The organism is Mycolicibacterium fluoranthenivorans, from assembly GCF_011758805.1.
In the GTDB taxonomy this organism is placed as follows: Bacteria; Actinomycetota; Actinomycetes; order Mycobacteriales; family Mycobacteriaceae; genus Mycobacterium; species Mycobacterium fluoranthenivorans.
This window is the reverse complement of record NZ_JAANOW010000001.1, coordinates 2,344,225-2,401,189: the sequence shown is the minus strand read 5'-3', so window position 1 is coordinate 2,401,189 and position 56,965 is coordinate 2,344,225. Positions and strand designations below refer to the sequence as shown.

The 56,965-nt window shown below is 67.8% G+C and carries 55 protein-coding genes and 2 tRNA genes (1 of these 57 cut by a window edge); 19 read left to right on the top strand and 38 right to left on the bottom strand.

The window, feature by feature from the left end:
* Positions 1-45 precede the first annotated feature (45 nt).
* Entirely contained in the window at positions 46-312 is a 267-nt protein-coding gene (locus FHU31_RS11580) for a helix-turn-helix domain-containing protein (RefSeq protein WP_167158403.1), read from the top strand.
* Here the strand turns inward: FHU31_RS11580 and FHU31_RS11575 are convergent.
* The 4 genes from FHU31_RS11575 to ftsY all read right to left on the bottom strand — a co-directional run bounded on the left by FHU31_RS11575 (position 309) and on the right by ftsY (position 6,079).
* Positions 309-2,783 carry a [protein-PII] uridylyltransferase gene (locus FHU31_RS11575; RefSeq protein WP_167158401.1) on the bottom strand — a complete coding sequence of 825 codons (2,475 nt, stop codon included), beginning with the start codon at positions 2,781-2,783 and terminating at the stop codon, positions 309-311. The genes FHU31_RS11580 and FHU31_RS11575 overlap by 4 nt on opposite strands.
* Positions 2,784-2,863: 80 nt before the next feature.
* Positions 2,864-3,202 (bottom strand): P-II family nitrogen regulator, encoded by a 339-nt coding sequence (locus FHU31_RS11570; RefSeq protein ID WP_003881099.1) that lies wholly within the window; start codon positions 3,200-3,202, stop codon positions 2,864-2,866.
* Between the two features lie 5 nt (positions 3,203-3,207).
* Entirely contained in the window at positions 3,208-4,545 is a 1,338-nt protein-coding gene (locus FHU31_RS11565; protein ID WP_167158399.1) for an ammonium transporter, read from the bottom strand.
* Between the two features lie 184 nt (positions 4,546-4,729).
* A complete protein-coding gene (gene ftsY, locus FHU31_RS11560) occupies positions 4,730-6,079 on the bottom strand; it encodes a signal recognition particle-docking protein FtsY (protein ID WP_167158397.1) in 1,350 nt (449 codons plus the stop codon).
* Between the two features lie 25 nt (positions 6,080-6,104).
* Here ftsY and fni point away from each other — a divergent pair, with 25 nt between their 5' ends.
* Positions 6,105-7,151, top strand: coding sequence for a type 2 isopentenyl-diphosphate Delta-isomerase (fni, locus tag FHU31_RS11555; RefSeq protein WP_167158395.1), 1,047 nt, complete (start codon positions 6,105-6,107; stop codon positions 7,149-7,151).
* On the opposite strand, the gene smc is transcribed toward fni, so the two are convergent.
* From smc to FHU31_RS11540, 3 genes are read right to left on the bottom strand one after another with little or no spacing between them, the layout of a single operon-like run.
* The gene (smc, locus tag FHU31_RS11550; protein WP_167158393.1) at positions 7,138-10,722 is read right to left on the bottom strand and encodes a chromosome segregation protein SMC; all 3,585 of its coding nucleotides are present in this window, start codon (positions 10,720-10,722) and stop codon (positions 7,138-7,140) included. The genes fni and smc overlap by 14 nt on opposite strands.
* 26 nt (positions 10,723-10,748) lie before the next feature.
* Positions 10,749-11,066, bottom strand: a complete 318-nt coding sequence (locus FHU31_RS11545) for an acylphosphatase (RefSeq protein WP_167158391.1) — start codon at positions 11,064-11,066, stop codon at positions 10,749-10,751.
* On the bottom strand, positions 11,017-11,466 hold the full coding sequence (locus FHU31_RS11540; protein WP_167158389.1) for an OsmC family protein: 450 nt from the start codon (positions 11,464-11,466) through the stop codon (positions 11,017-11,019). The genes FHU31_RS11545 and FHU31_RS11540 overlap by 50 nt, the downstream gene beginning before the upstream one ends.
* An 89-nt stretch (positions 11,467-11,555) precedes the next feature.
* Here FHU31_RS11540 and FHU31_RS11535 point away from each other — a divergent pair, with 89 nt between their 5' ends.
* A complete protein-coding gene (locus FHU31_RS11535; RefSeq protein WP_167158388.1) occupies positions 11,556-12,212 on the top strand; it encodes an Rv0361 family membrane protein in 657 nt (218 codons plus the stop codon).
* A 3-nt stretch (positions 12,213-12,215) separates the two neighbouring features.
* Here the strand turns inward: FHU31_RS11535 and mutM are convergent, their stop codons facing one another.
* Genes mutM through FHU31_RS11520 form a run of 3 tightly spaced genes read right to left on the bottom strand, consistent with a single transcriptional unit; the run spans position 12,216 to position 14,336 of the window.
* Positions 12,216-13,097, bottom strand: coding sequence for a bifunctional DNA-formamidopyrimidine glycosylase/DNA-(apurinic or apyrimidinic site) lyase (mutM, locus tag FHU31_RS11530; protein WP_167158386.1), 882 nt, complete (start codon positions 13,095-13,097; stop codon positions 12,216-12,218).
* Positions 13,090-13,782: a ribonuclease III gene (gene rnc / locus FHU31_RS11525; RefSeq protein ID WP_167158384.1), complete on the bottom strand. Its 693-nt coding sequence runs from the start codon at positions 13,780-13,782 to the stop codon at positions 13,090-13,092. Before rnc ends, mutM begins: the two co-directional genes overlap by 8 nt.
* Positions 13,779-14,336 carry a YceD family protein gene (locus FHU31_RS11520; RefSeq protein WP_167158382.1) on the bottom strand — a complete coding sequence of 186 codons (558 nt, stop codon included), beginning with the start codon at positions 14,334-14,336 and terminating at the stop codon, positions 13,779-13,781. Before FHU31_RS11520 ends, rnc begins: the two co-directional genes overlap by 4 nt.
* A 162-nt stretch (positions 14,337-14,498) precedes the next feature.
* Between FHU31_RS11520 and FHU31_RS11515 the strand changes: the two genes are divergently transcribed.
* Complete coding sequence (locus tag FHU31_RS11515; protein ID WP_167158380.1) at positions 14,499-15,668, top strand: LLM class flavin-dependent oxidoreductase; 1,170 nt, start codon at positions 14,499-14,501, stop codon at positions 15,666-15,668.
* Positions 15,665-16,876: an SfnB family sulfur acquisition oxidoreductase gene (locus FHU31_RS11510; protein ID WP_167158378.1), complete on the top strand. Its 1,212-nt coding sequence runs from the start codon at positions 15,665-15,667 to the stop codon at positions 16,874-16,876. Before FHU31_RS11515 ends, FHU31_RS11510 begins: the two co-directional genes overlap by 4 nt.
* Here the strand turns inward: FHU31_RS11510 and sepIVA are convergent.
* The 7 genes from sepIVA to FHU31_RS11475 all read right to left on the bottom strand — a co-directional run bounded on the left by sepIVA (position 16,873) and on the right by FHU31_RS11475 (position 24,644).
* Complete coding sequence (sepIVA, locus tag FHU31_RS11505; RefSeq protein ID WP_167158376.1) at positions 16,873-17,616, bottom strand: cell division protein SepIVA; 744 nt, start codon at positions 17,614-17,616, stop codon at positions 16,873-16,875. The genes FHU31_RS11510 and sepIVA overlap by 4 nt on opposite strands.
* A gap of 87 nt (positions 17,617-17,703) precedes the next feature.
* A complete protein-coding gene (coaD, locus tag FHU31_RS11500; RefSeq protein WP_167158374.1) occupies positions 17,704-18,180 on the bottom strand; it encodes a pantetheine-phosphate adenylyltransferase in 477 nt (158 codons plus the stop codon).
* Positions 18,181-18,191: 11 nt separating this feature from the next.
* A complete protein-coding gene (gene rsmD, locus FHU31_RS11495; RefSeq protein ID WP_167160924.1) occupies positions 18,192-18,740 on the bottom strand; it encodes a 16S rRNA (guanine(966)-N(2))-methyltransferase RsmD in 549 nt (182 codons plus the stop codon).
* Entirely contained in the window at positions 18,737-22,138 is a 3,402-nt protein-coding gene (locus tag FHU31_RS11490; RefSeq protein ID WP_167158372.1) for a pyruvate carboxylase, read from the bottom strand. The genes rsmD and FHU31_RS11490 overlap by 4 nt, the downstream gene beginning before the upstream one ends.
* A gap of 36 nt (positions 22,139-22,174) precedes the next feature.
* Positions 22,175-22,759, bottom strand: a complete 585-nt coding sequence (locus FHU31_RS11485; RefSeq protein ID WP_263988042.1) for a vitamin K epoxide reductase family protein — start codon at positions 22,757-22,759, stop codon at positions 22,175-22,177.
* Positions 22,760-22,791: 32 nt separating this feature from the next.
* Positions 22,792-23,523 (bottom strand): DsbA family protein, encoded by a 732-nt coding sequence (locus FHU31_RS11480; protein ID WP_167158369.1) that lies wholly within the window; start codon positions 23,521-23,523, stop codon positions 22,792-22,794.
* Positions 23,524-23,558: 35 nt separating this feature from the next.
* Positions 23,559-24,644 (bottom strand): alpha/beta hydrolase, encoded by a 1,086-nt coding sequence (locus FHU31_RS11475; RefSeq protein WP_167158367.1) that lies wholly within the window; start codon positions 24,642-24,644, stop codon positions 23,559-23,561.
* On the opposite strand from FHU31_RS11475, the gene FHU31_RS11470 reads away from it, so the two are divergent.
* From FHU31_RS11470 to FHU31_RS11460, 3 genes are read left to right on the top strand one after another with little or no spacing between them, the layout of a single operon-like run.
* A complete protein-coding gene (locus tag FHU31_RS11470; RefSeq protein ID WP_167158365.1) occupies positions 24,643-25,482 on the top strand; it encodes an aldo/keto reductase in 840 nt (279 codons plus the stop codon). The two genes, FHU31_RS11475 and FHU31_RS11470, sit on opposite strands and share 2 nt — an antisense overlap.
* A 6-nt stretch (positions 25,483-25,488) precedes the next feature.
* Positions 25,489-26,331: an aldo/keto reductase gene (locus FHU31_RS11465; RefSeq protein ID WP_167158363.1), complete on the top strand. Its 843-nt coding sequence runs from the start codon at positions 25,489-25,491 to the stop codon at positions 26,329-26,331.
* A 22-nt stretch (positions 26,332-26,353) separates the two neighbouring features.
* The gene (locus FHU31_RS11460) at positions 26,354-26,677 is read left to right on the top strand and encodes an intersectin-EH binding protein Ibp1 (protein ID WP_167158361.1); all 324 of its coding nucleotides are present in this window, start codon (positions 26,354-26,356) and stop codon (positions 26,675-26,677) included.
* A 24-nt stretch (positions 26,678-26,701) separates the two neighbouring features.
* Here the strand turns inward: FHU31_RS11460 and FHU31_RS11455 are convergent, their stop codons facing one another.
* The 3 genes from FHU31_RS11455 to FHU31_RS11445 are packed head-to-tail and all read right to left on the bottom strand — an operon-like array spanning position 26,702 to position 31,232.
* Entirely contained in the window at positions 26,702-27,397 is a 696-nt protein-coding gene (locus FHU31_RS11455; protein ID WP_167158359.1) for an HNH endonuclease family protein, read from the bottom strand.
* Positions 27,394-29,610 carry an ATP-dependent DNA helicase RecG gene (recG, locus tag FHU31_RS11450; protein WP_167158357.1) on the bottom strand — a complete coding sequence of 739 codons (2,217 nt, stop codon included), beginning with the start codon at positions 29,608-29,610 and terminating at the stop codon, positions 27,394-27,396. The genes FHU31_RS11455 and recG overlap by 4 nt, the downstream gene beginning before the upstream one ends.
* Before the next feature lie 2 nt (positions 29,611-29,612).
* Positions 29,613-31,232, bottom strand: a complete 1,620-nt coding sequence (locus FHU31_RS11445; protein ID WP_167160922.1) for a fatty acid kinase ATP-binding subunit FakA — start codon at positions 31,230-31,232, stop codon at positions 29,613-29,615.
* A 210-nt stretch (positions 31,233-31,442) separates the two neighbouring features.
* On the opposite strand from FHU31_RS11445, the gene rpmB reads away from it, so the two are divergent.
* Positions 31,443-31,637 (top strand): 50S ribosomal protein L28, encoded by a 195-nt coding sequence (gene rpmB, locus FHU31_RS11440; protein WP_090356937.1) that lies wholly within the window; start codon positions 31,443-31,445, stop codon positions 31,635-31,637.
* 66 nt (positions 31,638-31,703) lie between these two features.
* Here the strand turns inward: rpmB and FHU31_RS11435 are convergent, their stop codons facing one another.
* Together FHU31_RS11435 and FHU31_RS11430 are read right to left on the bottom strand one after the other, a co-directional pair.
* A complete protein-coding gene (locus FHU31_RS11435; protein ID WP_167158355.1) occupies positions 31,704-32,387 on the bottom strand; it encodes a uracil-DNA glycosylase in 684 nt (227 codons plus the stop codon).
* 27 nt (positions 32,388-32,414) lie between these two features.
* Entirely contained in the window at positions 32,415-33,365 is a 951-nt protein-coding gene (locus FHU31_RS11430; RefSeq protein ID WP_167158353.1) for a thiamine-phosphate kinase, read from the bottom strand.
* Between the two features lie 93 nt (positions 33,366-33,458).
* On the opposite strand from FHU31_RS11430, the gene FHU31_RS11425 reads away from it, so the two are divergent.
* On the top strand, positions 33,459-33,701 hold the full coding sequence (locus FHU31_RS11425; protein WP_167158351.1) for an Lrp/AsnC family transcriptional regulator: 243 nt from the start codon (positions 33,459-33,461) through the stop codon (positions 33,699-33,701).
* Between the two features lie 9 nt (positions 33,702-33,710).
* Positions 33,711-34,256, top strand: coding sequence for a DUF3515 domain-containing protein (locus tag FHU31_RS11420; RefSeq protein ID WP_167158349.1), 546 nt, complete (start codon positions 33,711-33,713; stop codon positions 34,254-34,256).
* Positions 34,257-34,279: 23 nt separating this feature from the next.
* Here the strand turns inward: FHU31_RS11420 and FHU31_RS11415 are convergent, their stop codons facing one another.
* Genes FHU31_RS11415 through FHU31_RS11405 form a run of 3 tightly spaced genes read right to left on the bottom strand, consistent with a single transcriptional unit; the run spans position 34,280 to position 37,532 of the window.
* The gene (locus FHU31_RS11415; protein ID WP_167158347.1) at positions 34,280-35,383 is read right to left on the bottom strand and encodes a D-alanine--D-alanine ligase family protein; all 1,104 of its coding nucleotides are present in this window, start codon (positions 35,381-35,383) and stop codon (positions 34,280-34,282) included.
* 40 nt (positions 35,384-35,423) lie between these two features.
* On the bottom strand, positions 35,424-36,527 hold the full coding sequence (locus tag FHU31_RS11410) for a cystathionine gamma-lyase (protein ID WP_167158345.1): 1,104 nt from the start codon (positions 36,525-36,527) through the stop codon (positions 35,424-35,426).
* Positions 36,528-36,533: 6 nt separating this feature from the next.
* A complete protein-coding gene (locus FHU31_RS11405; RefSeq protein ID WP_167158343.1) occupies positions 36,534-37,532 on the bottom strand; it encodes an NAD(P)H-dependent glycerol-3-phosphate dehydrogenase in 999 nt (332 codons plus the stop codon).
* A 46-nt stretch (positions 37,533-37,578) separates the two neighbouring features.
* Between FHU31_RS11405 and cofC the strand changes: the two genes are divergently transcribed.
* The 3 genes from cofC to mutT1 are packed head-to-tail and all read left to right on the top strand — an operon-like array spanning position 37,579 to position 41,425.
* Complete coding sequence (gene cofC / locus FHU31_RS11400; RefSeq protein WP_167158341.1) at positions 37,579-38,232, top strand: 2-phospho-L-lactate guanylyltransferase; 654 nt, start codon at positions 37,579-37,581, stop codon at positions 38,230-38,232.
* 46 nt (positions 38,233-38,278) lie between these two features.
* Positions 38,279-40,441 (top strand): RNA degradosome polyphosphate kinase, encoded by a 2,163-nt coding sequence (locus FHU31_RS11395; RefSeq protein ID WP_167158339.1) that lies wholly within the window; start codon positions 38,279-38,281, stop codon positions 40,439-40,441.
* Between the two features lie 45 nt (positions 40,442-40,486).
* Positions 40,487-41,425 (top strand): 8-oxo-(d)GTP phosphatase MutT1, encoded by a 939-nt coding sequence (gene mutT1, locus FHU31_RS11390; protein ID WP_167158337.1) that lies wholly within the window; start codon positions 40,487-40,489, stop codon positions 41,423-41,425.
* An 81-nt stretch (positions 41,426-41,506) separates the two neighbouring features.
* On the opposite strand, the gene FHU31_RS11385 is transcribed toward mutT1, so the two are convergent.
* The 3 genes from FHU31_RS11385 to leuC all read right to left on the bottom strand — a co-directional run bounded on the left by FHU31_RS11385 (position 41,507) and on the right by leuC (position 44,452).
* Positions 41,507-42,196, bottom strand: coding sequence for an HU family DNA-binding protein (locus FHU31_RS11385; RefSeq protein WP_167158335.1), 690 nt, complete (start codon positions 42,194-42,196; stop codon positions 41,507-41,509).
* Between the two features lie 202 nt (positions 42,197-42,398).
* Positions 42,399-42,992, bottom strand: a complete 594-nt coding sequence (gene leuD, locus FHU31_RS11380; protein ID WP_090356958.1) for a 3-isopropylmalate dehydratase small subunit — start codon at positions 42,990-42,992, stop codon at positions 42,399-42,401.
* A gap of 14 nt (positions 42,993-43,006) precedes the next feature.
* Positions 43,007-44,452 carry a 3-isopropylmalate dehydratase large subunit gene (gene leuC, locus FHU31_RS11375; RefSeq protein ID WP_167158333.1) on the bottom strand — a complete coding sequence of 482 codons (1,446 nt, stop codon included), beginning with the start codon at positions 44,450-44,452 and terminating at the stop codon, positions 43,007-43,009.
* Positions 44,453-44,529: 77 nt separating this feature from the next.
* Between leuC and FHU31_RS11370 the strand changes: the two genes are divergently transcribed.
* The 3 genes from FHU31_RS11370 to FHU31_RS11360 all read left to right on the top strand — a co-directional run bounded on the left by FHU31_RS11370 (position 44,530) and on the right by FHU31_RS11360 (position 47,901).
* Positions 44,530-45,231, top strand: a complete 702-nt coding sequence (locus FHU31_RS11370; protein WP_090356962.1) for an IclR family transcriptional regulator — start codon at positions 44,530-44,532, stop codon at positions 45,229-45,231.
* A 185-nt stretch (positions 45,232-45,416) separates the two neighbouring features.
* On the top strand, positions 45,417-46,694 hold the full coding sequence (locus tag FHU31_RS11365; RefSeq protein ID WP_167158331.1) for a DUF1800 domain-containing protein: 1,278 nt from the start codon (positions 45,417-45,419) through the stop codon (positions 46,692-46,694).
* Positions 46,695-46,704: 10 nt separating this feature from the next.
* Entirely contained in the window at positions 46,705-47,901 is a 1,197-nt protein-coding gene (locus FHU31_RS11360; RefSeq protein ID WP_167158329.1) for a DUF1501 domain-containing protein, read from the top strand.
* A 43-nt stretch (positions 47,902-47,944) separates the two neighbouring features.
* Here FHU31_RS11360 and FHU31_RS11355 read toward each other — a convergent pair.
* The 5 genes from FHU31_RS11355 to FHU31_RS11335 all read right to left on the bottom strand — a co-directional run bounded on the left by FHU31_RS11355 (position 47,945) and on the right by FHU31_RS11335 (position 51,708).
* Positions 47,945-48,020: transfer RNA gene (locus FHU31_RS11355), tRNA-Glu, on the bottom strand.
* A 60-nt stretch (positions 48,021-48,080) separates the two neighbouring features.
* Positions 48,081-48,155 (bottom strand) — tRNA-Gln (locus tag FHU31_RS11350).
* Between the two features lie 115 nt (positions 48,156-48,270).
* Positions 48,271-49,731, bottom strand: a complete 1,461-nt coding sequence (gene gltX, locus FHU31_RS11345; RefSeq protein ID WP_167158327.1) for a glutamate--tRNA ligase — start codon at positions 49,729-49,731, stop codon at positions 48,271-48,273.
* A gap of 6 nt (positions 49,732-49,737) precedes the next feature.
* Complete coding sequence (locus FHU31_RS11340; RefSeq protein WP_090356970.1) at positions 49,738-50,520, bottom strand: fumarylacetoacetate hydrolase family protein; 783 nt, start codon at positions 50,518-50,520, stop codon at positions 49,738-49,740.
* A 9-nt stretch (positions 50,521-50,529) separates the two neighbouring features.
* On the bottom strand, positions 50,530-51,708 hold the full coding sequence (locus tag FHU31_RS11335) for an alpha/beta hydrolase family protein (protein ID WP_420372081.1): 1,179 nt from the start codon (positions 51,706-51,708) through the stop codon (positions 50,530-50,532).
* Between the two features lie 85 nt (positions 51,709-51,793).
* Here FHU31_RS11335 and FHU31_RS11330 point away from each other — a divergent pair, with 85 nt between their 5' ends.
* The gene (locus FHU31_RS11330) at positions 51,794-52,981 is read left to right on the top strand and encodes an MFS transporter (RefSeq protein ID WP_167158325.1); all 1,188 of its coding nucleotides are present in this window, start codon (positions 51,794-51,796) and stop codon (positions 52,979-52,981) included.
* 30 nt (positions 52,982-53,011) lie between these two features.
* On the opposite strand, the gene FHU31_RS11325 is transcribed toward FHU31_RS11330, so the two are convergent.
* From FHU31_RS11325 to FHU31_RS11305, 5 genes are all read right to left on the bottom strand, one after another.
* On the bottom strand, positions 53,012-53,299 hold the full coding sequence (locus tag FHU31_RS11325; RefSeq protein WP_167158323.1) for a hypothetical protein: 288 nt from the start codon (positions 53,297-53,299) through the stop codon (positions 53,012-53,014).
* A gap of 60 nt (positions 53,300-53,359) precedes the next feature.
* Positions 53,360-53,674, bottom strand: a complete 315-nt coding sequence (locus FHU31_RS11320; RefSeq protein WP_167158321.1) for a hypothetical protein — start codon at positions 53,672-53,674, stop codon at positions 53,360-53,362.
* Between the two features lie 31 nt (positions 53,675-53,705).
* Entirely contained in the window at positions 53,706-55,217 is a 1,512-nt protein-coding gene (locus FHU31_RS11315; protein WP_167158319.1) for a putative alpha/beta hydrolase, read from the bottom strand.
* Between the two features lie 32 nt (positions 55,218-55,249).
* Complete coding sequence (locus FHU31_RS11310) at positions 55,250-55,564, bottom strand: DUF2563 family protein (protein WP_167158317.1); 315 nt, start codon at positions 55,562-55,564, stop codon at positions 55,250-55,252.
* 62 nt (positions 55,565-55,626) lie between these two features.
* The gene (locus FHU31_RS11305; protein WP_167160918.1) at positions 55,627-56,244 is read right to left on the bottom strand and encodes a dihydrofolate reductase family protein; all 618 of its coding nucleotides are present in this window, start codon (positions 56,242-56,244) and stop codon (positions 55,627-55,629) included.
* 186 nt (positions 56,245-56,430) lie between these two features.
* Here FHU31_RS11305 and FHU31_RS11300 point away from each other — a divergent pair, with 186 nt between their 5' ends.
* Positions 56,431-56,965, top strand: partial view of a peroxiredoxin gene (locus FHU31_RS11300; protein ID WP_167158315.1) — the 5' portion only. 53 nt of this gene lie beyond the right edge of the window; the window shows 535 of its 588 coding nt (coding positions 1-535); it begins with the start codon at positions 56,431-56,433; its stop codon lies off the right edge, out of view.

Here is a 56,965-nt window from a genome sequence, read left to right as displayed (position 1 = left end):
CGAGTGATCGGTATTTTCATACCGAGTCCGAGGTAGGCTGACCGCATGGTGCGCCTCCCGCTGACCGCAGAACAACTCGCCGCCGGCAAGCGCCTGGGCGAACAACTCCGTCAGGCGCGGGGCAACCGCACCCTCGCCGAAGTCGCCGAAGCCGCAGCCATTTCCCCGGAGACACTGCGCAAGATCGAAACCGGCCGCCTGGCCACCCCGGCGTTCAGCACCATCGCGGCACTGGCCCGCGTGCTGCCGTTATCACTCGACGCGCTCGCCGAGAGTTGCTTCACCCGGGCCGATCTCCGGCATACGGGCTAGCTGGCCTCGGACACCGGCTTGGGTGGAGCGGGGAGCACCCCGTACAGGTCGCGCTCGAGCTCGCGGCGAAGTGCAGCCGTCTCCTCGGTCAGTACCGGAACCGTGATACAGAAGACGTCCACCACCGCCGAGCCCAGGGTGGTGACCTTGGCCCAGGCGATATCCAGCCCGTCGCGCTCGATCACCGCGGTCAGGCGGGCCAGCAGGCCGGGCCGGTCAGCGGCACGCACCTGCACGATGAACTCGTTCGGACCGGAACCCTCCGACCACAAGATCCGCGGCGGGGCACTGACCTGGTTCACCGGGACGGCGGACACGACCTCCCCCGCCCTTGTGTTGCCCGCCGCATCCCGATCACGGTGTTCCAGCGATTCGATGACATCCAGTTCGTCGTCGAGCGCCAGGATGAACTGCTGACGCAACAGTCCGGCCGCCGGCGGCGACCCGAAATGCGGTGACACCACAAACGTGTTGATCGCCATGCCCTCATGGCTGTTGACCGACGCCGAGTGCACACGCAGCGAGTTGAGCGCCAGGACCCCGGCCGCCTTGGACAGCAGTCCCCGGCGATCGGGCGCGATCATCGTGACGTTGTGGATATGCGCACCATCGCCCGGGACGAGGTCGACATGCACACCCGCATCCGATGCCAGTGCGAGATAACGCGGATCGATGGGGTCGGGCTGCGGCAGCGACTCACCGGCCATCACCAGCCGGCACCGCCGCACCAGATCGCCGATCAGCGAAGCCTTCCAGTCTCCCCACACACCGGGGCCGGTGGCCAGCGAATCGGCTTCGGCCAGCGCCTGGAGCAACTCCAGCAGCACGGGATCACCGCCGAGGGCGTTCACCACGTGATCGATGGTCTTGGGATCCTGCAGATCGCGGCGGGTGGCGGTATCGGGGAGCAGCAGGTGGTAGCGCACCATCTTGGACAGCACCTCGATATCCGAGGGCCACAACCCCAACCGGGTCCCCACCTGGGTGGCCAGGTCGGCCCCGATCACACTGTGGTCGCCGCCGCGGCCCTTGCCGATATCGTGCAGCAGTGCGCCCAGCACCAGCAGATCCGGCCGAGCCACGCGGGTGGTGAAAGCACTTGCCCGTGAGACGGTTTCGACCAGATGACGATCGACGGTCCAGATGTGCACCACATCGCGGGGCGGCAGGTCGCGGACCGCACCCCATTCGGGGAACAACCGGCCCCACAGACCGGTGCGGTCCAACGCCTCCACGGTGGCCACCGCGGCGGGGCCGGCCGACAGCATGACGAGTAGGTCCTTCAGCGCCGCACGCGGCCACGGTGTACGCAGTTCCGGTGCGGCGCCGGCCAACCGGCTCAACGTGGAGGCGGCGATGGGCAGTCCGGTGGTGGCGGAGGCGGCCGCGACCCGCAAAATGAGCCCGGGATCGCGTTCCGGTCGGGCGTCGCGGGCCAGGATCACCTCGCCGGCGAACTCGATCACTCCTTCGTCGAGCGGCCGGCGGGCCGGTCGGCGCAACGCGGCGAACCCACGCCGCGGCAAGGCATTCCCTGCCGTACGGATACCGGCGTCCACGTAGTAGCTGACGGTGCGGGCCGCGTCGGAGAGCATCCGGGCCAGATCGAAACGGTCTCCGATGCGCAGCGAGGCGCCGATCTCGTCGGCGTACTGGGCCAGCACCTGGTCCCGACCGCGTCGCGAGATGCGGTGCAGTTCGGTGCGCACATTCAGCAGCGCCAGATGCGCGCCACCCAAAGTGCCGGTGGGCGAGGCCAGCATCCGGCTGGGATACACGTCGGCGAGCTGCGCGATCGCCAGCGCGTTGAGCAGTTGGACGTCGCGTAGGCCGCCGCGGCCGTTCTTGAGATCCGGTTCGGCACGGTGCGCGATCTGTCCGCTGCGCTGCCAGCGGGCCTGGGCGTGTTCGACCAACTCCTCGAATCGAGGGGCGATACCCGTGCGCCACTGCCGGCGCGCCCCGCCGATCAGCAGGGTGGACAGCTCTTGATCGCCGGCGATGTGCCGGGCATCGAGCATCGCCAGTCCGGCGGACACGTCCTCGGCGGCCACGTTGAGCGCCTCCGGCACGGTGCGCACACTGTGGTCGAGACGAATATTGGCATCCCACAACGGGTACCACAGCAGATCAGCGACCTGGCTGACGATCTCGGCGGGCATGTTGTCATGCAGCAGCGTCAGATCCAGATCCGAGTAGGGCAACAGCTCACCGCGGCCGAGGCCGCCGGTCGCGACGATCGCGAAACCACTCGTGGCCGTGATGCCGATCTCGGTGGCCTTGGTGGTGAGCCAGAATTCGTTGAGATCGAGCAGGGCCGCCCGTAGCGCAGCCGAATCGAGCTGGCGCCCACCGGCGGTCAGCAGTTGTTCGGACGCCTTGGCCAGATCCGTTGCCGGACGCAGCGATCCCGCTGCCGGCGCCTCCCATCGGGACGCTCCGGCAGCGGGATCTGGTGTCTGCTCTGTCATTCGGTCCTCCCCCGGCCATACCTAACAAACGGTCAATTACTGCAATTGGCCGGGAGAGAACCCCTCAGCTCAGCCCGCGGTCAGAGGGCGTCGGCTCCCCGCTCACCGGTGCGCACCCGCACGACGGTGTCGACGGGGCTGACCCACACCTTGCCGTCACCGATCTTGCCGGTGCGGGCGGCCTGAACGATGACGTCCACCACCTTGTCGACGGCGGAGTCATCGACCACGACCTCGACTCGCACCTTCGGCACGAAATCCACGGAATACTCCGCGCCGCGGTAGACCTCGGTGTGGCCCTTCTGACGCCCGTAACCCTGGACCTCACTGACGGTCATCCCGAGGATGCCCGTCTGCTCGAGACCGGTCTTCACGTCTTCCAGGGTGAACGGTTTGACGATCGCAGTAATCAGCTTCATTTTCCTCATCCCTCCGCGCCGTGGCGACCAAGAACGGAACCGGTTCCGACAGCTACGAAGTCGTAACCGCTTTCAGCGTGCTCGGACTCGTCGATGCCGGAGGCCTCCTCTTCCTTGTCCAGACGCAGGCCAATGGTGTATTTCACGATCAACGCCAAGATAGCCGTACCGATGGCCGAATACGCAAGAACCGCGCCGGCCCCGATGGCCTGCTTGATCAGCTGATCGAAGCCTCCGCCGTAGAACAGGCCGGCGACCGCCGCGGGTGCCTCCGGTGCGGCGACCAGACCCACCATGAGCGTACCGATGATGCCGCCCACCAGGTGGACACCCACGACGTCGAGCGAATCGTCGAAGCCCAACTTGAACTTCAGGCCGACGGCCAGGGCGCACACCACACCGGCGATCACACCGATGGCCAGTGCGCCAAGGACGTTCACCGAGGAGCAGGACGGGGTGATGGCGACCAGACCTGCCACGATGCCCGAAGCCGCACCCAGCGAGGTGGCCTTACCGTCGCGAATACGCTCGGTGACCAGCCAGCCGAGCATGGCCGCCGCGGTGGCCACGGTCGTGGTGATGAACGTCGCACCGGCGATGCCGTTGGAGCCCACCGCCGAGCCGGCGTTGAACCCGTACCAGCCGAACCACAGCAGGCCGGCGCCCAGCATCACGAAGGGCAGGTTGTGCGGCCGCATCGGGCTTCCGGGCCAGCCGAGACGCTTGCCCAGGATGATCGCCAGCACCAGACCTGCCGTACCGGCGTTGATGTGGACCGCGGTACCACCGGCGAAGTCGATCGCCTTGAGCTTGTTGGCGATCCAGCCACCGTGCTCAGCAGTGACACCGTCGAACGCGAAGACCCAGTGCGCCACCGGGAAGTAGACGAACGTGGCCCACAGCCCCGAGAACAGCAACCACCCGCCGAACTTGAGGCGGTCGGCCACCGCACCCGAGATCAGGGCGACGGTGATGATGGCGAACATCGCCTGGAAAGCCACGAACACCGTCTGAGGGATGGTGCCGGCCAACGGGATGGAGACCGCCGCGTCCTCCGGCTGCAGCTGCAGGTAGGTGCCCCCGATCAGGCTCTTGAGTCCCCAGTACTGAGTGGGATCTCCGAACAGGTTGAACTTGTCGTTGCCGAAGGCAAGCGAGTAGCCGTACAGCACCCACAACACCGTCACCACGCCCATGGAGCTGATGCTCATCATGATCATGTTGAGCACGCCCTTGGCCCGCACCATGCCGCCGTAGAAGAACGCCAGACCTGGCGTCATCAGCAACACGAGTGCGGCACTGGCCAGCATCCATGCGGTATCACCGGTGTCCGGTATACCCATCGTCGGAAATCCGTCCACTCCCAGCATCCTCCTTCGACATGCCACGGTTAGGCACCGTTGACCTGGTAGGGAACTCTGGCGAGTAGTTGTTTCGCCGACGACGCGCTGGCGTTTCGTGCACGTGAACGGATCGACCGGTTTCGTTTCTCCGGTGTTACGCGCTGCAGGTTTACCGGCTGATGACCTACACCAGGAGTGCGTCGACGAACGCCGACGGCTCGAATGGGGCCAGATCGTCAGGGCCTTCGCCGAGACCGACGAGCTTGACCGGAACACCGAGTTCCTGCTGCACGCGGAACACGATGCCGCCCTTCGCGGTTCCGTCGAGCTTGGTCAGCACCACACCGGTGATGTCGACGACCTCGGCGAAAACCTTGGCCTGCGGCAGGCTGTTCTGGCCGATCGTCGCGTCCAGCACGAGCAGCACCTCGTCCACCTTGGTGCGCTTCTCGACCACGCGTTTGACCTTGCCGAGTTCGTCCATCAGACCGGTCTTGGTGTGCAGGCGTCCCGCGGTATCGACCACGACGACGTCGGCGCCGGTCGCGATGCCCTTGTCCACGGCGTCGAAGGCCACCGAGGCCGGGTCCGCCCCCTCGGGCCCGCGGACCACTTCGGCGCCCACCCGCACCGCCCAGCTCTGCAGCTGGTCGGCCGCGGCCGCTCGGAAGGTGTCGGCCGCGCCCAACACGACGCGGCGGCCGTCAGCGACCAGCACACGGGCCAGCTTGCCCACCGTCGTGGTCTTGCCGGTCCCGTTGACCCCGACAACCAGCAACACCGCCGGCTTGTCGGCATGCGGCAGGGCCCGGATCGAGCGGTCCAACTCCGGCCGCAGCGCGGCGACCAACACCTCCTTGAGCACGGCGCGGGCGTCCGCCTCGGTGCGGGCGCCGGAGCTGGCCATCTTCTCGCGCAGTGCCGCAACCACGGAGGTGGTGACCACCGGGCCGAGGTCGGCGATCAGCAGGGTGTCCTCGATCTCCTCCCACGACTCCTCGTCGAGGTCGCCGCCGCCGAGCAGGCCGAGCACACCGCGCCCGAGCGTGTTCTGCGATTTCGCCAGTCGTCCGCGCAGCCGCTCCAGGCGGCCTTCGGTCGGCGCAATGGCGCCGCCATCGACCGGGGTCGGCGCAATGGCGCCGCCATCGACCGGGGCGGGGGCGATCTCCTCGACGACCGGGGCGGGCTCGGGCTCGGGCTCGGGCTCGGGTGCAGCGACGGGTGCAGGTTCGGCCACCTCGACCGGCGGCTCGGGCAGCTGCACATTGGAGATGGTGCGTTTCGGTGCGTCGCGGGGTACCGCGGCGTCATCGCCCACCCCCGGCGAGCCGGTCCCCGTCGAGGTCTGAGGGGCCTCGGCAAAGGTGATCCCGGAGGCAGCGGTGTACCCGCCGGAGCGATCGATCGGGGTGGCGGTGTCCTGCTTCGATAGGGTGATCTGCCGGCGCCGGTAGCGCACCAGCCCGACAACCAGCGCAGCGACAACCAGAACGGCGATGACCGCAAGTGCGATCCACAGAGCATCTGACACGCCGCCATTGTCTCAGGGCGGCCTCATGACGATCGGCCCCGGCTTGTCGTCCGGCCCAGGTGACGGCATTCAGATACGCAAACGCCGCCATATCGACGTGTGTCTGTCCGAACCCGTCGAGTACCAGACGGTGCGAACGGGCCTGGAGCGCTACCGTCTGCCCTACAACGCGCTCACCCAGACCAGCCTCGCCGAGATCGACCTGAGCACTGATTTCCTCGGCGTCGGACTGCGGGCACCGGTCTTGATCGGTTCGATGACGGGCGGCGCCGAGCTGTCCGGGACCATCAACCGCCACCTGGCCGCGGCCGCCCAGGCGCTGGGAATCGGCATGATGCTCGGTTCGCAGCGGATCATGCTCGGCGACGACCTGGCGCCGACGTTCCGGGTCCGCGACGTGGCCCCCGACGTGCTGCTGGTCGGCAATATCGGGCTGGCCCAGCTGACTCCTGCGGTGCTACCCGAGCTGACCGCCGCCCTGGGCCAGGTCGGTGCGAATGCCCTTGCCGTGCATACCAACCCACTGCAAGAAGCGGTCCAGCGCAACGGGGACACCGATTTCACCGGGTCGGTGGACCGGTTACGCGAACTCACCACGTCCATCGGGTATCCGGTACTGCTCAAGGAGGTCGGCCACGGGATCGGCGCCGCCGCGGCGGCACAACTGGAAGGTGTCCCGATCGCCGCCGTCGACGTGGCCGGCGCCGGCGGCACCTCATGGGCCCGGGTGGAACAGTTCGTCCGCTACGGCCGGATCAACGATCCGGAACTGGCCGAATGGGGTATCCCCACCGCCCAGGCTCTCGTGGAGGTGCGCCGCACGCTGCCGGGAATGCCTCTGGTCGCCTCCGGCGGCATCCGCACCGGCATGGACGCCGCCAAGGCCATCGCGCTGGGTGCCGACGTGGTGGCCATCGCCCGGCCGCTCCTGGTGCCGGCGATCGAATCCGCTGCGGCCGTGCAGGATTGGCTGCAGCGCTTCATCGCGGAGCTGCGCATCTGCCTGCACGGCTGCGGCGCGGCCGATCTTTCGGCACTGCGCGATACCGGCGTGAGCGCTACGGCGTGGTGACCAGTTCCTGGCCGCGCATCCGCTGTGAGATCACCTGGGTGATGCCGTCGCCCTGCATCGTCACGCCGTAGAGTGCGTCGGCGATCTCCATCGTCGGCTTCTGGTGGGTGATGACGATCAGCTGGGACTTCTCCCGCAGCTGCTCGAACAGACCCAGCAGCCGGCGGAGGTTCACATCGTCCAGCGCCGCCTCGACCTCGTCCATGATGTAGAACGGTGACGGCCTGGCCCGGAAGATGGCCACCAGCATGGCCACCGCCGTCAGCGACTTCTCACCACCGGACAGCAGCGACAGTCGCTTGACCTTCTTGCCCGGCGGACGCGCCTCGACCTCGATACCGGTGGTGAGCATGTCCTCCGGATTGGTCAGCAGCAGGCGGCCCTCCCCGCCGGGGAACAGCGAGGCGAACACCTGGGTGAACTCGCGTTCCACATCCGCGTAGGCCTCGGCGAACACCGTCAGGATCCGCGCGTCGACGTCCTCGATCACATCCAGCAGGTCCTTACGGGCCGCCTTGACGTCCTCCAACTGCGTGGACAGGAAGTTGTAGCGCTCCTCCAGCGCGGCGAACTCCTCCAACGCCAGCGGGTTGACCCGGCCCAGCTCGGACAGCTCACGCTCGGCTTTCTTCGCCCGGCGTTCCTGGGTGGGCCGGTCGAACGGCATCGGCGCCGGCGCGGTGACCTGCTCGCCGCGTTCCTTGGCCTGCTCGTATTCGGCCATCTCCAGTTCGCTCGGCGGCAACGGCACCTGCGGTCCGTACTCGGCGATCAGGTCGGCGGCCGCCAGCCCGAACTGCTCCAGCGCCTGCTGCTCCAGCTGCTCGATCCGAAGGGCCGCTTGCGCTTTGGCGACCTCGTCGCGGTGCAGCGAATCGGTGAGCGCGGTAATCCTGGCACCGAGCTCGGTGACCTCGGTGCGGGCCCGGCTCAGCGCTTCGGCGCGCATCTGACGCTCGGTGGCCAGCTCGTCACGGACCCGGGATGCCGCGGTCACCGTGGCCGCCAGCCGGGCGGCGACGAGGCGGCCCGACTCGGCCACCGCGGCTGCCACGGTCGCCGCGTACTCGCGTGCCTCCCTGGCCCGCAGCGCGCGCGCCCGTGACTCCCGCTCGGCAGCCGCCGACCGGCGCAGTGAATCCGCCCGGCCACGAACGGCATTCGCCCTTTCCTCGGCCGTGCGCACCGCCAGCCGGGCCTCGACCTCGGTGGAGCGCGCGGCATCGGCGGCCACGGTGTGCTCCTGCTGGTCCACCTGCTCGACCTCGAACATCGGTTCCTGTTGGGCGTTGTGCAGCCGGGTTTCGAGCTCGGTAAGTTCCTCCACCGTCGCGTCCCGGGTGGCTTCCAACTCGTCGCGCTGTTTGATCAGGCGCTGCCACTCGGCGTCGGCGTTGCGGGACTCCTGGCCCAGCCGGCCGAGCTGTTCGTAGATCGCCGAGATGGCGGCATCGGATTCGTTCAGTGCGGCCAGCGCCTGCTCGGCGGCGTCCTGGCGGGCCTGCTGTTCCTGCTTCGCCCCGGCCAGCGTCGCCGTCAGTTCGCCGCTCTGCCGCTCCACGGTGGTCAGTTCGGCGCGGGCCTTGTCGATCTCCGAGGCGATCTCCAGCGTGGACACCTTGCGGTCGGAACCGCCGCTGACCCAGCCCGCCCCGACCAGGTCGCCATCGAGGGTGACGGCCCGCAGATGCGGTTGCGCGGCAACGAGATCCAGGGCGGCCGAAAGGTCGTCCAGTACCGCCACGTCGGCGAGCATCGCAGTGATCGCACCGCGCAGCCGGTCCGGGACCTCCACCAGGTCGATGGCCCACTGCGCGCCGTGGTTCAACGCGCCGGTGTCGGTCCGCGGCCGAACCGGCCAGTCCCCCAGCACGATCGCGGCCCGGCCGCCGTCGGCCTCCTTGAGCGCGGCGACCGCCGCGCGCGCGGCACCGTGGTTCTCCGCCGCCAGCGCGTCGGCGGCGGAGCCGAGCACCGTCGCGATCGGCACCTCGAACCCGGGCCGTACCCGGATCAACTTGGCCACGGTGCCGAAAAGACCACCATCACTGTGATTTTCAGCGAGCCATGCCGCGCCGTCCTTACGGGCCAGGCCGACCGACAGCGCGTCGATGCGGGCCTGCAGCGACACCATCTGACGTTCGGCGCCCCGCTCGGCCGCCTGCAGCTCCGCGACCCGCTCATCGGCCAGCCGCAGCGCCGTCACCGACCGGTCGTGCTGGTCGTCCAGGCCGACCTCGCCCTCGTCGAGTTCACCCACCTTGGCCTGGACCAACTCGAACTCGGCCTGGGCATGCTCGACCCGGGCGGCCGCCTCCTCGAGGCGCGCGGTCAGCCGGGCGATACCGTCATCGGTCGATTCGACGCGGGCCCGCATCGTCTCGACCTGCCCGGACAGCCGAGCCAGCCCTTCCCGGCGGTCGGCCTCGGCGCGGGCCGCGGCGCGCTGCGCCCGTTCGGCCTCGGCGGCCACCCGTTCGCGCTCGGCCAGCTCGGCGCGGGCCGCCTCAAGTGCGTACCGCGATTCCTCGAGCTCCTCCAGCAGCTGGCGTTCCTCCTCGGCGACCAGATCGGCCTCGGCCTCCAGGGCCTCCGGGTCCCGGCCGGGAGTCACCTCCGGCGCGGAGTCGAGCAACTGGGTGCGTTCGGAGGCGATACGCACCGTGGCGCTCACCCGTTCGGCCAGTGCGGACAGCCGAAACCAGGTCTGTTGGGCCGCGTCGGCCCGCTCGGACAATTCGGCCACGGCCGACTCATGGGCGGTCAGCTCGAGGGTGGCCGCCTCCAGCCGGGTGTTGACCGCGTCGTGCTCGCGGCGCAGCGTGGTCTCGGCCTGGTTGGTGTCGTTGAACTCGGTCTGTCGGGTGAGCAGATCGTCGGCGGCCAGCCGCAGCCGGGCGTCTCGCAGATCGGCCTGGATGGTCTGGGCGCGGCGCGCCATCTCGGCTTGGCGGCCCAGCGGCTTGAGCTGGCGGCGCAGTTCGGTGGTGAGGTCGGTGAGCCGGGCCAGATTGGCCTGCATCGAGTCGAGCTTGCGGACCGCCTTCTCTTTGCGCTTGCGGTGTTTGAGCACCCCGGCGGCCTCTTCGATGAAGGCGCGACGGTCTTCGGGACGCGATTCCAGGATCTCGGAGAGCTTGCCCTGCCCCACGATGACATGCATCTCACGGCCGATACCGGAGTCGCTGAGCAGTTCCTGCACATCCATCAGCCGGCAACTACTGCCGTTGATCTCGTACTCACCCGCGCCGTCGCGGAACATCCGGCGGGTGATCGACACCTCGGAGTACTCGATGGGCAGGGCGTTGTCGGAGTTGTCGATGGTCAGCGTGACCTCGGCGCGGCCCAGCGGCGCCCGCGAGGACGTGCCGGCGAAGATGACGTCCTCCATCTTGCCGCCGCGCAGCGTCTTGGCGCCCTGTTCGCCCATCACCCAGGTCAGGGCGTCGACGACGTTGGATTTACCCGACCCGTTGGGCCCGACGACGCAGGTGATCCCCGGCTCGAAGCGCAGAGTCGTCGCCGCGGCGAAGGACTTGAAGCCCTTCAGCGTGAGACTCTTCAAATGCATGACGGATAACCCTACCGTCGAGGGGATTAACGCTCGGTGAAGCCCGGGATCTGTTCGCCCGCGTCGGCCCAGTCCGCGACCACGGTGTCCACCGTCCCCGGCGTGCCGCCGCCGCGCAGCAACTCCAGCAACCGTTCACACGCCGGGCGTGGCCCCTGCACCACCACGTGCACCCTGCCGTCGGGGCGGTTGGACGCGAAACCGGTCAGGCCCAGTTCCAGGGCCCGGGACCGGGTCCACCACCGGAAGCCGACGCCCTGCACGTGACCGTGCACCCAGGCATTCAGCCGGACGTCAGGGCCGGTGTCCACCGGACCCCGATGCTCTTCGCGCAAGCGGCTCATCGCCGACCTCGAACTTCACCTCGGTGCCCGACTTGAGGGTGCGCCCGACGGTGCACACCTGGTCGATGGCGCGTTCCACCACCAAGAGCAGGCGTTTGACCTCGTCCTCGGACAACCCGGACAGGTCGACCTCGAGCGTCTCCTCGAGCAGCGGGTAACGCTCCTGCTCACGGTCCGCGGCCCCCGATACCCGCAGCGTGGCGGCGTAGTCGTCGCCGAGCCGGCGCCGCAGTGGCTGATCACTGCTCATGCCGCTACATGCGGCGAGCGCGATCTTCAGCAGCTCGCCGGGGGTGAACACACCCTCGACGTCCTCGGACCCGACGAGTACCTCCGCGCCGCGGGAGCTGCGGCCGGTGTAGCGGCGCACCCCGGTGCGCTCCACCCACAGTTCTGTCATGACGTCATTCCTACCCGCTACGTGCGGTTCCCCGCTGCGGACCCCACCCCGCGTTAGGGTGAAGTGCAACACCTCCAGGAGCAATGACCGTGACGTACTACCCGCCCCCACAGCCGGGGCCGCAGGGGCCCGGCCCCCAGGGCTGGGATCCGCAGGGCTGGAATCCCCAGGAGGCCCCCGCCGTGCCCTACCCGGCGTACGACGCGCCCCCGCCGTATGGCTATCCGCCGCAAGCCGGATACGGCGTCCCGCCTCAGGCCGGCTACCCGTATCCGTACCCCTATCCGGCACCGCCGCCGCCCAAGCGCAGACGCGGCTGGCTGATCGGCGGTGCCATCGCCGCCGTCGTCGTGGTCATCGCGCTCGTCATCGGCGGCATCGTGGTCTTCCGCTCAGGCGGCGTCACGCAGGCGTCCAAGGACGAATCCGAAATCCAGCAACTGGTCCAGGATTTCAACGCCGCGGGCAGCACGGGCAAGTTCTCCGATATCGCGCAGTATTTCTGCAAGGCCGAGGCCGGGATGTTCGGCGCGCTCAGCCAGCTCGGCGAGATCCTGCAGGGCATCGAGGCGCCCAGCACCGCCCCGAAGGCCGACGTGACCGCCACCGATATCAAGGTGAAAGGTGATGTGGCGTCGGCCCGGATGAACACGGGCGGCCCGTTCGACACCGCCTATTTCCGCAAGGAATCCGGCCAGTGGAAAGTCTGCATGTCCGCGGCCACGGAGTTCAATCGCAAGCAGTAGGTCTTACAGTGCCGACCGCCGCACCCGGGGCGGCGGTTGGCATTTGGGGCAGTAGAACGACGACCGGTTCATGAACTTCTCCCGCCGCATCACCGCGCCGCAGCGCCGGCACGGGAGGTCCACCCGCCCGTAGGCATCCAGGGATCGGTCGAAATACCCCGACTCACCGTTGACGTTCACGTACAGCGAGTCGAATGAGGTGCCGCCCTGAGCCAATGCGGCGGTCATCACCTCGGCGGCGGCGTCAAGCACCTCGGCCAACTGCTTGCGCGGCAGCCCCGATGCCAGCCGGCCGCCATAGATCCGGGCGCGCCACAACGCCTCGTCGGCGTAGATGTTGCCGATGCCGGACACCACGGTCTGATCCAGCAGCTGCCGTTTGATCTCGGAATGCTTGCGCCGCAACACCGTCACCACACCGTCACGGTCGAAGGCGGGATCCAGCGGGTCGCGGGCGATATGCGCGACGGGTAGCGGCACCCCATCGGCCCCGCCATCGGGGCTCACCAATTCCGTCACCATCCAGCCACCGAACGTGCGCTGGTCGACGAAGCTCAATGCGGTGCCATCGTCGAGGACAGACGCGATGCGAATATGTGACGGGTTGGGAACAGTGCCAGTTCCGGAGCTCAACAGCATCTGCCCACTCATCCCCAGATGGACCACCAACGCATCACCGCTGTCGAGGGTCAGCCACAGGTACTTGCCGCGCCGGCCGGTGCCCGCGATCGTGGTACCCCGCAGCCGGGCCGCCAGGTCGGCGGGGCCACCTTCGTGGCGGCGCGCCGCCCGCGGATGCAATACCTGAACCTCGGCGATCCGGCGGCCGACGATATGGGCGTCGAGCCCGCGCCGCACCACCTCGACTTCGGGAAGCTCAGGCATCCTTGAGTGCATTCCACGCGGCCGCGGCGGCCTTGAGTTCGGCCTCTTTCTTGGTGCGGCCCACGCCCTTGCCGTGCTCGACGGCGGCGACCACGACGACTGCGGTGAACTCCTTGTCGTGGTCGGGGCCCTCAGAGGTGACGGCATACGACGGCGCACCCATACCCCGGGCGACCGTCAGTTCCTGAAGGCTGCTCTTCCAGTCCAGGCCGGCCCCGAGCGTCGGAGCGGTGTCGAGCAACTCGCTGAACAACCGCAGGATGGCTTCCCGGGCCGTCACGTTGCCGTGCTCGATATAGATTGCGCCCAAAAGGGATTCGACCCCGTCGGCCAGGATGCTGGACTTGTCCGCGCCGCCCGAACTCTCCTCGCCCTTGCCCAGCAACAGGTAGGCCCCCAGCCCTTGCTCGCCCAGTCCCCGCCCGACATCGGCCAGCGCCTGGGTGTTGACGATGCTGGCGCGCAGCTTGGCCAGGTCGCCCTCGGCCCGGTCGGGGTGCCGGTGGTAGAGCTCCTCGGTGATGGTCAGCCCGAGCACCGCATCGCCGAGGAACTCCAGGCGCTCGTTGGTGGGCAGACCGCCGTTCTCGTAGGAGTAACTGCGGTGGGTCAGGGCGATGGTGAGCAGATCGTCGGAAAGGGAAACGCCGAGCGAGCGGAGCAGAGGGGCGCGGTCGACGGTCACGCATCCGCTCCGGGACCGGAGATATCGTCTTTGAGCGCGGCCAGCTTGGCCCAGCGCGGATCGATCTTGTCGTGCTGGTGGCCGGGCTCGGCCGAGGCCAGCGCGACACCGCAGTCCGGGCACAACCCGGCGCAGTCGTCCTGGCACATCGGGGAGAACGGCAGCGCCAACCCGACCGCGTCCACGATGGGCTGCTCCAGGTCCACCCGGTCGTCGACGACGTGACCGACCTCGTCTTCCTCGGTCGTCTTCTCGGTGGTGCTGCCGGGATAGGCGAACAGTTCGGTGAGGTCGATGGCGACATGACCGGTCACCGGTTCCAGGCAGCGCACGCACTCACCGGTGGTGGGCGCCGACACCGTGCCGGTCACGAGCACGCCCTCGGACACCGATTGCAGCGTGAGATCCAGTTCGATCGGTGCGCCCGCCTCGATGCGGATGAGGTCCAAACCGATCCGGGACGGCGAGGGCACCGTCTCGGCCACCGTGATCATCGAGCCGGGACGGCGCCCCAACCGCGAGATGTCGATGACGAGCGGATTCGAGGCGGCCATGCCGCTGATCCTACTTTGGTGTGGATGGGCGCCCATCGGGTCGATCCTCGATCATCGAGATTTTTATTCGCCCGCGCCGCTGTGGCCGGTGAGATCGGTGGCGTCGCGCATCGCGCACAGGTGGTGGCGTTTTCCCGCGCCGCGGCCGCCGATACTCGACCCGTGACTGTGAAGCTGCACTGGTTCCTGCCCACCTACGGCGACAGCCGCCTGATCGTCGGCGGCGGCCACGGCACGCCCGCCGGCGCCGCCGGAGGCGACCGCGAGGCCACCATCGACTACCTCGCCTCGATCGTGCGCAGCGCCGAGCGTTTCGGTTTCACCGGAGCCCTCATCCCCACCGGTGCGTGGTGCGAGGACGCGTTCATCACCGCCGCGCTGCTGGCGCGCGAGACCACATCGCTGTCATTCCTGGTGGCGTTCCGTCCCGGTCTGGTCAGCCCCACGCTGTCTGCTCAGATGGCCGCCACGTTCGCCCGGCACGCGCCGGGCCGCATCCTGCTCAACGTTGTCGTCGGGGGCGAGGCGCACGAGCAGCGCGCCTTCGGCGATCACCTCGACAAGGACGCCCGCTACCGGCGCTGCGATGAGTTCCTCGACGTCGTGCGCCGGTTGTGGGCCGGCGAGACCGTCACGCACAAGGGTGAATACCTCGATATCGAAGAGGCCGTGCTGGCGGTACCGCCGAACCCGGTGCCGCCGTTGTACTTCGGGGGCAGCTCGAGGGCGGCCGGCCCGGTGGCCGCCCGGCATTCCGATGTGTACCTCACCTGGGGCGAACCGCCGGCCGCGGTCGCCGAGAAGATCGCCTGGATCCGTGCGGAGGCCGCCGCGCAGGGCCGCACGCTGCGCTTCGGGATCCGGCTGCACACCATCTCGCGCGACACCTCCGACGAGGCCTGGGCACAGGCCGACAAGCTGGTCGCCGCCCTCGACGAGGACACCGTGCGCGCCGCGCAGGCCGGCCTGGCCCGCAGCCAGTCCGAAGGCCAGCGCCGGATGCTGGCCCTGCACGCCGCCAACCGGGCCGACGGCACGTGGAGCGATGCCCGCAGCCTGGAGATCGCGCCGAACCTGTGGTCGGGCGTGGGCCTGGTGCGCGGCGGGGCGGGCACCGCGCTGGTCGGCAGCCACACCGAGGTGGCCGACCGGATCGCCGAATACGCCGAGATCGGCATCGACGAGTTCATCTTCTCCGGCTACCCGCACCTGGAGGAACTGTTCTGGTTCGGCGAGGGTGTAGTGCCGCTGTTGCGGCAGCGCGGCCTCTTCAACGCGGGCGCCGCGGAGGCGCCGAGCGTGTCCATCCCGTTCGTGGGTTCGGCACGGTGACCCGGGCGGTCACTCGCATCCTCGACGCCGACCACGCACTGGCGGCGGCCGCGGCGCTGTCGGAGTCCTTCGCCGAGGGGGCCGGGGCACGCGACGCAGGACGCGAACTCCCGCACGAGCAGGTGCAGGCCCTCAAAGATGCCGGGCTGCTCGCCCTGTCGGTGCCGGTCGCGTTCGGCGGGATCGACGCGCCGGCGTCGGTGATCGCCGAGGTGTTCCGGCTGCTGGCACACGCCGACGCGTCGCTGGCACAGATACCGCACTCGCACTACACGTTCCTGGAAGCGGTGCGCCTGCAGGGCACCCCGGCGCAGCAGGCGTTCTTCTACGAGAAAGTGCTCGACGGAGCACTTTTCGCGAACGCGCAGTCCGAACGCTCCGGCCGTATCGACGTCGACACCACGGTCCTGCTGCCTTCCGCGTCCGGCGACTACCTGTTGTCGGGCCGCAAGTTCTATTCCACCGGCGCCCTTTTCGCCGACTGGGTGATCGTGCGGGCCTCCGTACCGGAAGATCCCGCGCAGGCTCCCACCGCGTCGACGCCGAAGGCCGTGGCCTTCGTCCCGGCCGGCGCGCCCGGGCTGACGGTGGTCGACGACTGGGACGGGATGGGTCAGCGCACCACCGCGTCGGGCACGGTCACCCTCGACGATGTGGTGGTGCCCGCCGCCCACGTGATTCCGTTCACGCCGATCTTCGCCGGCCCCAGCGTCTATGGCGCGCGGGCGCAGCTGTTACACACCGCGCTGGATGTCGGGATCGCCACGGCCGCCCTGGCCGAAGGTGTCCGCCAGGCCGCCAAGGCGCGGCCGCATTTCGAGTCCGAAGAGTCGGCGGCCGTGGACGATCCGACGCTGATCCAGCTCGCCGGGAACGTCACCGTGACGGTCCGCGGCGCGCAGGCTCTGCTGGCCGAGGCCGGGCGGGCGGTGGACCGGGCCACCGCCGACCTGACCGCCGACAGCGCGGCCGAGGCGTCGATCGCGGTGGCGGTCGCCAAGGTGGCCGCCACCCGCGCATCGCTGGAGGCGGCCAGCACGCTCTTCGAACTCGGCGGAACCCGAAGCGCTTCGGGTGCGGCCAATCTGTCCCGCTACTGGCGTGACGCGCGGACCCACACCCTGCACGATCCGACCCGCTGGAAGGTGCAGCACATCGGCCGCTACACGCTGTCCGGGACGTTGCCGCCCCGGCACGGTCAGCTCTAGGCCGAGCGCGTCACGTAATCGTGCGTGCCCGCGGCGGTGCGCAGCTGATGCCGCCCGCGGCTCACCGAGCGCAGCGTGCCGTTGAGGTAGTCCTCGAACTCGGCGAGCTTGCTGTCGACGTAGATATCGCATTCCCCGCGCAGGCGGTCCGCCTCGGCATGGGCGGAGTCCACCAGGCGGCTGGCCTCGGCGGTGGCCGTCTGCACGATCTCGGTCTGCGAGACCAGCCGTTGCTGCTCCTTGATGCCTTCCTGCACGGCCTTCTCGTAGGAGATGTTGCCGTTCTCGATCAGCCGGTCGGCCTCGGACTTGGCCCGGCCCGTGCTGGCCTCGTACTCGCGCTTGGCCGCGGCGCCGATGCGGACTGCCTCGTCGCGGGCGTCGGCGACGGTCCGCTCGGCATGCGCACGCGCTTCGGCGACCATCCGGTCGGCGGCCGACTTCGCCTCGGCCATCATCCGGTCGGCCTCGCTGCGCGCATGGTTGAGCAGGGAGTCGGCCTCCGCATTGGCCGAGGACACCGTCGAATCGGCGTGCTCGCGGGCCTCGTTGAGCATGGCGTCCCGAGCGTCGAGCACATCCTGGGCGTCATCGAGTTCGCCGGGGATGGCGTCCTTGATGTCATCGAGCAGTTCCAGGACGTCACCTCGGGGCACCATGCAACCGGCGGTCATCGGCACGCCGCGTGCTTCTTCCACGATCGCACTGAGTTCGTCAAGCGCCTCAAAGACTCGGTACACGGCAACACCCTCCAGGCGTAGTTGTTAGTGACTAGTGTGCCTGGTGTTACGCCTGTGACTCGGTTTGTCGCACGGTGTGTCGCGCGGTCAGCTGTTCAGCTTGGCGCGCAACCGGGCGTTGACCGGCTCCGGCAGCAGGTCGCTGACATCGCCGCCGAGTGCGGCCACCTCTTTGGCCAGCGACGACGAGACGAACGAGTAGCGCGGCGTGGTGGCGACGAAGAAGGTGTCCACCCCGGCGACGTGCTTGTTCATCTGCGCCATCTGCAGCTCGTACTCGAAATCGGTCCCGGTGCGCAGCCCTTTGACGATGGCTGTCAGGCCGCGTTCCTTGACGAAGTCGACCACCAGGCCGCTGCCGGCCTCCACCCGCAGATTGGGCAGGTGGCCGGTGGACTCCCGGATCAGTTCGATGCGCTCCTCGGCGCTGAACATGCCCTTCTTGTTCGGGTTGACCAGCACCGCCACCACGACCTCGTCGAACTGGGCGGCCGCCCGCTCGAAGATGTCGATATGACCGAGGGTGACCGGGTCGAAGGATCCTGGGCAAACGGCGCCACTCATGCCCTAAGACGCTACGCGATGCCGAACTCCAGCCGGGTGTCGCCGTAGCGCCGGTCGTCGACGGGTTCCCAGCCGTCGGGCCAGCTCAGCGCGGGACCGCCGGCGGCACGTTCGACGACGGCGACGGCACCGGCCGCCACCCACCCGTGCCGCAGCAGCGCGGCAAGCACCGCCTCGACCTCGGTGGCCCCCAACTCATAAGGCGGATCGGCGAACACCAGGTCCACCGGCCGGCCAGCGCCACCGGCGAGCACTTTGGCCACCGGCGCGCACCGCACGGTGCCCGCGGCGCCCAGCGCGGCGATGTTGTCGGTGATCACCGCTGCGGCCTTGCGGTCCGATTCGACGAACAACGCCCCGGCCGCCCCACGCGAGAGCGCTTCCAACCCGAGCGCCCCCGAACCCGCGTACAGGTCGAGCACCTGCGCACCGTCGAAGTCCATCCGCGCCGCCAGCACGTTGAACAGGGACTCGCGGACCCGGTCGGTGGTGGGCCGGGTCCCTTTGGCGGGCACCGAGATGCGGCGCCCGCCATAGGTTCCGGCGACGATCCGAGTCAGGTCGCTGCCCCCACCACCACCAGCAGGTCGCCGCCTTCGACCTGTGCCGTGGCACTGACGGCGACGCGCGCCACGGTACCGGCCTTCGGCGCGGTGATGGCGGCCTCCATCTTCATGGCCTCGATGGTCGCGATGGTCTGCCCGGCCTCGACGGCGTCCCCGACGGCGACACCGACGGTGACCACCCCGGCGAACGGGGCCGCCACATGATCGGGGTTGGTCTTATCGGCCTTCTCGGCGGCCGGAACTTCGGCGGCCACCGATTCGTCGCGCACCAGCACCGGGCGCAGCTGCCCGTTGATGATGCACATGACCGTGCGCATACCCCGTTCGTCGGGCTCGGAGATGGCCTCCAGGCCGACGATCAGCTCGACACCCTTCTCGATCCGGATGCGATGCTCGTCACCGTGGCGTAGGCCGTAGAAGAACTGATTCGCACTCAAACCCGAAGTGTCGCCATATATTTCGCGATGGGCCTCGAACTCGCGCGTCGGACCGGGGAACAACAGCCGGTTCAGCGTCGCCTGCCGCACCAGCCCCGGCTGCGCCAGCAGCTTCTCGTCCTCGACGGCCAGGGTGACCTCGGGCTTTGCCGGCGCGCGGCCCTCAAGAGCCTTGGTGCGCAACGGTTCCGGCCAGCCTCCCGGCGGATCACCGAGTTCGCCGCGCAGGAAGCCGATCACCGAGTCCGGGATATCGAATCGGGCCGGGTCGGCCGCGAACTCATCGGCGGTGACTCCGGCGCCGACCAGCGCCAGCGCCAGATCGCCCACCACCTTGCTCGACGGGGTGACCTTCACCAGCCGGCCGAGCACCCTGTCAGCGCCCGCGTAGGCACCCTCGATCTGCTCGAACTGGCCACCGAGCCCCAGCGCGATGGCCTGCTGGCGCAGGTTGCTCAGCTGGCCGCCGGGGATCTCGTGGGTGTAGACCCGGCCGGTCGGGGAAACGAGACCGGATGCCGCAACATCGAAGGGTGCGTAGACCTTTCGCAGCGCCTCCCAGTACGGCTCCAGGGCACAGACGGCGTCCAGGGACAATCCGGTGTCGAACGAGGTGTGCGCCGCGGCCGCCACGATCGACGACAGCGCCGGCTGGCTGGTGGTGCCCGCCAGCGGTGCAGCCGCACCGTCGACCGCCGATGCGCCGGCCTGCCAGGCCGCCGTGTAGGTGGCCAGCTGCCCGCCGGGCGTGTCATGGGTGTGCACGTGCACCGGTAGGTCGAACCGCGAGCGCAGTGCGGCAACCAACGTCGCCGCCGCGGGCGGGCGCAGCAGGCCGGCCATGTCCTTGATCGCCAGCACATGCGCCCCGGCATCGACGATCTCTTCGGCCAGGCGCAGCCAGTAGTCCAGGGTGTAGAGCCGCTCAGCCGGATTGGACAGGTCGCCGGTGTAGGACATGGCGACTTCGGCTATCGCCGAACCGGTTTCACGCACCGCGTCGATGGCGGGCCGCATCGATTCGACGTTGTTCAGCGCATCGAAGATCCGGAAGATGTCGACCCCGGTATCGGTGGCCTCTTGGACGAACGCGTTGGTCACGATCTCCGGGTACGGCGTGTAGCCCACCGTGTTGCGGCCCCGCAGCAGCATCTGCAGACAGATGTTCGGGATCGCCTCACGCAGGGCGGCCAGCCGCTCCCACGGGTCCTCCTTCAAGAACCGCAGCGCGACATCGTAAGTCGCCCCACCCCAGCATTCGACGGACAACAGCTCCGGCGTCATATGCGCCAGGTACGGCGCGACGGCCAGCAATCCGGTGGTACGCACGCGGGTGGCCAACAGCGACTGATGCGCATCGCGGAACGTCGTGTCGGTGACGCCGACAGCCGGCGAATCACGCAGCCAGTCGGCGAACCCCTGCGGCCCGAGCTCCACCAGCCGCTGCTTGCTCCCTGCCGGCGGTGGGCCCGAGATGACGTCGACATCGGGCAGTTTGTCCTGCGGGTAGACCCGCTCACGGTCCCGATTGGGTGAGTTGACCGTCACCTCGGCCAGGTAGTTGAGCATCTTGGTACCGCGATCGGCGGGAATGTGCGCCGTCAGCAACTGCGGCCGGTCGTCGATGAACGAGGTCGTCACCCGTCCCTCGCGGAAATCGGGATCGTCGATCACGGCCTGCAGGAACGGGATGTTGGTCGACACCCCGCGAATCCGGAACTCCGCCAACGCACGTTTGGCGCGGGCCGCCGCCACGCCGAAATCCCGGCCGCGGCAGGTGAGCTTCACCAGCATCGAATCGAAGTGCGCGCCGATCTCGGCACCCAGGTTCGTGCCGCCATCGAGCCGGATGCCCGCACCACCCGGGGAGCGGTACCCGGTGATCCGGCCGGTGTCCGGGCGGAACCCGTTGGCAGGGTCCTCGGTGGTGATACGGCACTGCATGGCCGCCCCGCGGATGGTCAGGGTGTCCTGCGTCAAGCCCAGCTGGACCAGCGTCTCCCCCGCGGCGATGCGCAACTGGGAGGACACCAGGTCCACATCGGTGATCTCCTCGGTCACCGTGTGCTCCACCTGGATCCGCGGATTGCACTCGATGAACACGTGGTGACCACGCTCGTCGAGCAGGAACTCCACCGTGCCCGCACAGAAATATCCGATACCGCGAGCGAAAGCGACTGCGTCCGAACAGATCCGGTCCCGCAATTCCTGGCTGAAGTTCGGCGCGGGGGCGAGCTCGATGACCTTCTGGTGACGGCGCTGCACACTGCAGTCCCGTTCGAACAGGTGGATGACCTCGCCCGTGGCGTCGGCGAGGATCTGCACCTCGATATGGCGCGGGTTGAGCACCGCCTGTTCCAGGTACACGTTGGGATCGCCGAACGCGGACTCGGCCTCTCGGGAGGCCGCCTCGATCGCCTCGGCCAGCCCGCCGAGATCCACCACACGCCGCATACCGCGGCCACCGCCGCCAGACACCGCCTTCACGAACAACGGGAATTCCATCTCGGCGGCCGCCGCGACCAGCTCCTCGACCGACGCCGACGGCGCCGACGAGGCCAGCACGGGCAGCCCGGCCGCGCGCGCAGCGTCGATGGCACGGGCCTTGTTACCCGTCAGCTCCAGCACGTGCGCACCGGGACCGACGAACGTGATACCCGCCCGCGCGCACGCCGCCGCCAGTTCTGGGTTCTCCGACAGGAAGCCGTAACCGGGGTACACCGCATCCGCACCGGCGTGCTTGGCGACCCGGATGATCTCGTCGACGGTCAGGTAGGCCCGCACCGGATGCCCGACCTCACCGATCTGATACGACTCGTCGGCCTTCAGGCGGTGCGGCGAATTGCGGTCCTCGTACGCGTACACCGCGACGGTGGCGATACCGAGTTCGTATGCCGCACGAAACGCGCGAATGGCGATCTCACCGCGGTTGGCTACCAAGAGTTTGGAAATCACGAGGTGAACCCTAACTTTCCCGCCGTAACCCCGGTGTTACAGAAGCGTTGACCAGTAATTCCAGAACCTCACCAGGATCATCAGCAGCAGTGAGGTGAACCAGAGCGCCACCAGCGACCAGCGCCACTGGTAGAGCAGACGGCCTACGGTGCTGGTCGCGGCCTCCCCACGCAGGGCGATGGACGCGGCGACGACGAACAGCGGGATGGTGACGGACCAGACCACCATGCAGTACGGGCACAGCGCACCGATGCGGTACAGGCTCTGGAAGATCAGCCAGTGGACGAACACCACACCCAGGGCGCTACCGATCGTCAGCCCGATCCAGTACCAGCGCGGGAGCCGCACCTTCGCCACCGCGAGCACACCGGTGACCACCACGACGCTGAACGCACCGATGCCGATCAGCGGATTGGGAAAACCGAACACCGACGCCTGGTGGGTGATCATGACCGACCCGCAGGACAGCACCGGGTTGATGCTGCACGACGGCACGTAGGCCGGGTTGATCAGGAGCTCGATCTTCTCGATCGTCAGCGTGAGCGCCGCCGCCAGTCCGGTGATACCCGCGATGAGAACCCACCACGCACTCGCGGGGCGAACCTCCTCGGCCGCCTCCACAGAGTCCGCCGGGTCGACAGTGGCGGCAGTGGTCACGTCAGCCCCGGCACGTCGCCGACGATCTCCTTGACCTTGGCGACCAGCGCTTCGGGAGTGCTGAACTGGTAGTCCTCGCCGTTGATCCGGACCGTCGGTGTGGAATTGATCTTGGTGGCCTGAGCCAGACCCTGGACCATGTCGACGTACTTGTTCTTGTTGACGCAGTCCGGGACCTTGCCGGCCGCACCGGCCTGGCGCGCCGTCTCGATGATCTGGGCATTGGTCGGGAACGTCTGCGCGGTCTCGTTCGGCTGCTGCGCGTACATCGCGGCGTGGAAGCGGCGGAACGCGTCGATGGACTCGTCGGCCACGCAGTAGGCGGCGCCGCCGGCCCGGGCCGGATAGTTCTGGTTACTCGGGGCGTCGAGGATCGCGACCATGTAATAGTCGGCGGCCACCGCACCGGTGTCGATGAGCTTGCTCACCGTCGGACCGAACTGCTTCTCGAACGCACCGCAGTGCGGGCACAGGAAGTCTTCGTAGAGCGACAGCACCGCCTTCGGTTCGGAGGTGCCTTCCTTGGTGATGAGCTTGCTCGAGGTCACCCGGACGGATTTGGCCTCACCGGCGGGGGCCTTCTTGTCACCGGACATCACGATGTAGAGGACCAGCGCCACGGCGAACACGACGACCACGGAGGTCAATCCGATCTGGATGAGCAGATTGCGTTTGCGGTCGGCGGCCTTGAGGTCATAGCTGGCCGGACGTTTGGGTTTGTTCGCCACGGGGTGCAGCCTACCGGCGCCCCGCGCGGACGTTCTCAGGTCCGGCTCAGATGGGCCCGCAGCGCCGATGTCAGGTCCGCCACGGCGGCCTCGCTCCCACCCCCGAGCGGGAAGAAATTGGCGAAGGCGTGCACCAGCGAGCCGTACTCCCGCCAGTCGACCGCGACCCCGGCGGCGGCCAGCGCGCGCGCGTAGGACCGGCCCTCGTCACGGAGCGGGTCGAACCCGCCGGTGGCCACGAGCGCCGGTGACAGGCCCGACAGATCGGAGGCCAGCAGCGGCGACACCCGCGGATCACCCGGGTCGGTCACCGACCCCGCCAGGTAGTGGTGCCGGAACCAGTCCATATTCGCCTTGGCCAGGAAGAAACCGTCCGCGAACAGGGTCTTGGAGACCGTCGAGCCCTGGAAATCGGTGACCGGATAGAGCAGCACCTGCAGGACCGGCAATCGCACGCCGGCGGCGCGGGCGGACTGCGTGACGACCGCGGCGAGATTCCCGCCGGCGCTGTCACCGCCGACGGCCACCCGATCGGGGTCGGCGCCGAGTTCACCGGCATGCTCCAGCGACCAGCGGTAGGCGGCGTCCGCGTCGTCGGCCGCGGCGGGCGCCTTGTGCTCGGGCGCAAGCCGGTAGTCCACTGACAACACGTGCACGCCGGCGTCGTGGCAGAGGCGTCGGCACAGCGCGTCGTGCGTGTCGATGCCACCCTCGACGAATCCGCCGCCGTGGTAGAAGACCAGCAGCGCGGCACCGTCACCGGACCGGTAATGACGCACCGGGATCAGACCGGCCAGGCCGGGAATCGTGAAGTCGCGGACCGGGACCACCACCGGCGTCCGGAACGCCGCGGCCGCCCGGCTCAGCTGCCGGCGCGAGACGGGAATGTCGTCACTGGCGCTCAACCCACGCACCCCGGTCAGGTGCTGCGCCGCGAGCATCAGCTGCAGTGACGTGTCCAGGGTGTTGCCGTCGATGGTGATCGACCGCCGCCCCAGCAGCAGCCGTTTCACCGGGTCGGGGATTCTGGACATCACCGGTACGCCGATCCGGCCGGCCGTGCTGGCGGCCCGCAGGCGTAACCGCCCGGGATTCCGCCATGCTGGCAGACTTTGCGTCATGACTCCTCCTACGCAACCCACGATCGTGCTGAACGACGGCAATGCCATACCAACCGTCGGGTTGGGAGTCTGGCAGACGCCGCCGGAAGAGACGCAACGCGCCGTCGAAGCGGCCCTGTCGACGGGCTACCGGCACATCGACACCGCGGCCGTGTACGGCAACGAGTCCGAGGTCGGTCACGCGATCAAGGCCTCCGGGGTGCCACGCGAGGAGGTGTTCCTGGTCACCAAACTGTGGAACGCCGACCAGGGTTACGACAAGGGTCTGAAGGCTTTCGACGTCAGTGCCGAGCGTCTCGGCGTCGACTACGTGGACCTGTACCTCATCCACTGGCCCGTCCCGGCGGCCAACCTGTTCGTGGACTCCTTCAAGGCGCTGGCACACCTGCGCGAGCAGGGCCGGGTTCGGTCCATCGGGGTGAGCAACTTCGCCCCCGAGCATCTGCGCACGCTGATCGCCGATACCGGGATCGTCCCCGCCGTCAACCAGATCGAATTGCACCCGCGTCTGCCGCAGCAGGAACTGCGGCAGGTGCACGTGGAGCTGGGCATCGCCACCGAGGCCTGGAGCCCGCTGGGCCAGGGCGGACTACTCAGCGACCCGGTGGTGACCACCGTGGCGGACACGCACTGCAAAACACCTGCCCAGGTGCTCATCAGATGGCACATCCAGCTGGGTAATATCGTGATCCCGAAGTCGGTGAACCCTGACCGGATTGCGAGTAATTTCGACGTGTTCGATTTCGAACTGAGCAGCCACGACATCGCATCCATCGCCACGCTCGACGACGGCACACGGCTGGGACCCGATCCACGCACGTTCAATTTCACAGGGTAGGTAGACATGACCTCGGTAGCTGCTGTGCCCAATGTTGGGCTCAGCGATGACAACACCATTCCGGCGCTGGGTATCGGTGTCGGTGAGCTCTCCGACACCGAAGCCGAGCGCGCCGTCGCGGCGGCACTGGAAATCGGTGTGCGCCTTATCGATACCGCTGCCGCCTACGGCAACGAAGCGGGAGTCGGGCGCGCCATCGCCGCATCCGGCATCCCGCGTGCCGAGATCTTCGTCACCACCAAACTGGCGACGGCCGACCAAGGGTTCCAGTCCGGGCAGGATGCCGCCAAGGCCAGCCTGGAGCGTCTCGGTCTGGATTACCTCGATCTGTACCTGATCCACTGGCCGGCCGGGGACACCAGCAAGTACGTCGACAGCTGGGGTGCGCTGATGCGCCTGCAGGGCGCCGACAAGCTGGTCAAGTCGATCGGTTTGTGCAATTTCGGTGCAGAGGAACTCGCCACCATCATCGATCTCACCTACAACAGCCCGGTGGTCAACCAGATCGAGCTGCACCCGCTGCTCAATCAGGCGGCGCTGCGTGCGGTCAACGCCGAACGCAATATCGTCACCGAGGCCTACAGTCCGCTCGGGGTGGGCAAGCTGCTGAGCAACCCGACCATCACCGCGATCGCCGCCGAGTACGGCAAGACCCCGGCGCAGGTGCTGATCCGGTGGAGCCTGCAACTGGGCAACGTGGTGATTCCCCGGTCGTCCTCACCCGAGCGCATCGCGGAGAACGTCGACGTGTTCGACTTCGAGTTGACGACGACGCACATGGCGACCCTGAGCTCGCTCGACGACGGCACCCGGTACCACCCGGATCCGGCCACCTACACCGGCACCTAGCGTTCATCGCGCGGACATCTCGATGGAGTTACCTGCGCCGGTGGGTTTTTCGGTGCGCGCAGGGGCCGCGAGCCTCGCCCTGACGCTCGTGGCGGTGGCGTTGCCGGTGGCCGCCGCGGCACCGTCGGCAACGTGTCCGGGCGGTGAGGTCGAGGATTTATTCACCGGGGTGTGCATGCCGCATGTGGTGCCGAACTCACCGCAGATCACCTTCGGCTCGGGACCCGATCCGCTGCCCGAGGTGGACGGTATCCCGAGCACCGGACAGAACTCGTACGAGTGCCTCGGCCTGGGCGAGGAGCCGCCGACGCCCAGTCCGTCGCCGACGTCCACGGTCGGGCGCTGACCGGTCAGGGTGCCGCGTAGCGCCTCACGCGGCCGGGCAGGTGGCGGCCGCCTCGCGCAGCACCGCCGCCGAGGGCATGTCGACCGGGAGTCCGTAACCGCGCAGCACGGCGGCGAACTGCACCGCGTACTGACACCAGAACGCATGATTGGGCGGCATCCAGCGCGCGGGTTCGGCATCGCTCTTGTCCTGATTGGCCTGCCCCTCAACGGCGATCAGATTGGCCGGGTCGTTGGCGAAGCGCAGCCGCAGCGCATCCGTCCAGTTCCGCGCACCCAGATCCCAGGCCAGCGCCAGTGGCACGATGTGGTCGATCTGCACCGCCGCACCGACCTGATTGCCGCGCACGAACGCGATCGCGTTGTCGGTGTACGGGTCGTGCAGCGTGCCGGTGGCCACCGCCTGGGGGCAGCGCTTGATCGCCACGTAGGTCTTGTCGACGAGATCGCGGTTGAGGATGTCGTTGCGGGTATCGCACCCGTTGTGCCCACCCGGAGCGTCGTTGAGGTCATCCCAGGCATCGCCGAACGCCGCGCGGCGATAGTCGTTACCCCGGACCCGCGCCGGGATCTCGGGGATTCCCGACAGGATGTCCACACCCGCTGCGACGGTGGGGATATCGGCATGTGCGAGCCTGCCCGGGTCGGTCTGGGTGAGCACCTGCACCGCGACGACGACCGCGAGCACCACCCCGGCCGCCAGCGGCCACAGCCGCCTCACGACATGTCCAGGTACTGGACTCGCTCGGTGTCGGTGAACTGCGCGGCCAGGACGTCGAGCCCGGGTTGGCGCGGATTGTCCTGGTAGGCAGCCTGACAGAACTCCCGGGCCACCTCGATGATGTGCTGGTGGTCGGTCAGGGCCAGGAAGCGCAGGGTCATTCGCCTGCCGGATTGGCTGTAGCCCAGCACATCTCCCTCACGGCGCTCCTGCAGATCCAGATCGGCAAGGGCGAAACCGTCGAGCGTGCCGGCGACCGCCCGCAGCCGGTCGGCGGCCTTGGTCGATTCCTTCGTCCTGGAGACCAACAGGCACAGGCTCGGATGCTCGCCGCGGCCGATCCGTCCGCGCAGCTGGTGCAATTGGCTGATCCCGAATCGCTCGGCGTCCATCACCACCATGACGGTGGCATTGGGCACATCCACCCCGACCTCGATGACGGTGGTGCAGACCAGCACATCGATCTGGCCCGCCCGGAACGCACTCATCACCGCGCCCTTCTCGTCGGCGGGCAGCCGGCCGTGCATCAGCCCCAGCCGCAGTGCAGACAGCGGGCCATTGCGCAGGAACTCCAGCAGTTGCAGCACGGTGATGGGCGGCGGCCCCTGCTCGTTCTCCGATTTGTCGGACTCGTCGATGCGGGAGGCCACCACGTAGGCCTGCCGGCCGGCGGCCACCTCCTCCACGATGCGCGCCCACACCCGATCCAGCCAGGCGGGTTTGTCGGTGGTGAACACCGCGTTGGTGGTGATCGGTTGACGGCCGCGGGGCAGCTCACGCAATACCGAGGTTTCCAGGTCGCCGAACACGGTCAGTGCGATGGTGCGAGGGATCGGCGTGGCCGTCATGACCAGCAGATGCGGAGTGATCCCACCGGTTGCCTTGACCCGCAGTCGGTCTCGCTGTTCGACGCCGAACCTGTGCTGTTCGTCGACGACCACCATGCCGAGCTGATGGAACTCCACCGACTCCTGGATGAGGGCGTGGGTGCCGATCACGATGCCCGCCGCGCCGGTGGCGATCTCATCGCGGACCTGACGCTTCTGCTGTGGCGACATCGACCCGGTCAGCAGCGCGACCCGGGTGGCACCCTCGGGAGCGCCGAGTTCGCCGGCCGTCGCCAGCGGTCCGAGCACCGACCGCACCGAGCGGGCGTGTTGCACCGCAAGGACTTCGGTGGGGGCTAGCAGCGCGCACTGGAAACCCGCGTCGACCACCTGCAGCATCGCCAGCACCGACACGATGGTCTTACCTGAGCCGACCTCACCTTGGAGCATCCGGTTCATCGGGCGGGCCTCGGCGAGGTCGGCGGAGATGACCTCGAGCACCTCACGCTGGCCGCCGGTCAGCTCGAACGGCAACTGCCGCAAGAGCGCTCCGGCCAACCCGTCATCTCGCTTCGGGGCGGCCGGACCGGTCTCACCGAGCTCGCTGTAGCGCCGGGACACCAGCGCCCATTGCAGGCCGACGGCCTCGTCGATCGCCAGCCGTTCCTGGGCCCGCGTGCGTTCGACCGCGTTCTCCGCCAGGTGAATCGCCCGCAACGCCTGGTCCTCGGAGACCAGATCCCATTGCCGCACAATCGCTTCCGGGAGGACTTCGGGGACCGGATCGAGCACGTCAAGCACCTGGCGCACGCACCCGTAGACATCCCAGCTCTGCACTTTCGCCGTCGCGGGATAGATCGGGAAGAAGTCACGCTCGAAGGCCGCCAGCAGGTCATCCCCCGCGGAGGCATCGGCGATCGACTTCAGCGACTTGGTGCCGATGGTGCGCCCGCTCGGGGAGTCCAGGACCAGGAAGGCCGGATGGTCCAACTGCACTGTCTGGCGGAAGAATTTGACCTCCCCCGACATCATCAGCCGGGTGCCCGGCACCAGATCCTTGATCAGGTAATCGGCATTGAAAAAGGTCGCGGTCACCTCGGGACGGCGGTTGCCCAGTGTCACCCGCAGGTACATCCGCTGCCGCTTACCCGGCTGGCGCCGCATCGGTTTGGCCACCGCGTCGGTGATGACGTCGACGAGGGTGACGTGGTCGCCCTCGGTGAGCTCGAGTTCCTCACCCTCTCCGCTGACCGACATGCCGTCGCTGTACTTACGCGGGAAATGACGTAACAGGTCGTTGACGGTGCGGAGTCCGAATGCCTCCTCCAGCTTGTCGGCGGCCTTGGCCCCCAGCACGTTGACCAGCCGTTCGCCCAGTGCGACCACCGTTATTCCACCCCGATCAGCAGTGCGTCCCCATGGTGGTCGGTGCGGTAACTGATCACCTCGGCACCGAGATGTCGCTCGTGCACATGCCTGCGCAACTGCTCACCCACCGCGTCGTCGACCCCGGCGCCAATCAGGACGGTCACCAGTTCGCCGCCGGAAGCCAGCAGAAGATCAACCAAACCCGTTGCGGCCGAGCCGATATCGTGGGCGACGATCAGCACCTCGTCACCGGTGATGCCGAGACCGTCGCCGGGTTTGCACGCACCCGCCCACGTCAGCGCCGACTCCGTGGCCACCCGCACCGCACCGTGCCTGGCCCCCGCCGCGGCCCGCGCCATGGCGTATCCGTCATCGACGGTCTGGCGGCCCGCGTCATGCACCGCCAACGCGGCCAGACCCTGCACCATGGATGCGGCCGGCACCGGCACCACGTCGATACCCCAGCCGGTGGCCGCGGTGCAGCCGGCGACGAGTTCCTCAGCGGCGACAAAGCCGTTGGGCAACAACATCACCTGTTCGGCATCGGCCTCGACGAGCGCCCGCAGCAACCGCTGGGCGCTGATCGGCGCGCCGTCGTCGGGCCGTAACACCCGGGCGCCCTCACCGGCGAACAGTTCGTCGGCGCCGTCACCGTCGACCACCGCGAGCACCGCGCGGTCCCGGCTCCGGTGCGCATTCGGGTGGGCTCCGGTCAGCGCGGTGATCTGGATCCGGCTGAGCACGCCGGCCGCCAGCCCCGCCTCCACGGCCGCGCCGGCATCGTCGGTGTGCACGTGCACCGAATGGCTGCCGGCGGCCCCGCTGGAGGCGGCCGCAGCGATGGCCACCGAATCTCCCAGTTCGTCCAGTGCGCCGCGCAGTCTGTCGACATCGCCCTGGCCGCATCCGCTGAGCAGATACATCACCTCGAACCGGGGAGTGGCCGAGCCGGCGGAGACCTCGACGGGCGGGGTCGCCGGTTCGTACCGCGGCCGCCGCGGCGCGGCGCCGGTGAGGGTCATGGTCATGGCGTCCAGCAGCACCAGCAGACCCCGGCCGCCGGCATCCACGACGCCCGCCTCGGCCAGCACGTCGAGTTGGTCCGGGGTCTTCTCCAGTGCGATCGCCGCCGCATCGGCGGCCGATGCCACGACCACGCCCACCTCGGCGCCCGACGCGGCCGCGTCCTCGGCGGCGCCCGCGGCGGCCTGCAACACCGACACGATGGTGCCGGGCACCTCCTGACCCATCGAGGCGACGACCAACCCCTCGGCGCGGCGCAGCGCCTCGGCCAGCCCCGGTCCGTCGATCTCGGCGAGGCCGAGACCGGCGGTGACCTCCGCGAGGCCCCGCAGAATCTGCGAGAGGATCACCCCGGAGTTGCCGCGGGCCCCGTGCAGGGCGCCGTCGGACAGTGCCGCGGCCACCCCGGCGACTCCGGTGGCGATGTCCTGGCCGACCCGGTCATCGGCCCAGACCACCGCGGCCCGCATGGTGAACAGCATGTTCGTCCCGGTGTCGGAATCCGCCACCGGGAAGACGTTGAGGCCGTTGATCTCGTCGGTATGGGTGATCAGGTGCCCGACAGCGTGGTGCGCCCAATCCCGCAGGCCGGCCGCGTCGAGCCGAACTCCCGAAATCTCGGCCACCTCACCTCCACTGACGCACGTTCAGACCGCGCCAGCCTAGCCACCGCACCCGACAATCCGGCGCGCTGCTGCACAGGTTGTGGACCGTTTTGGCGATCCGTCACCCCGGCCGGTATCCTGGTCAGGTTGTCGGGTCGACTCGCGACGCTTTGGCGGCGCAGCATCCAGACCCCCCAAGTACTAATACAAGGAGTTCTCGATATGGCTGCCGTGTGCGATATCTGCGCGAAGGGCCCCGGCTTCGGCAAGTCGGTGTCGCACTCGCATCGTCGGACCAACCGTCGCTGGGATCCGAACATCCAGACCGTGCGTGCCGTCGCCCGTCCGGGTGGCAACAAGCAGCGCCTGAACGTGTGCACCTCCTGCCTCAAGGCGGGCAAGGTCGCCCGCGGCTGATCTAGGCCGCACTCCGCGTCGATAGGCCGGTGGACTTCGGTCCACCGGCCTATTTGCGTGCCTGCTTTACGGCAGACGCCAATCGATGGGATCGGCACCCAGCCCGGTCAGCAGCTCGTTGGTCCTGCTGAACGGCCGGGAGCCGAAGAATCCGCGGGACGCCGACAGCGGCGACGGGTGCACCGACTCGATCACCGCACAGTCGCCCTCGGCCAGCATCGGCTTGAGGGTGGCGGCATCGCGTCCCCACAACACCGCGACGAGCGGCTGCGGCCGGGCCACCAGGGCCCGGATCGCCCGTTCGGTGATCGCCTCCCAGCCCTTTCCGCGGTGTGAGGCCGGACTGCCCGGCCGCACCGTGAGCACCCTGTTGAGCAGCATCACGCCCCGCTGCGCCCACGGGGTGAGATCACCGGTCGCGGGTACCGGGTGCCCCAGGTCGGTGCTGTACTCGTTGAAGATGTTGCCCAGACTGCGCGGTACCGGGCGGACATCGGGTGCCACCGAGAAGCTCAGACCCACCGCATGCCCCGGCGTCGGGTACGGATCCTGGCCGACGATGAGCACCCGTACGGCCTCGAAGGGAAAGGTGAACGCCCGCAAGACGTTCTCGCCGGCCGGCAGGTAGCGGTGCCCGGCGGCCAGTTCTTCACGCAGGAATTCCCCGAGTGCCGTGATCTGCGGGGCCACCGGCTCGAGCGCGCGCGCCCATCCCGGTTCGACGAGTTCGGTCAGAGGGCGTGGTGTCACGAACGCCCAAACTAGCGTGTCCGGCGTTCAGAACGACTGCCAGCCCGCGCTTCCGCGCCACGGCTCACCGTCGAGGTCCACGCCGGCGGCGCCGTCGAGCACACGCCCGATCGTGCGCCAGCCAGGTGGCGGCGCCCCGGCGAAGGTGGCCACCAGCGCATGGTCCTCACCGCCGCCGAGCACCCAGTCCCACGCGTCGTCACCGGTGCCGGCGGCCACCGGGGCCAGCGCGTCGTGGTCGGCCCGCAGCGCCTGCCTCGACAGGTCGATGCGCACCCCGGAGGCCGCCGCGATATGTCCCAGATCGGCGGCCAGCCCGTCGGACACGTCGGTCATCGAGCTGGCGCCGGCCCGCGCGGCAGCCGCACCCTGTCCGTACGGCGGCTCCGGCACCAGATGCCGCCGGCGCAATTCGGCCGGCTCGCAGATTCCCTTGAGCCACAACGCATACCCGGCCGCCGAGCGACCGAGTTCGCCGATGACCGCCACGATGTCACCCGGCCGCGCGGTATCCCGGCGTACGGGTTCGCGACCACCGAGGTCACCGAGCACGGTCACCGAGACGACCCACAGCGGTGCACTCACCAGATCGCCGCCGACGATCCCGGCTCCGAATTTCGCGACCTCGGCCCACATCCCGTCGCTCATGGCGACCGCCGCCGAGGCCGGCGTTTCCTTGGGGGCCCCGAAAGCCACCACGAACGCCGTCGGGGTGGCGCCCATCGCCTCGGCATCGGCGGCGTTCTGGGCGATCGCCTTGCGGCCGATGTCGTACGGCGTGGACCAGTCCAGCCGAAAGTGCCGGTCCTGCACCAGCATGTCGGTCGACACCACGGTGCGGCCGTCGCCGGCCAGCACGATCGCCGCGTCGTCGCCGGGGCCCAGGACCACCGACGGCGGTTGCGCACGTCCCGCCACGATCCTGTCGATGACGGTGAACTCCCCGACCTGCGCCAGGGTGGGGTCCCTGTCCGTCATCTCACCTGTCTCCACCCTGAACAGTCACGCGACCTGCGGTACGTTTGGTCCCTGCGACGCCGAGTCTATGTACTGGAATGGAGGGGACACCCGGTGGTGGAGGCTTTCATGCTGATTCAAACCGAGGTGGGCCGTGCCGAGGTCGTCGCCAAACAACTTGCCGGATTGCCCGGGGTGCTCTCTGCCGAGTACGTCACCGGCCCGTACGACGTGGTCGCCAGGATCGGCGCCAACACCATGGCCGAACTGCATGACGGTGTCGCCGCACAGGTGCAGCAGGTGACCGGTATCACCCGCACCCTGACCTGCCCGATCGCCGACGGGGCCGCCCCATAGAGTTGCGGGGTGCCCGATCCCGATATCCAGGACGGTCCGCCTCGGGGCCTGATCATCGCGGCGGCCGGTGTCGCGCTGGCCGCAGTGATCGTGCTGCTCAGCCTCGCCGCCATCCGCCAGACCGATCCGGCTCCCCGTCCGGTGGCGATCGCCGCCGCCCCGGCCCCGGCCGCCGACGGACCGCAGTGCGCGGCGCTGCTCGCGAGCCTGCCCGACCAACTCGGTGACTACCACCGCGCCGTGGCCGTCGAGCCGGTGCCCGCGGGTGCCGCCGCCTGGCAGCAGGAGTCCGCGAACACCGAACCGGTGATCCTGCGCTGCGGACTGGACCGGCCCGCCGATTTCGTGGTGGGGGCGCCGCTGCAGGTGGTCGACGAGGTGAGTTGGTTCGAGGTCAAAGGTGACGGCTCGAGCACCTGGTTCGCGGTCGACCGCGGGACCTACGTGGCGCTGACGCTGCCGCAGGGGTCGGGACCCACGCCGATCCAGCTGATGTCACGCACGATCGCGCAGGTGATGCCGGCGCAGCCGCTGAATCCCGGCCCGCCGGCCTGAGGCTCAACAACGGCATCGCCGCGCTAGCGCAGGCCGGTACCGCGGGCGACGGCGGTCTCGACCATCGTCGCCAACAGGGTGGGATAGTCCACGCCGCTGGCCGCCCACATCCGCGGGTACATCGAGATGGTGGTGAACCCGGGCATCGTGTTGATCTCGTTGATCACCGGGCCCTGCTCGGTGAGGAAGAAGTCGACCCGGGCCAGGCCCTGGCAGTCGATGGCGCGGAAGGCCCGCATCGACAGCTGCCGGATCTCTTCGGCGACGGTGTCGTCGACCTTGGCCGGCACGTCGAGTTCCGCGGCGTCCTCCAGGTACTTCGTGGCGAAGTCGTAGAAGCCGTCCTCACGGCCGCGCACACCGGCCACCCGGATCTCGCCCACCGTGCTGGCCTCCAGGTGGCCGTCGGGGAACTCCAGCACCCCGCATTCGAGCTCGCGGCCGGGCACCGCGGCCTCGATGATCACCTTGGGGTCATGCGTACGTGCGTGGGCGATGGCCGCGGGAAGCTGGTCCCACGCCGTCACGCGGCTGACGCCGATGGACGACCCGCCGCGCGCCGGCTTCACGAACACCGGCAGGCCCAGTCGTTCCCGGTCCTCCAGCTCCAGCGTGGCGTGGTGTGCGCGCAGCACCACCTGGTCACCGATCGGCAGGCCTTCGGCGGCCAGCAGCTTCTTGGTGAACTCCTTGTCCATACCGGCCGCACTCGCCAGGACCCCGGCGCCGACATAGGGCACCCCCGCCAGTTCCAGCAGCCCCTGGATGGTGCCGTCCTCGCCGTAGGGACCGTGCAGCACCGGGAAGACGACGTCGACGGCGGCCAGCAGGTCACCGGCGGACTCGTCCAGGGACAGCAGCTCACCCCGGCGGAGCGGATCGGCGGGCAGCGCCAGGGCGGTTCCGGAGGCTCCGGTCACCTCGGGCAGCGTGCCGTCGGTGATGGCCAGGGTCTCCGCGCGGCCGTCGGTGAGCACCCAGGATCCCTCGGGCGTGATCCCGACGGCGACCACCTCGAACCGTTCCGGGTCGAGGTTGCGCAGGATACTGCCGGCCGACACACACGAGATCGCGTGCTCAGAGCTGCGTCCGCCGTAGATGACGGCGACGCGGATACGGGCACTCACAATCAGGAGACGTTACCGGCTGGCGCCGCGGCGGGGAGTTTCAGCCCAGCGCGCTCTCGATATCGGCGACGATGTCGTCGGTGTCCTCGATACCCAGCGACAGTCGCGCGAAGCCCGCGCCGACCGGGTCACCCCAGCGGGCCCGGCGGTCCACGCAGGTGTGGATGCCACCGAAGCTCGTCGCCGCCACCAACAGCGAGCTGCGCTCGACCAGGGCGTGGACGGCCGCCGCGTCCTCGAGTTCGACGGCCACCAGACCGCCGAAGCGCTTCATCTGTTCGGCTGCGACCGGATGCGAGGGGTCACCGGGCAGGCCGGGATAGCGCACCGACCGGACGGCGGGGTGATCGCGCAGCATCAGGGCCACCGCCGCGGCGTTGCGGCACTGCCGTACGATCCGCAGACCCGCGGTGCCCAGACTGCGCAACACCAACCACGCCTCGAACGGCCCGAGCACCGGCCCGGACAGCAGCCGATCCCGCTCGATCCGGGCCATCAGCTCGTCGTTGCATCCGGCCACGTACCCCGCCAAGAGGTCGCTGTGCCCCGCCAGCGCCTTGGTGGCGCTGGCGACCACGAGGTCCGCGCCCAGCGACAGCGGTTGCAGACCCAGCGGTGTCGCGGCGGTGTTGTCCACCACCAGGGTGCTTCGGCGGCCCCGGCAGATGGTGGCCAGGCGGTGCAGATCGACCACATCCAGCGTGGGGTTCACCGGTGTCTCGGCCAGCACCACATCGGCGTCCGCGGCCGCATCGCACATCTGCGCCGCGGTCGCTTCGACAACGTTGACCCCTTGCCGGGCAAGGTATTCGGCCGCGTAGCGGCGGACCTGATAGTAGCCGTCGGCCGGCACCACGAGCGTGGTCTGCGGCCGGGTCAGCACCCGCAGCACCGAGGTGATGGCGCCCATCCCGGAGCCGTAGGTCAGCGCGGCGGACGCGCCCTCCAACTCCGCCAACGCCGATTCCAGTTGACGCCAGGTCGGATTCGACACCCGACCATAGGTGTCCAGATCCCCCGATTCGTCGGCCGCCAGGTGGTAGGCCGAGGCCGGAACCGGTGCGGGAGCTATCGGAGCACCCGGACTCGCGTGGCCGCCAACGACTTTGACCGTTCGGGTGGAATCCCCGTATGTCCCGCCCATGCCGGCCTACTCCGGTTTGGTGCTGCGCCCGAGCAGCAGCATGACGGCGTCGGTGACGGACAACCCGCGGTGGCAGACCTGGTGGACGGCATCGGTGAGCGGCATCTCCACGTCATAGCTGGACGCGAGTGCGAGCACCGACCGGCACGAGGTCACCCCCTCGGCGACGTGCCCTTCGGCGGCCGCCAGCGCGGATTCCATCGAACCGCCCAGCCCGAGACGCTCCCCGAAGGTGCGATTGCGCGACCGCGGCGACGTGCACGTGGCGACCAGGTCGCCGACACCGGCCAGCCCGGCCAGGGTGGCGCCTTTGGCGCCCAACGCGATTCCCAGCCGCATGATCTCGGCCAGGCCCCGGGTGATGATCGCGGCCGAGGTGTTCTCCCCCAGCCCGACACCCGCGGCCATGCCGCAGGCCAGCGCGATGACGTTCTTACAGGCGCCGCCGATCTCGGCGCCCACCACGTCGGCATTGGTATACGGCCGGAAGTACGGCGTGGACAGGGCACGTTGCAGGGCCACCGCCCGGCCGGAGTCGCTGCAGGCGACCACCGTGGCCGCCGGTTGCCCATCGGCGACCTCTTTGGCCAGGTTGGGCCCGGACACCACCGCGACCCGCGCCGGGTCGGCACCGGTGACCTGCACCACCACCTGACTCATCCGCATGAGGGTGTCCAACTCGATGCCCTTGGCCAGGCTCACCAGCGTGGCGTCGGCACCGATCAGGTGCTTCCAGTGCTCGAGATTGGCCCGCAGCGTCTGTGACGGCACCCCGAGCAGCACGGTGCAGGCACCGTCGAGCGCCTCGGCCGGATCGCAGGTGGCCCGGATACTCTCCGGCAGCACCGTGTCCCCGAGGTAGAACGGACTGCGGTGGGTCGCGTTGATCTCCTCGGCGAGCTCGGGACGGCGCGTCCACAACGTCACACCGTTACCGGCATCGGCAAGCACCTTCGCCAGCGCTGTTCCCCATGCACCGGCACCCATCACCGCGGCTTCGACCACGCTTCACCCTAGCGCGATCACCCCCGTGCGCCGGCCGGCTGGCAGGATGGCGGGGGTGGGGACACAGGTGGGCCTGGTGATCGCGGTCAAGCGGCTCAACGCCGCCAAGACCCGGCTGGCGCCGGTGCTGTCGGCGGCGGCGCGTGAGCGTCTGGTGCTCGCCATGCTGGCCGACACCATCTCGTCGGCGGCAGCGGTGCCCGCGGTGAGTTCGATCACGGTGGTGACACCGGACCCGGCGGCGGCCGCCGCCGCCGTCGAACTCGGCGCCCAGGCACTCGCCGATCCCACCCCCGACGGCCATCTCGACCCGCTCAACAATGCCCTCGCAGCCGCCGAAAGATCCAGTGCGACAACGGCGATGATGATCCTTCAGGGTGACCTGCCGGCACTGCGCACCGACGAGCTGAGCGATGCCATCACCGCGGCGGCAGCGCACCGGCGCAGCTTCGTCGGCGATCGCCACGGCACCGGCACCTCCGCGCTGTTCACCTTCGGCGCACCGCTCGACCCGCGGTTCGGTACGGATTCCGCACGCCGCCACGCAGATTCGGGTGCGGTCGAACTCACCGGCGATTGGCCGGGCCTACGCTGCGATATCGACACCCCCGATGATCTCGCCGCGGCGTTGCGCCTCGGCGTCGGCCCGGCCACCAGCCGGGTGATCGGCAAGCTGGCGTGTACGGGCACCGACTGTTAGTCGCGCCGCACTGGAATGCGCCGTGGCGATGCGCAATGATCGGTACATGACCGAAGCCGACACGCGACCCGCCGACGCCGAGTGGACGTCACCCGAGAACACCCCCGACGCGCCGCCCGCGGCGACCGCGGATTCGCCCGCGGACGCCCTGCCCGAGGATCGCTACCTCAACCGCGAACTGAGCTGGCTGGATTTCAACGCCCGGGTGCTGGCGCTGGCCGCCGACAGCTCGCTACCGCTGTTGGAGCGCGCCAAGTTCCTCGCCATCTTCTCTTCGAATCTCGATGAGTTCTATATGGTTCGGGTCGCGGGGCTCAAGCGCCGCGACGAGATGGGATTGTCGGTGCGCTCGGCCGACGGCCTGTCCCCTCGTGAGCAGTTGCGCCGAATCGGGGAACGTACCCAGCAGCTCGCCAGCAGACACGCCCACGTCTTCCTCGAGTCGGTGCGGCGCGGACTCGCCGAGCAGGGCATCGTCATCGTCACCTGGAACGATCTCGACGAGCACGAGCGGGACCGGTTGTCGACCTACTTCCACGAACAGGTCTTCCCGGTCCTCACCCCACTGGCCGTCGACCCCGCACATCCGTTCCCGTTCGTGAGCGGTCTGAGTCTCAATCTCGCGATCACGGTGCGCCAGCCCGATGACGGCACCCAGCACTTCGCGCGAATCAAGGTGCCCGACAACGTCGACCGCTTCGTCGAACTGCCTGCCCGGGAATTGGACGACGGCACGGCCGGGCCGGTCCGCTTCCTGCCGCTGGAGTCGCTCATCGCGGCGTTCCTCCCGGTGCTGTTCCCCGGTCTGGACATCGTCGAGCACCACGCCTTCCGGATCACCCGCAACGCCGACTTCGAGGTGGCCGAGGACCGCGACGAGGATCTGCTGCAAGCCCTCGAGCGGGAACTGGCCCGGCGTCGATTCGGCTCACCGGTGCGCCTCGAGGTGGCCGACGACATGACCGAGAACATGCTCGAACTGCTGCTACGCGAACTCGATGTCCATCCCGGCGATGTGATCCAGGTGTCCGGTCTGCTGGATCTGTCCTCGCTGTGGCAGATCTACGGCGTGGACCGGCCCGACCTGAAGGACCGCCCGTTCGTGCCCGCCACACCACCGGCTTTCGGCGAGCGGGAGACGCCCAAGAGCATCTTCTCCACGCTGCGCGACGGCGACGTCCTGGTGCATCATCCTTACGATTCGTTCTCCACCACGGTGCAGCGGTTCATCGAACAGGCGGCCGCGGATCCCAATGTGCTCGCCATCAAGCAGACGCTGTACCGCACCTCCGGCGATTCGCCGATCGTCAACGCGCTCATCGATGCCGCCGAGGCCGGCAAGCAGGTGGTGGCGCTCGTCGAGATCAAGGCGCGCTTCGACGAGCAGGCCAACATCAAGTGGGCCAGGAAGCTGGAACAGGCCGGTGTGCACGTGGTGTACGGCCTGATCGGGCTCAAGACCCATTGCAAGACGGCGCTGGTGGTGCGGCGCGAGGGCTCGGCAATACGGCGGTATTGCCATATCGGTACCGGCAACTACAACCCGAAAACCGCGCGGCTGTACGAGGATGTCGGCCTGCTCACCGCCTCCCCCGAGGTCGGCGCCGATCTGACGGATCTGTTCAACTCGCTGACCGGGTACTCACGCAAGGAGTCCTACCGCAACCTGTTGGTCGCGCCGTTCGGCGTGCGCAGAGGCATCATCGAGCGGATCGAGCGAGAGATCGCCGCGACCCGGGACGGCGCCCGGGGCCGAATTCGCATGAAGGCCAACGCACTCGTCGACGAGCAGGTGATCGATGCGCTGTACCGCGCCTCGCAGGCCGGTGTGCACGTGGAGGTCGTGGTGCGTGGAATCTGCGCGCTCAAGCCGGGCGTTCCCGGCTTCTCCGAGAACATCGTCGTCCGGTCGATCCTGGGGCGGTTCCTGGAGCACTCGCGAATTATTCACTTCAATGCCATCAACGAGTTCTGGATCGGCAGCGCCGACATGATGCATCGTAATCTCGACCGCCGTGTCGAGGTCATGGCCCAGGTGAAGGACCCCCGGCTCACCGCGCAGCTCGATGACATCTTCGAGTCCGCAATGGATCCGGCCACCCGATGCTGGGAACTGCGTGCCGACGGTCACTGGACGGCAATGCCACTCGAAGGTCAGACCGTGCGCGACCATCAGGTGTCGATGATGGAACGTCATCGACATCCCTGACGGATTCCTCTCGCGCCGGTCGCCGCACGAACCACAGGAGTTGATGTGCAGAACACGGTGACCCGCCCGACGACGATCTACGCGGCGGGCGCGGTGCTGTGGCGGGAAAGCGGTGTGCGCGCCGACGGTGTGCCCTCGGTCGAGGTCGCCGTCGTGCACCGGCCCCGCTACGACGACTGGTCACTACCCAAGGGCAAGGTCGACCCGGGTGAGACGGAACCGGTGACCGCCGTGCGGGAGATCCTCGAAGAGACCGGGTACGCCTGCCAACTCGGCCGGCGGCTCGCCGCGGTGACCTACCCGGTCGTCGAGGACACCAAGAAGGTGCAGTACTGGGCGGCGCGCACGCTCGACGGGGAATTCATCCCCAATGATGAGGTCGATCAACTGCTCTGGCTTCCGGCCGCCGAGGCACTGGAACGTCTGCACTACCCCCATGACCGGAAGGTGCTGCGACGCTTCACCAAAGTGCCGGCACACACCAGCACGGTGCTGATCGTCCGGCACGGGCGGGCGGGCAGGCGGTCCCGGTACAAGGGCGACGACCGGGAGCGCCCGCTGGACAAGCACGGTCGCGCACAGGCCGAATCACTGGTGGGACAGTTGCTTGCCTTCGGCGGCGATCGCCTTTTCGCCGCGCCGCGGACCCGTTGTCATCAGACACTCACTCCCCTGGCCGAGGAACTCGGTGTGCCGGTCGACGACGAGCCGACACTCACCGAGGAGGCCTACAGCGACCGCCGCGGCCCCGGCCGCTCCCGCGTGCTGGAGATCGCCAACGAGTCCTCCGCTGCCGGCGGCACTCCGGTGATCTGCACCCAGGGCAAGGTGATTCCGGACCTGATCGCATGGTGGTGCGAGCGCGATGGCGTCAAACCTGACAAGTCACGGAATCGCAAAGGCAGCACCTGGGTCCTGTCCCTGGCCGACGAACGCTTGGTGGCCGCCGACCATATCGGCAGCCCGCTCGCCAGCGATGACTGAGGTCTCAGACTAGACACACGGACGCGAAAACGCCGTGGATCGCGAGGATCCACGGCGTTGTCGTGTTGAGAGAAGTTCTCGCTACTTGCGGCCGCGCTTGACCGGAGCAGCCTTCTTGGCCGGAGCCTTCTTGGCCGGAGCCTTGGCGACGACCTTCTTGACCGGAGCGGCCTTCTTGACCGGAGCGGCCTTCTTGACCGGGGCAGCCTTCTTCACCGCGACGGCCTTCTTGACCGGAGCGGCCTTCTTGGCCGGAGCCTTCTTGGCAGCCGGAGCAGCCTTGGTCGCCACGGCCTTCTTGACCGGAGCAGCCTTCTTGGCCGGAGCCTTCTTGGCAGCCGGAGCAGCCTTGGTCGCCACGGCCTTCTTGACCGGAGCAGCCTTCTTGGCCGGAGCCTTCTTGGCAGCCGGAGCGGCCTTCTTGGCAGCAGTCCGCTTGGCGGGAGCTGCAGCCACACCGCGCTTCACGGCCGGGCCGTCGGCCGGGAGCTTCTGCGCGCCAGCGACAACCGCCTTGAACTGCGCACCCGGACGGAAGGCCGGAACCGAGGTCGGCTTCACCTTGACGGTCTCGCCGGTGCGCGGGTTACGCGCCACGCGTGCGGCGCGCCGACGCTGTTCGAAAACGCCGAAGCCTGTGATGGTGACGCTCTCACCCTTGTGCACAGCCCGCACAATCGTGTCGACGATGTTCTCAACCGCCGCAGTAGCCTGTCGACGATCGGTGTCCAACTTGGCTGTGAGTGCGTCGATGAGCTCTGCTTTGTTCATGCAAACCCTCCGAAGTCAGTGGTCCACTCTGGACCGACTAGAGGACACGGTAAACCCACATGCTGCAGATTTCCAAGAGCCACGCGCAGTTTCAGGCATAGCTGTGAAAAATTTCTGGATTCGGTTGCCCCACTTGAGCGGTGGTACGGGCGTCCGAGAATGTGGTTGCCGGGCGGGATTTGGGCCCCCGGGAGGCCCGATTTCAGACCGGCAGAGTGGTCGGTTTGAAACTCGGACGGCCCTGCTCGAAGGCCGAGATTTCGGCCTGTTTCCGCAGCGTAAGGCCTATATCGTCGAGTCCCTCGAGTAGCCGCCAAGCCGTGTAGTCGTCAATCTTGAACGGCAGCAGGACCGTTCCGGCGGTGATATTCCGATCTTGAAGATTCACAGTGATTTCCAGCCCGGGATTCTGCTCGATCAGTTTCCACAGGAGTTCGACGTCATCGTGTGTGACTTCGGCCGCCAACAGACCCGCCTTGCCCGCATTGCCGCGGAAGATATCGGCGAATCGGGGCGAGATCACGACCCGGAACCCGTAATCCATCAGCGCCCAGACCGCGTGTTCCCGTGACGAGCCGGTGCCGAAATCGGGGCCGGCCACCAATACCGAACCCTTGTCGAAGGGCGCCAGGTTCAGGATGAAGGACGGATCGTTGCGCCAGGCGGCGAACAAACCGTCCTCGAAACCCGTTCGGGTGACCCGCTTCAGATATACGGCCGGAATGATCTGATCGGTGTCCACATTGGACCGCCGCAGCGGAACGCCGATTCCCGTATGAGTGGTGAAAGCGTGCATGACGAAATCTCCTTCTAGCGGCTCTGCGCGGCAGGCAGATCGGCGGGTGAGGACAGGGTGCCGCGAACGGCGGTGGCGGCGGCGACGGCCGGCGACACCAGATGGGTGCGCCCGCCCTTACCTTGACGGCCTTCGAAATTTCGGTTGGAGGTGGATGCGCAACGCTCCCCCGGCGCGAGCTGATCGGGATTCATGCCCAGACACATCGAACAGCCCGCCTGCCGCCACTCGGCACCGGCGGCGGTGAAGATCGCCCCCAGGCCTTCGGATTCGGCTTGTGCGCGCACCCGCATGGATCCCGGGACGACGAGCATGCGCACTCCGTCGGCGACCCGGCGGCCGTCCAGGATCTCGGCCACCACCCGCAGATCCTCGATTCGCCCGTTGGTGCACGATCCGACGAACACGGTGTCCACGGCCACCTCGCGCATCGGGGTACCCGCCCGAAGGCCCATGTACTCCAATGCCTTTTCCGCAGCCTGACGCTCATCGTCACCCGACATCAGCTCGGGGTCCGGCACGGTGGCCGACAGCGGAACGCCCTGCCCGGGGTTGGTGCCCCAGGTGACGAACGGGCTGAGCGTCGAGGCATCCAGGTACACCTCGGTGTCGAATTCGGCGCCCTCGTCGGTGTGTAACCGACTCCAGGCCGCCACCGCGGCATCCCAGTCGGCACCGGTCGGGGCGTGCGGACGACCCTTGAGGAATTCGTAGGTGGTCTCGTCGGGCGCGACCATGCCCGCCCGCGCACCGGCTTCGATACTCATGTTGCAGATCGTCATCCGGCCCTCCATCGACAGCGATTCGATGGCGCTACCCCGGTATTCGATGACATGCCCCTGTCCGCCACCGGTGCCGATCTTCGCGATGACCGCCAGGATGATGTCTTTCGCGCTCACGCCGGGGGGCAACACACCGTCGACGTTGACCGCCATGGTCTTGAAAGGTTTGAGCGGAAGCGTCTGGGTGGCCAGCACATGCTCGACCTCCGATGTGCCGATGCCCATGGCGATCGCACCGAACGCACCATGGGTGGAGGTATGACTGTCACCGCACACCACCGTCATACCGGGCTGTGTCAGACCCAGCTGCGGACCGATGATGTGCACGATGCCCTGTTCGACATCGCCCATCGGGTGCAACCGGATACCGAACTCCTCGCAGTTGCGGCGCAGCGTTTCCACCTGAGTGCGTGACACCGGATCGGCGATCGGCTTGTCGATATCGATGGTCGGTACGTTGTGGTCCTCGGTGGCGATCGTCAGATCCGGCCGGCGCACCGGGCGCCCCGCGAGCCGCAGACCGTCGAACGCCTGCGGGCTGGTGACTTCGTGCACCAGATGCAGATCGATGTAGATGAGGTCGGGTTCTTTGGCCGCTCCCTCGCCGGGGCCGGGCACCACAACGTGGTCGTCCCACACCTTTTCGGCCAGGGTCTTCGGCTTCGTGGTCTGCTCCATGACAGTCTCGATTCGTGTTGGGGCGTCCTGCCGTGACGGGCTGGCTATCTCACGATACGGAACGCTAGTATCTCCCTATGAGACAGGATAGCGGCATCGGCGTCCTCGACAAAGCGGTGGGTGTGCTGCACACGGTGGCCGAATCACCCTGCGGCCTTGCCGAACTGTGCGAGCGGACCGGGTTGCCGCGGGCCACCGCACATCGTCTGGCCGCCGGCCTCGAAGTACATCGTCTGCTGGCCCGCGACCCGGAAGGCCGGTGGCGACTCGGCCCGGCCCTGACCGAACTCGCCGGACATGTCAACGACCCGTTGGTGGCCGCGGGCGCCGCGGTGCTGCCTCGCCTGCGTGAGATCACCGGCGAGAGCGTGCAACTGTATCGGCGCGAGGGCACCGCACGGGTGTGTGTAGCCGCGCTGGAGCCGCCGGCCGGGCTGCGGGACACCGTGCCGATCGGCACCCGGTTGCCGATGACCGCCGGATCGGGCGCCAAAGTGCTGCTCGCCTTCAGCGATACGGCGACCCAACAGGCGGTGCTGCCGTCGGCGATGTTCACCGAGCGCACCCTTGCCGAAGTCCGCAAGCGCGGCTGGGCGCAGAGTGCAGCCGAACGCGAGCCCGGGGTCGCCAGTGTCTCGGCACCGGTGCGCGACGGCCGCGGCGCGGTGATCGCCGCGGTGTCGGTGTCGGGTCCGATCGATCGGATGGGTCGCCGCCCGGGAGCCCGCTGGGCTGCCGATCTGTTGGCCGCATCCGAGGCGCTGACCCGGCGGCTGTGAACCACCGGGCACTGCTGAATCGGGCAAACACCGTTCGCTCCAAAAAAGCTGTGAACCTGCACAGTTGGGCCGCGACTTTAGCAAACGTGTGATTGGCTCTATCCTTCCTTGAGAGACGGCCGCCGAGTTCGGCCCGAGGAGGTACCACGGCTTCGCAGTCACCCCAATGGCTCGCCACCGCACGCATGCTGCGCCGGGCCGGTTTCGGCGCGTCCGGTCCCCAGATCGACGCGGTCGTCGGCCAGGACTGGTCGGTCTATCTGGACAAGGCCCTGAACATGGACCCGGATTCCGATCCGGGTGCGCTGGCCACTCCCATCCCGACGCCGGTCACACCACCGATCCCGCCCGACAGCGCACCTCTACCGGTGCGCACCGAGTTCATCAAGGTGTTGTCCGGCCAGATGCTGGATCTGGGCGCCTGGTGGACCCGGCGGATGGCCGCCGTGCAGGAGCCCATCCACGAGAAGTTGACGCTGGTCTGGCACAACCACTTCGCCACGTCGGCCGAGAAGGTGCTCGCCGCCGAACTCATGGCGGCGCAGAACCAGAAGCTGCGCACCCTCAAACTCGGCGACTTCCGCGAGCTGGCCTACGCGATGCTCATCGACGCGGCGATGGCGCTGTGGCTCGATGCCGTGCGCAACACCAAGGCCGCGCCGAACGAGAACCTGTCGCGCGAGTTCATGGAACTGTTCACGCTCGGCCACAACAACGGCTATACCGAGGCCGATGTCAAGGAAGGTGCCCGCGCCCTCACCGGCCGCTATGTCATCCCGGGTGCGCAGACGGTCATCGCACCGGAAAACCACGACACCGCCCCGAAAACGGTGTTCGGCGTCACCGGAAACCACGACGACACCGCTTTCTGCGACATCGTGCTCAGCCAGCCTGGCTCACCCGGTTTCGTGGCGGGAAAGCTCTGGCGTCTGCTGGCCTCCGATACTCCCGCTCCGCCCGACGTCCTGGACCGCCTGGTGGCGGCCTACGGCCCGAACCGAGATCTGAAGGCGCTCACCAAGGCCGTCTTCCTCGACCCCGCGTTCACGGCGAGCGCCGGAAGTATGGTCACCCAACCGATCGAGTGGCTCGTCGGGATGCTGCGCTCGCTGGCCGTGCCGTTGGACAGTCCCGACGCCGTCGCGGGCACCAACGTCGTCCTCACCGTCATGGGCCAGCGACCGTTCTTTCCCTACGATGTCGGCGGCTGGCCACGAGGCCAGGTGTGGCTGTCGAGCACCAGCACCGCCGCCCGGGTGTGGGCCGCCGACAAGTTCGTCCCGATGGGTGACCTCTCGGTCGTCCAGGAGGCCGGTCCGACCGACCGCGTCGACGCCGCCGGCTATCTGCTGGGCATCGGCGCCTGGTCCGACAGCACCGCCGCCGCCCTGAAACCGCTGCACGACAACCCGGTCCGGCTGGTCGCCGCTGCCGTCAACACGCCCGAATACCTGACGTCCTAGCGAGATACAGATGCCCGAGCTCAATCGCCGCAACTTCCTGATCGCCAGTGTGGGCGCCGCCGGCCTGCTCGCCGGGACCGCCGTCACGCTGCCGCACCTGCTCGATCAGGGACAGCAGCGCCCACTCGCCAAGGACAGCGGCATCCTGGTGATCGTCACGCTCTACGGCGGCAACGACGGGATCAACACGGTGATCCCCGTCAACGACAACGCCTATCACGACGCCCGCCGGGACCTCTCCTTCGCACCGCACGAGACACTCGACCTGGACGGGCGCCTGCACCTGAACCCGGCGCTGTCCGGCCTCAAGGACATCTGGGACAGCGAGGAGCTCGCGATCGTGCGCGGGGCCGGGTATCCGAAACAGGACCGCAGCCACTTCCGCTCCATGGACATCTGGCAGACCGCCTCGCCTGATGCGCCCGTGTCGACGGGCTGGATCGGGCGCTGGCTCGACGCAGGGGGCGACGACCCGCTGCGGGCGGTCAACGTCGGATCGGTGCTGCCGCCGCTGGCCATCGGCGAGAAGCACGTCGCCACAGGACTTTCGGTGAAAATTCCGCGCATTCCCACCGATGTCGCCGACACCCTGAGCGCGTTGAGCACCGCGGACTCCCACGACACCCCTTCGATGGCAGCGGTGCGGGCGAACTATCGCGACTGCGCCGCAACCGATTCGACGTTCAGCAGCTTCACCGACAGCCCGTCCCCGGACGCCATCGACGATGCCGGCAAGCAGTTGGCCGAGGATCTCGATCTGGTGGCCACGTGTGTGCACTCCGGCGTGCCGACCCAGGTGTACATGGTGACGCTCGGGGGTTTCGACACCCATGCCAACGAACGCGATGACCATCAGCACCTGCTGACGGCCCTCGACTCGGCGCTGGCGCCCTTCCTGAAGCAGATGCGGCGCAGCGAGCGCGGCCGCAATGTGGTGGTGATGGTGTATTCGGAGTTCGGCAGGCGCGTCGAGGCCAACGCGTCCCAGGGCACCGACCACGGCACCTCCGGCCCGGTGTTCATCGCCGGCCCCCGGGTCAAGGGCGGCTTCTACGGCGACGAACCGAGCCTGACCGATCTGGCCGACGGGGACCTGAAGACCACCACCGATTTCCGTGACATCTATCACGAGTTGCTCAGCAAGACGCTCGGGAGTGACCCGGAACCGTCGGTGGGTCCCGGGCGCAAGAGCATCGGGTTCCTCTGACGAAAAAAAGTCCCGGGACTCGTCTGAGTCCCGGGACCTTCGGTGGTACCCCCGATGGGATTCGAACCCACGCTACCGCCGTGAGAGGGCGGCGTCCTAGGCCGCTAGACGACGGGGGCTAGAACTTAATCCGGTGAGAAAGCATAGCCGAGGAGCTTGTGCTGACCTAATCGCCGGATTGGCTGGGGTACCAGGACTCGAACCTAGAATGAGGGAATCAGAATCCCTAGTGTTGCCAATTACACCATACCCCAATATATGCCCATCACCGCTGGTCACGGGCATATTGGACCGGATCACTCGGCGGGGGTCATCCCGCTTTCACTTTCCGGACCGACGAGCAGACTACCAAAGATTCCGGGCCGGTTTTCACACCCCACCCCGTACCGCCCGCAACCTGGCCAGACTGCGCTCGGCACCGAGTAGTTCCATCGACTCGAACAGCGGCGGGCTGACCGTCGCACCCGTGATCGCCACCCGGATCGGGCCGAAGGCCTTCCTCGGCTTGAGCTCAAGACCCTCCAGAAGCGCCGTCTTCAGTGCCGCCTCGATGTTCGGCGTGGTCCACTCGCCCACGTCCGTCAGGGCCGTCAGAGCCGCGTCCAGCACCGGCGCGGCATCCGGCCCGAGCTCCTTGGCGGCCGCCTTCTCGTCCAGGGCGTAGGAGCCGTCGTCGAAGAACTTCAACAGGTCCCAGGCATCGCCGAGCACCACGATCCGCGTCTGCACCAGGGCCGCCGCTTCCGCGAAACCCGCCTCGTCGAGGCCGGTGGAGTGACCGTGCGCGGCCAGGTAGGCGCTCAGCCGCGCGGTGAAATCCTCCGGCGTGAGCAGCCGGATGTGCTCGGCGTTGATGCTGTCGGCCTTCTTCTGGTCGAACCTGGCCGGGTTGGAGTTGACGTTGGCGACGTCGAACGCGGCCACCATCTCCGCCAGGCTGAACACATCGTGATCGTCGGCGATGCCCCAGCCCAGCAACGCCAGGTAGTTGAGCAACCCCTCCGGCAGGAACCCGCGGTCCCGGTGCAGAAACAGGTTCGACTGCGGGTCGCGCTTGGACAGCTTCTTGTTGCCGTCGCCGAGAACGCTTGGCAAGTGGGCGAACTCGGGAACCCGCTCGGCGATGCCGATTCGGATCAGCGCCTGGTACAGCGCGATCTGACGGGGCGTCGAGGGCATGATGTCCTCGCCGCGCAGCACGTGGGTGATCTTCATCAAGGCGTCGTCGACCGGATTGACCAAGGTGTACAGCGGATCTCCGGTGGCCCGGGTGATCGCGAAGTCGGGCACCGAGCCGGCCGGAAAGCTGACCGGACCGCGCACCAGGTCGTTCCAGGTGAGGTCTTCGTCGGGCATCCGCAACCGCAGCACGGGCTTACGACCCTGCGCCGCGAACGCGGCGCGCTGCTCATCGGTCAGGTCGCGGTCGAAGTTGTCATAGCCCAGCTTGGGATTGCGGCCCGCTGCGAGGTGGCGCGCCTCCACCTCCTCGGGAGTGGAGTACGCCTCATACACCTCGCCGGCGGCCTGGAGTCTGGCGATCACGTCGCGATAGATCTCGGCGCGCTGGGACTGACGGTAGGGCTCGTGCGGGCCGCCCACCTCGGGGCCCTCGTCCCAGTCCAAACCCAGCCAGCGCAACGCATCCAGGATCGCCTCGTAACTCTCCTGGCTGTCACGGGCGGCATCGGTGTCTTCGATGCGGAATACGAAGGTGCCCCCGGTGTGCCGGGCGTAGGCCCAGTTGAACAGCGCGGTGCGGACCAGCCCGACGTGTGGGGTGCCGGTGGGCGAGGGACAGAAGCGGACGCGTACGGACGGAATCGACATGGGCCTCTACTTCTGCTTGCGCACAACGGGATTGGTGAGGGTACCGATACCCTCGACGGTGATGCTGACGGTGTCCCCATCCTCGATGGGGCCGACACCTTCCGGCGTCCCGGTCAGGATCAGGTCGCCCGGCAGCAGGGTCATCACCGCCGACACCCACTCGATGATCTCCCCGACATCGTGCAGCAGCAGCGCGGTATTGCTGTCCTGGCGCACCTTTCCGTTGACCTCGGTACGCAGGTCCAGCCCCGACGGGTCGACGGCCGTCTCGATCCACGGTCCCACCGGGCAGAAGGTGTCGTGCCCCTTGGCCCGCATCCACTGGCCGTCCTTGCGCTGCTGATCGCGCGCGGAGACGTCGTTGGCGATGGTGTAACCGAGGATGTACTCGGCGGCCTTGGCGGCGGGTACGTCCTTGCACGGCCGTTCGATGACCGCCACGAGCTCACCCTCGTGGTGCACCGGATGGGCGTCGGCGGGCAGCTGGATGGGCACGTTCGGCCCGATGATGGCGGTGTTCGGCTTGAGGAAGATGACCGGATCCTCCGGCGGTTCGCCGCCCATCTCACGGGCATGGGCGGCGTAGTTCTTGCCCATGCAGACCACCTTGCTGGCCAGGATCGGCGCCAGCAGCCGGACATCGGCCAACGGCCAGCTCCGGCCGGTGAAGGTGGGGTTGCGGGACAGGTACTGCTCGGCTATTTCGCGGCACACCGCGTCGGAGTTGGGGTCGCCTTCGATCACAACGAAGGCGACACCATCGGGACTGGCGATTCGACCAAGACGCATTGGTCCAGCCTAGTGAGCGAGCTGGGCCTGCAGAAACGGGGTGGAGTCCGCCATGGATGCCAACACCGTGCCCGAATGGTCGGCGTCCGGGTAGATCTTGAGCGTGACGTCCTGGCCCTGCGCCCGCAGCCGGTCGTCGAGCTGGATGGACAGCGCGGGCGGTACGTCCTTGTCCTGCAGGCCCACTCCGAGGAAGATCGGCCGGTCATAGCCGCTGGTGGGCGTTCCCATATAGGCGTCGAGCGCATCGGCGATACCGGGCAGGGTCGCCAGCGGCGCATCGAAGAAGGCGGGCGGCGTCATCCCCGCCAAGGCCTGGTCCAGCTGCCCCTTGCAGAGGGATTGCGCCTTGTGCACCGCATCGCGCCCGGCCGGGGTGAGCACGCTGTCGATGTCCAGGTCGGGGCGGGCGTCACGCAGGCCCGCCAGGATGTAGGCGGTGTAGCTGTTGGCGGCCGGCCCCAGGTTCGGTGGCAGCGCCATCTGCGGTCCGGCCTGTGTGACGATGCTCTCGACGTTGAACGGTGTCCCGGTGGCGACCACGCCGCGGTAGTCCAAGCCGGTGCCACGGGTGAACTGGGTGGCCCAGCGGGCGCTGTTGACCGCGGCCCCGCCACCCTGGGACTGTCCGACGATGGCCCATTTCGGCGACAGCGGCAGATCCAGTTGGTGGCTGGCGATCACCGAGTCGACGACGCCGTGTGCGGTGGCCACGCTGTTGAGATAGCTCATCAGGCCGGGCGTGCCGAGCCCGGCATAGTCCGACCCGACCACCACGTATCCCTGCTCGAGCCAGTGCGAAAGGTATTCGTCGTCGCGTTCGCTGCGGGGCCGCACGGACGGCGCGCAGTCATCGCCCAAACCGACCGTGCCGTGCGCCCACGCAATGACCGGCCAGCCACCGTCGGGCGCCTCACCGCGCGGCACGAACACCGCGGCCGTACTGACGGCGGGCGAATCATGTTGGTTCACTGTGGAATACAGAATCCGATACGCGTGCGCCGCCCCCGGGACGCTCAGCGCGGGATTCAGCGGCACCGATGTGATCAGGTTGCCGGGCGCCGGAATCGGGGCGTCGTAGTGGCGCGCGTCCAGCCCGGACCAGTCGGGGTCGGTCGTCGCGGCCGCCGGGGCGGCGGCCACGATCCCGAACGCCAGCAGTACGGCGGTCACTCTGCACAGGTTCACCACGCCAGGCTAGGACAGGTGTCCCGTGTTCCATATATTGAGAAACTTGTTCAATATATTGGGAAGCGCATGGCACCATGGCCGCATGCCCACCACGACGATAGGCACCGTCCGTCGCTGGTCCATGCTGGTGATCGCGCTCACCGCGACCACATGCGCCAACGTCTTCATCAACGGTGCCGCGTTCCTGATCCCGACACTGCACACCGAACGCGGTCTCGATCTCGCCCGGGCGGGCACGCTCTCGGCGATGCCCAGCCTGGGCATGGTGACGACGTTGATTCTGTGGGGGTATGTCGTCGACCGGTTCGGCGAGCGTCTGGTGTTGAGCCTGGGCTCGGCCCTGACCGCGGTGGCGGCATTCGCCGCGGCCTCGGTGCAGTCACTCGTCGCCGTCGGCGCGTTTCTGTTGATCGGCGGAATGGCCGCGGCCAGCAGCAATTCGGCCAGTGGCCGGCTGGTGGTCGGCTGGTTTCCGCCCGAACAACGCGGCCTGGTGATGGGGATCCGGCAGACCGCCACCCCGCTGGGCGTCGGACTGGGCGCATTGGTGATCCCGCGACTGGCCGAATCACAGGGCGTGGCAACGGCATTGCTGTTCCCTGCCGTGGTGTGCGCGTTGGCGGCGGGCATGTGCCTGGTGGGTGTCATCGACCCGCCCCGGCCGCCGCGCGCCGAGGCCCCCGACGAACATCTGGCCAATCCCTATCGCGGATCATCGATGCTCTGGCGCATCCACGCCGTGTCCGTACTCCTGGTGGTGCCGCAGTCAGTGGTCTGGACATTCACCCTGGTGTGGCTGATGACCACGCGCGGCTGGTCGGCGGCCTCGGCCGGCCTGCTGGTGACATCGGCCCAGGTGCTGGGCGCCGCGGGCCGGATCGCCGCCGGCCGGTGGTCGGACGTGGCCGGGTCACGGCTGAAACCCATCCGCACCATCGCCGCCGGCGCCGCGGCGTCCATGGCGCTGCTCGCGGTCACCGACTGGCTGCACTCCCCCGTCAGCGTCGCACTGGTGGTGATCGCCTCGGTGATCACGGTGTCCGACAACGGGTTGGCCTTCACGGCGATCGCAGAGATCGCCGGCCCGTTCTGGAGTGGTCGCGCCCTGGGCACCCAGAACACCAGCCAGCACCTGGCGTCCGCCGCCGCCGCACCGTTGTTCGGCGCACTGATCGGTGTGTTCGGCTATCCGGCGGCCTTCGCGGTCTGCGCGCTGTTCCCGGTCGCGGCCATCCCGCTCGTGCCCGCCGATCACGTAGCAATGACGTAGATCGGCTGACCTACGGCTTCCCGATTCTCGTCAACCGCGAGCACCCACGAAGAAAAACATGACCAACACCGTCACGAGCCCGAACACGGCCGCCAACAGCGCGCCGCAGGCCGCGTCGGCAAACCGTGGACGGGCCAGACTCACCAGCACGCACGTACCGGCGGCCAACAAGGCACCTACCGGCGCCAGAAGCCAGTAATAGACCAGTGGAGCCGGCGACATCGCCACCAACCCCAGCGCGTAACCGCCTAACAAGAACCTCGGATCAACTCGCCGAATACGCTTCGGCTCGCGTCGATTCTCACGTTCGAAGGACATAACCACCCCTTGACGTAGCCGACCTGCAAGCACTCGGTACGGCAACCCCGACTTCCGTCTTCATCTCAGCACCAGTGATTGCAGATATTGCAGGCCCAGAAACAGCCAGCCACTGACCGGGGCGACCGCCAACGCAACCGCCGGTGTGCACAAGTGCCGTATCCGGGCAAGGAATCCAGAGATCGCCAGGCAAGTCAATGAAATACCTGCCGCGCCAGTGAGATACCGGCCGAACACCGCGTTCAGATGGGACTGATCACCCCGCGCCCCTACGGTCAGCGCGGCAAACAAGCCCCATCCGATCCCCCCGAGGATGGCACCGGCAAGGAGACCTCGAACCCACACAGTTCCGGCCCGAACGTCATCCGTATTCATCGTCAAGCCTTTCTCGGGCGAGGCGTCGCACTCACTTGCCGACCGGAACACTGGGTGCGGACTCTACCGGCCCCAATGTCACCGAAGGGTAGGGCATGACCGTCGGGACAGGGATTTGCATAGCCGACGGCACGTGTGGCGCGCCACCAGGCAAAGTCACGGGTGCGGGCCCGGTAGACAGCCCCGGAATTACGGTGTCCGGAAACTCACCCATCAAGCCCGGCCCGATCGTTTGGGAAAACGGCAATCCGGCCAGCGGACCAAATACTGAAGTGTTCTGTGGCATAACATGACCCAGATCAGTGACGCGCCCACGATCATCGTGATAAATCTCCACTGCTGGGAAATCCGAGACTGTGCCACCGACGATAGGACCATTTGGTGTCGGTTTGATCACGTACTCGCCGTTGACGTTCCACGGTGTCGACTTGGCAATTTCCTCCCCGCCCGGCGAGAACGGGTCAGCGGCACGGTACTGAACAAGTACCGATCCGTTGGGGTTCTGGCTGACGCGCACATCGGGATGACCCGTCTGCACCTGAGCCCCGTCCGATGTCTGCATCACCGAAGGATTCTGTCGGGCCACCACAATTCCGTTGTCATAGTCGGTGTAGATCGCGACACGCGATTCCTCGGGTCCCGCACTGGGGTCGAAGCCACGGTTATCTCCGAGGTTGTCGCCGACGGGAGTCCATGCCTTTTCCCCGGGTATGAACAGATTGGTGCGTACTACTCCCTGTCCAGGAACAGGCTGTATTCGGCCGACAACGATGTTCGGCGGGACACCCTGATTCTTCGCTTCGTAGCTGTGTGGATCGAGTGCCGCCGCTGTGGTCCAGTCAGATTGTGACACGGGTGCGCGACCGAACACTTTTTGGAAAGCTTCGATCTCATTCTGCCGGCGCTTGTCGTCCTCGCTTTGCTGTGGCGTGACCGGTGCCGGCATCTCGGGAATCTGCGGCGCGCCGTTCGCCTTCAACACGGTCGACGCTTCTGAGAGGACGGCGGAATACGCTTCGCGATCCTCCAGAACTTCGGCTCCGGCGTTCAGGACGAAATGTACCGCGAGCGCTCTCGCTCCCTTCATGGTGTTCTTCGCAGCGGTCGGATCTGTGGCCGCTAGCCGATCAATCGCATCCATCTGGGCGTCGACCGCGCGAAGCTGCTGCTCGAGCACACCGATCTCGGAATCTGCGGCGCGCTGAGCCTTGGCCAACGCCGCGGCCACCTGCTCATACTTGACGCCGATCGTTCGCAGCTGATCTCGATGCGCCCCAACCGAAGCCAGAATCCGCTGGACGACTGCAGATTCGTCGATCGGACTCCGCGCCCCGTCGGACACCCATGCATCCCGAAACTGCCTGCGCGCGTCCTCGAAATCACCGTCGACCTCGCCGGCCGCCACACCGGCACGATGCACGCCATCGGCAATGGCATCGATCTTGGCCGGGTCCCCGGCCTTCAATCCCTGCTCGATCTGCCATGGATCGATACCCGCCTCGCCGGCAAGCTCAGCCCGGGTAAAGTGTCGGAACTCCCCCACTTAAGTGTTCTCGCAGTCAGCCGAAGGCCTGACTACATCTGCCGACCGATAGCATCCGCCGAAGCCTCATCTGCACCTGTAAATGCTCCGGCTGCCCGCTCACCTTTCCCTGCGAGGCCGGTCAAATTATCGGCGTGGGCGGCGAACTTATCGACGTGATGCGCATGCACCTCGCTGGCTAACTGGTGAAAACTATGTGCTGCGTCAAAATCACCGAAGATTCCCGGCTCGACTACGACACTCTGCAGAATCCGTGCTCCCGATGATGCCGAAGCGGATGCATCATCGCAGCGACCCGCTCCAGCCTCGAGCCCATTATGCGATAGGAACAAGCTCTCACCAGCCATAACTGACAGCGTACCGCGACCAATCATGCCGCCTGATCACCTTTTTTGCAGCTCCGGCGTCGCTAATGGTTGTCCACCGCGCTCATGTCCCCCGTTGCGGGTACCCCCTCGGCGAGGGCGTAGCGCAGGAACACCGTGCCCTTGGCGCCGGCCACCGGCGGTTCGAGCAGCGTGACGTTCGAGGGCACCGCACCGCCGTCGAAGATCTTCTTGCCGGAGCCGAGCAGGATCGGGTGCACCCAGAGATCGAGCCGGTCGAAGAGCTTCTCGCGCAGCAGCGTCTGCACCAGATTCAGACTGCCGACGACGCTGACGTGCTCGTGCCGGTCCCGGATCTCACGCACCGCGCCGGCGAGATCCGGGCCGAGCTGTGTCGACCCCTGCCAGTCGAGGTTCGGCCTGCCGCGGGAGGCCACGTACTTCGGGATGCGATTGAACAGGTCGGCGAAGTCGCCGTCCTGGTGCGGCCAGTAGGCCGCGAAGATGTCATAGGTCCGCCTTCCGAGCAACAGGGCGTCGGTGCCGTCGTATGCGGCAGTCACCTGTGCACCGGTGATGTCGTCGAGCAGCGGGGCCTGCCAGCCCCCGAAGGCGAATCCCACCGGATCCTCGTCGGGGCCGCCCGGTGCCTGGCCGACGAGGTCGAGGCTGGCGAAGAGTTCGATCTGAATCAATCCCATGATGGTCAGACCCGGGACTCCGGGAAAAGTCATCGGCGCACCGAAACCAGCAATCACACATTGCTTTTCATCCCGCGCATGTGTCGACAATCACGAGGGTAGGTGTTGTCGAGCCGCGGCCGAGCGCGCAGAATCGAATCCAACAGATATTGGAATTGTTCCAGTTTGGAAGGGATGGACGTTCAGATGGCGTTGCTCACGATCGGTGATCAGTTCCCCGCTTATGACCTCACCGCCGTCATCGGCGGTGACCTCTCCAAGGTCGACGCCAAGAAGCCCGACGACTATTTCACCAAGGTCACCAGCGCCGACCACGCCGGCAAGTGGCGGATCGTGTTCTTCTGGCCCAAGGATTTCACCTTCGTCTGCCCGACCGAGATCGCGGCGTTCGGCAAGCTCAACGACGAGTTCGAAGACCGAGACGCCCAGGTGCTCGGCGTCTCGGTGGACAACGAGTTCGTGCACTTCCAGTGGCGCGCCCAGCACGAGGACCTCAAGACCCTCCCCTTCCCGATGGTGTCGGACCTCAAGCGCGAACTGGCCACCGCCACCGGTGTACTCAACTCCGAGGGTGTCGCCGACCGTGCCACCTTCATCGTCGACCCGAACAACGAGGTCCAGTTCGTCTCTGTGACAGCGGGTTCGGTCGGGCGCAATGTCGACGAGGTACTGCGGGTCCTCGATGCGCTGCAGTCCGATGAACTGTGCGCCTGCAACTGGC

Coding starts and splice junctions, on each gene's coding strand:
- FHU31_RS11580 (WP_167158403.1), top strand. CDS start 46: ATGGTGCGCCTCCCGCTGACCGCAGAACAACTCGCCGCCGGCAAGCGC.
- FHU31_RS11575 (WP_167158401.1), bottom strand. CDS start 2,783: ATGACAGAGCAGACACCAGATCCCGCTGCCGGAGCGTCCCGATGGGAG.
- FHU31_RS11570 (WP_003881099.1), bottom strand. CDS start 3,202: ATGAAGCTGATTACTGCGATCGTCAAACCGTTCACCCTGGAAGACGTG.
- FHU31_RS11565 (WP_167158399.1), bottom strand. CDS start 4,545: ATGGGTATACCGGACACCGGTGATACCGCATGGATGCTGGCCAGTGCC.
- fni (WP_167158395.1), top strand. CDS start 6,105: ATGACGATCGGCCCCGGCTTGTCGTCCGGCCCAGGTGACGGCATTCAG.
- smc (WP_167158393.1), bottom strand. CDS start 10,722: ATGCATTTGAAGAGTCTCACGCTGAAGGGCTTCAAGTCCTTCGCCGCG.
- FHU31_RS11545 (WP_167158391.1), bottom strand. CDS start 11,066: ATGAGCCGCTTGCGCGAAGAGCATCGGGGTCCGGTGGACACCGGCCCT.
- FHU31_RS11540 (WP_167158389.1), bottom strand. CDS start 11,466: ATGACAGAACTGTGGGTGGAGCGCACCGGGGTGCGCCGCTACACCGGC.
- mutM (WP_167158386.1), bottom strand. CDS start 13,097: ATGCCTGAGCTTCCCGAAGTCGAGGTGGTGCGGCGCGGGCTCGACGCC.
- FHU31_RS11520 (WP_167158382.1), bottom strand. CDS start 14,336: ATGGCCGCCTCGAATCCGCTCGTCATCGACATCTCGCGGTTGGGGCGC.
- coaD (WP_167158374.1), bottom strand. CDS start 18,180: ATGAGTGGCGCCGTTTGCCCAGGATCCTTCGACCCGGTCACCCTCGGT.
- FHU31_RS11470 (WP_167158365.1), top strand. CDS start 24,643: ATGACTCCTCCTACGCAACCCACGATCGTGCTGAACGACGGCAATGCC.
- FHU31_RS11475 (WP_167158367.1), bottom strand. CDS start 24,644: ATGACGCAAAGTCTGCCAGCATGGCGGAATCCCGGGCGGTTACGCCTG.
- FHU31_RS11465 (WP_167158363.1), top strand. CDS start 25,489: ATGACCTCGGTAGCTGCTGTGCCCAATGTTGGGCTCAGCGATGACAAC.
- FHU31_RS11460 (WP_167158361.1), top strand. CDS start 26,354: ATGGAGTTACCTGCGCCGGTGGGTTTTTCGGTGCGCGCAGGGGCCGCG.
- rpmB (WP_090356937.1), top strand. CDS start 31,443: ATGGCTGCCGTGTGCGATATCTGCGCGAAGGGCCCCGGCTTCGGCAAG.
- FHU31_RS11430 (WP_167158353.1), bottom strand. CDS start 33,365: ATGACGGACAGGGACCCCACCCTGGCGCAGGTCGGGGAGTTCACCGTC.
- FHU31_RS11410 (WP_167158345.1), bottom strand. CDS start 36,527: ATGGGCGGGACATACGGGGATTCCACCCGAACGGTCAAAGTCGTTGGC.
- cofC (WP_167158341.1), top strand. CDS start 37,579: ATGGCGGGGGTGGGGACACAGGTGGGCCTGGTGATCGCGGTCAAGCGG.
- FHU31_RS11395 (WP_167158339.1), top strand. CDS start 38,279: ATGACCGAAGCCGACACGCGACCCGCCGACGCCGAGTGGACGTCACCC.
- FHU31_RS11385 (WP_167158335.1), bottom strand. CDS start 42,196: ATGAACAAAGCAGAGCTCATCGACGCACTCACAGCCAAGTTGGACACC.
- leuD (WP_090356958.1), bottom strand. CDS start 42,992: ATGCACGCTTTCACCACTCATACGGGAATCGGCGTTCCGCTGCGGCGG.
- leuC (WP_167158333.1), bottom strand. CDS start 44,452: ATGGAGCAGACCACGAAGCCGAAGACCCTGGCCGAAAAGGTGTGGGAC.
- FHU31_RS11370 (WP_090356962.1), top strand. CDS start 44,530: ATGAGACAGGATAGCGGCATCGGCGTCCTCGACAAAGCGGTGGGTGTG.
- FHU31_RS11365 (WP_167158331.1), top strand. CDS start 45,417: ATGCTGCGCCGGGCCGGTTTCGGCGCGTCCGGTCCCCAGATCGACGCG.
- FHU31_RS11360 (WP_167158329.1), top strand. CDS start 46,705: ATGCCCGAGCTCAATCGCCGCAACTTCCTGATCGCCAGTGTGGGCGCC.
- gltX (WP_167158327.1), bottom strand. CDS start 49,731: ATGTCGATTCCGTCCGTACGCGTCCGCTTCTGTCCCTCGCCCACCGGC.
- FHU31_RS11340 (WP_090356970.1), bottom strand. CDS start 50,520: ATGCGTCTTGGTCGAATCGCCAGTCCCGATGGTGTCGCCTTCGTTGTG.
- FHU31_RS11330 (WP_167158325.1), top strand. CDS start 51,794: ATGCCCACCACGACGATAGGCACCGTCCGTCGCTGGTCCATGCTGGTG.
- FHU31_RS11325 (WP_167158323.1), bottom strand. CDS start 53,299: ATGTCCTTCGAACGTGAGAATCGACGCGAGCCGAAGCGTATTCGGCGA.
- FHU31_RS11320 (WP_167158321.1), bottom strand. CDS start 53,674: ATGAATACGGATGACGTTCGGGCCGGAACTGTGTGGGTTCGAGGTCTC.
- FHU31_RS11310 (WP_167158317.1), bottom strand. CDS start 55,564: ATGGCTGGTGAGAGCTTGTTCCTATCGCATAATGGGCTCGAGGCTGGA.
- FHU31_RS11305 (WP_167160918.1), bottom strand. CDS start 56,244: ATGGGATTGATTCAGATCGAACTCTTCGCCAGCCTCGACCTCGTCGGC.